The following is a 47,944-nucleotide window of genomic DNA, read 5'->3' as shown; positions in this document are numbered from 1 at the left end:
CAGCAGCCCTACAACGAAGCCACCGCCTGGCCCGCGGCTACAGACAAGACAAACGCCCCCGCGGCTTGACCTCCTACGACCGTGGGATGTCTAGGTGCCGTCCTCCGTGGCCACCAGCCGCCGCGGCGGGTGGTGCCTGTCCCCCGGCGAGGTCGACGTCAGGTCGTCGTCGTGGGCGGGTCCTCGAGCGGCCAGCCGTACTCGGACACGTGGCGCTCCTGCTCGGCGTAGAGCCGGGCCTGGTGAGCCGCCTCCCGGAGACGGCCCGCGGCGTGCGGGCGCAGCCGGGCCGCGTCCTCGAGGACCCTCGCGAGCGTGTCCTCGGAGACCGCGATCTCTCCTGCGAGGCTGCGGATCCGGCGGCGGAGGTGGACGGCGTGCTCGTGCACCGAGTCGCGGATCGCGCGGTTCTCCTCCAGGGCGGCGGGCTCGTCCTCGCTCATGGCCACCTCCGGGTGTGTGCCGTCCAGGATGCCCCACGGCGGCTCGCCGTGACCGAGCAACGGCGGCCGTCCCCCTGACGGGGCTACCATGCGTGCCCTCACGGCGAGAACCCACCGGCCGTGTCCCTCGAACCTCGATCCGGGTGCGCTCGCGGAGCGCGCCGAGAGGCAGGCGCACCGCCCATGGACGCGCGCGACGGGACGACGTTGATCGGCGTGGGCGCGTCGGCGGGTGGCGTGGAGGCGCTGCTCGACCTCGCCGAGGGACTCCCCGCGGACCTGCCGGCGGCCGTGTTCGTCGTCCTCCACCAGTTGCCGACGGCCCCCACCGTGCTGCCGAACCTGCTCGGCAGGCGGTGCGCGCTGCCCGTCGAGCACGGACGGGACGGCGCGGTCGTCGAGCGGGGCCGGGTGTACGTGGCCCCGCCCGACCACCACCTCCTCGTCCACGACGGGCGTCTCGTCGTGTCCCGGGGCCCCAAGGAGAACGGGCACCGCCCGAGCGTCGACCCGCTCTTCCGCTCACTGGCCCTCGAGGCGGGGCCCTCCGCGATCGGTGTCGTGCTCAGCGGCATGCTCGACGACGGGTCGGCCGGCCTGCTCGAGATGGTCCGGCACGGCGGCACGGCGGTGGTGCAGGAGCCGGAGGAGGCCCTGTTCCCCGACATGCCGCGCGCCGCGCTCCACCAGGTGCCCGGCGCGGTGGTGCGGCCGGTCGCCGCGCTGGCCGAGGTGTTCGTCGAGCTCGCGGCCCGGCCGAGCCTCGGCGGCCGGGGTGCGAGCGAGCAGCTCGTCTACGAGGTCGCGGTGGCCCGCAACGACACCACCGAGGTCGCGAGGTCCGACCCGCCCGGCCCGCCGGCCGGCCTGTCCTGCCCGGACTGCTCCGGACCGTTGTTCGACCTCAGCGAGCGGCACCTGCTGCACTACCGCTGCCGGGTCGGCCACTCGTGGACCGAGGAGAGCCTGCACGTCGAGCAGAACGGCCGTGTGGAGGACGCCCTCTACGCCGCGCTGCAGGCGCTGGAGGAGAAGGCCGCCCTCCAGCACCGGATCGCCGCGACGGCGGCCGCCCGGAACTCGTCCCGGGTCGTGACCCGGGCGCGAGAGACGGCACATGACGCCCTCCGCGCCGCCTCACTGGTGCGCGCGCTGCTGGTGGAGCCGGCGGGCCGCACCTCCTCGACGGAGGAGACCACGACGAACGGAGAGGTGCTGTGACCGACGAGGCCGGGGCCGAGCAGATCCCGGAGGAGCCGGCCGACCCCGTCGACGGGGTCGAGACCGAGACCGAGACCGAGACCGAGACCGAGCCCGAGGGCGAGTTCGAGGTCGAGTTCGAGGCGCTGCTCGACTTCCTCAAGGAGAGCCGGGGGTTCGACTTCACCGGGTACAAGCGGTCGAGCATCCGACGCCGGGTCGTGCGCCGGATGCAGCAGATCAACGTCGAGTCTTTCACCGAGTACCACGACATGCTGCAGGTCGACACCGACGAGTTCACCCAGCTCTTCAACATGGTGCTGATCAACGTCACCGGCTTCCTGCGCGACCCCGAGGCCTGGCGCGAGCTCGCCGACCAGGTGGTGCCCCAGATCCTCACCTCGAAGCCGCGGGGCGAGCCGGTCCGCGTGTGGTCGGCGGGCTGCGCCAGCGGCGAGGAGGCCTACGGCCTCGCGATGGTGTTCGCCGAGGCGCTCGGCATCGAGGAGTTCCGCCAGCGGGTGAAGGTCTACGCCACCGACGTCGACGAGGACGCCCTGGCCACCGCGCGCCAGGCCACCTACGGGGAGAAGGAGCTCCAGGCCCTGCCCGACGAGTGGCGCGAGCGCTACTTCGAGCGGGTCGGGTCGCGGTTCGCGTTCCGCAGCGACCTGCGCCGCTGCGTCATCTTCGGCCGCAACGACCTGGTGCAGGACGCCCCGATCGGGCGGCTCGACCTGCTCGTCTGCCGCAACACCCTGATGTACCTCAACGCCGAGACCCAGGCGCAGGTGCTGCGGCGGTTCCACTTCGCCCTCAACACCACGGGCGTGCTCTTCCTCGGCAAGGCCGAGATGCTGCTCAGCCACGGACGGCTCTTCCTGCCCGTCGACCTCAAGCGCCGGTTCTTCCGGAAGGCCGACCAGGTCGACCCGTCCGGTCGGTTCGGCGGCGCGCTCGGCCGGGGCCAGGTCGCGCAGACGCGCGCCGAGGTGCAGCTCGAGGACGAGACGCTGCTGCTCAGCCCGCTGGCCACGCTGGTCGTCACGCCGGACGAGGTGGTGGCCAAGGCCAACCAGCGCGCCGAGGCGCAGCTCGGCATCACCTCGCGCGAGATCGGGCGGCGCTTCACCGAGCTCGAGCTGTGCCACCGGATCGCCGGGCTGCGGTCGTCGTACGAGGACGTCCGCCGCAACCGGACCTCGCTGTGGCAGCACGAGGCCGAGTTCTCGCGCTCGGCCTCCGAGACCCTCTTCTTCGACATCCAGATCGTCCCGCTGCAGGGGCGCAGCGACGACGGGGTCTCGGTCGCGCTGTTCTTCACCGACGTCACCCGGTACCGCCGCATGACCGCGGAGCTGCAGTCGGCCCACCGCCAGGTGGAGACCGCCTACGAGGAGCTCCAGTCGACGGTGGAGGAGCTGGAGACCACCAACGAGGAGCTCCAGTCGACGGTGGAGGAGCTGGAGACCACCAACGAGGAGCTCCAGTCGACGGTGGAGGAGCTCGAGACCACCAACGAGGAGCTCCAGTCCACCAACGACGAGCTCCAGTCGATGAACGACGAGCTGCGGGACCGCACCTCCCAGCTCGACCACGCGAACGACTTCCTCGAGTCGGTGCTCGGCAGCCTCCGGACCGCGGTCGTGGTGGTCGACACCGAGCTGATCGTGCAGGCGTGGAACGGCCGCGCCGACGACCTGTGGGGGCTGCGGTCCGACGAAGCGGTCGGCCAGCACCTGCTCAACCTCGACATCGGCCTGGCGACCGAACGTCTCCGCCCGCTGGTCCGCGACGTGCTGCACGGCGATCCGCCGGGGGAGGAGCCGCTGCGCCTGGAGGCCATCAACCGCCGGGGACGCACCGTGCAGCTCGCCATCACGGTCTCCCCCCTGACCGGGCGGGACAGCCGGCCGACCGGGGTGATCGTGCTGATGGACCAGCTCGATCCCCCGGCCTGACCCTCACGGGGAGAGCTGGGCGAGCGAGAGGTTGTTGCGGTCGGGGTCGAGGAACCACGCGATCCGGCCCCCGCCCGGCGCGGTCCAGATGCCGCGCTCGTCCTGGTCCATGAACTCGTAGCGCGTGAACACGACGCCCCGCGCCGTGAGCTCGTCGACCGCCGCCGCGATGTCGGGCACCGACCAGCCGAGCACCGTGTAGGGCGCGGCCGCGGGCGCCGGCACCTCGGTGATCCGGAGCATCGTCCCGCCGACGTCGGCGACCAGCGCGAACGGCCGTTCGTCCTTCAGGTCGAGGCCGAGGACGTCGCCGTAGAAGCGCTGCGCGGCGTCGAGGTCGGACACCCCGACGAAGCCCATCAGCCCCGCGTCGCCGAGTGCGCTCACCGACCCAGCATGCTCCGCGGGGCAAGACCTCTACAGGCGCGCCGCCAGGTCCGCGACGCCGGGGCCGTCGAGGGCGGCCAGGCCCGCGGGGCGGCCGGTGGAGGCGAGGAGCAGGTCTCCGATCGGGCCGCGGAGCTCGTGGTCGCCGTCACCGCTGGTCCAGTCGATGTCGGTCGCGACGAGGCGCAGGCCCGCCATCCGCTTCGGCGCCCCGTAGAACGACGTCGACAGGACGAAGTCGAGTGCGGGCACCACGCGCTCGGGCGACATCGGCAGCGTCCGGCGCAGCGGCCGGGTGAGGTCCTGGCCGTGGGTGAGGATGTCGACGAGGGGGTCCGTGGGCTTCGCGCCCATCGGCCGCTGCGTCCACCCCGCCGACTCGCGGAACTGGGTGATCAGCTCGGCGGGGGAGTACTGCGCGGCCCGGGCGCGCGCGGCGCGGTCGATGAAGGCGTTGATGTCGAACCGGGCCGCGACGACGCCCCGCAGCGCCTCGAGACGCGTGATCCGCGACGTCAGCGTGAGGTGCGCGACCAGCGTCTTCACCGTCCAGCCCGTGCAGAGCGTCTCGACGTCCCACTCCTCGGGCGCGAGCTGCTCGAGCACGTCGGCCAGCCGGAGCCGTTCGGACTCGATGGCGGTCTGCAGCTCGGCGCTGTCCACGGCGTCCCCCCAGGTCGGCAGGGGCAGAACCTAGCGCGGCCGCCCGTCCAGGTACATCGTCATGCGGACCGTCGTGCCGCCGTCCTCGGAGCTGTGCAGCCGGACGAGGTCACAGAGCCGGTGGGTGAGGAACAGGCCGTACCCGCGCCCGTCGGCGTCCTCGGGCGGGTGCCGGCCGGCGAGCGGGTCGGCGACGTGGCCCGAGTCCTGGATCTCCGCGACCACCCGGTCGTCGGTGTGCCAGAGCGAGAGGATGCCGGGCCCCTCGGTGTGGACGATCGTGTTGACGGCGACCTCGTGCACGGCGAGGCACAGGTCCGCGACGCGGTCGGCCGACAGCCCCGCGCCCGCGGCGTGGTCGGCCACCGCCCGGCGGACGGCGCGGGGACCGTGCGGGGCCGTGTAGACGAGCGTCTCGCCGAGGTCCGGGGGCTCCGGCAGCGGACCGAGCACGGTCTCGGCGAGCTTCGCGGGGTCGGCGTAGGTGACGTTGGTGACCGGCGCCCCGCCCTCGACGAGCAGGGGATGCGCGGCGCGGACGTCGGCGAGGACGTCCGGGTCGAGCGACCGGGTGTCGTACGGGCAGAGCATCGTCACCGGCCGATCGGCGAACGCGACGTTGGTCAGCGCGTCGTGCTGCAGGTAGGCGGCGCGCTCCTCGGCGGGCCGGTCCGGCCACAGCCCGCCGCCGACGGCGCGCACGCGGCGGTCCGGGTGCTCGTCCATGAACCGGTGCAGCGCCGGGACGAGCCGCGCGGGGTTGGGTCCGAGGCGCCGCACGTCCTGGAGGACGACGGCGCCGGCGTCGCCGCCGAGGGCGTCGCGGAGCGGGCCGAGGTGCTCGCCGGGCAGCGCGATGACGACCGCGTCCTCGACCTCGAGGCCCTCGCGCACGTGGTCGACGACGCCCGTGACGAACTGCGCCTCGTCGTCGTAGAAGAGCGCCGCGTGCTCGAAGCCGCGTCCGGAGCCCGGGGTGCCGCTGGTGCCGAGGCCGCGGCGATGACGTCCGGCGTTGTCCGACGTACTCACCCCCGACCATCACTCGTCTGATGGCGCCGTCCCCCGACGTGGGGTCGATCCTCGCCGGATCCGTGGCGATCGCGACAGCGAGTTCCGCTCAGCGGGTGGAGCGATGCGCCAGACGGTCGTCACGACTGGGCGTACCGGGTCATAGAGATTTCACACAACTTCACACGGCGTCCTCGCCGCGCTCCCCGGTCCGGACCCGGAGCACGAGGTCCAGCGGCGTCACCCACAGCCGTCCCTCGGGGTGCACGGCGGCCGCGATCTCGTCGACGACGCGGTCGACGAGCTCGTCGTGCACGATCGCCTCGAGCCGCAGGCACGGCGCGTAGCTGTCCTGCACGACCTGGCCGCGCTGCACGGTGCGCTGGCCGTTCGGGGCGGGCCCGAGGACCTCGGAGATCGTCATCCCGAGCACCGCGTGCCGCTCGAGCGCCCGGCGCGCGGCGTCGAGCGCGTGGGGCGGGATCATCGCGTGCACCGTCTTCACCGCGCGTCCTCCCGTCCGCCTCGCCGAGACGCTACGGGGCCGGACGTGATCGGGCGAGGGGCCGCCTACGCTGCCGCCGTGCCCGCTCAGAGACACCCGGTGGTCCTGGTCCTCGGCGGCCGCAGCGAGATCGGGGTGGCCCTCGCGTGCCGCCTCGCGACGACCGGGCGCGCGGGCACGGTGGTGCTGGCCGCGCGCCGCGCCGGCGAGCTCACCGCGGAGACCGCGGCGGTGCGCAGCGCGGGGGCGCAGGTCGCGACCGTCGAGTTCGACGCCGACGACCTCGCCGGCCAGGCAGCGGTGCTCGACGAGGTCGATGCGGCCCACGGGCTGCCCGACACGGTCGTCGTGGCCTTCGGGGTGCTGGGCGACCAGGGCCGCGCCGAGCGCGACGCCGCCCACGCGGCCGCCGTCGTGCACACCGACTACGTCGCCCAGGTCGCGGTGCTCACCGAGGTCGCGGCCCGGATGCGGGCGCGGGGCCGGGGCGAGATCGTCGTGTTCTCGTCGGTGGCGGGGGTCCGGGTGCGGCGCGCCAACTACGTCTACGGCAGCGCGAAGGCCGGGCTCGACGGGTTCGCCTCCGGGCTCGCCGACGCCCTGCACGGCAGCGGCGCGCACCTCACGCTCGTGCGCCCGGGGTTCGTCATCGGGCGCATGACGGCCGACAGCGGCCTCGACCCGGCGCCGCTCTCCTCGACGCCGGGCCAGGTCGCCGACGCCACCGCCGACGCGCTGGCCGCCGGGCGCGACGTCGTGTGGGTGCCGGGCGCGCTGCGGGTGCTGTTCACCGCGATGCGCCTGCTGCCCCGGTGGGCCTGGCGGCGCCTCCCGCGGTGAGGGGCTGCGCCCACGTGAGTGACATGGGTCGCCCTGGCGACCCGGACCACTCACGTGCGCGGCAGCGCCTCAGCGGTGCGTGATGACCGGCGAGGCGCCCGGGCCGAGCTGCTGGCCGGTGACCGGGACGTCGCCCAGCGCCTCGTCGATCGCTGCCAGGGTGTCCGCCGTGAGCTCGATGCCCGCGGCGGCAGCGTTGGCGTGCACCTGCTCGGGCCGCGACGCGCCGACGATCGCCGACGCGAGCTCCGGGCGGCGCAGCACCCACGCGATCGCCAGCTCGGCCATCGACAGCCCCGCGCCCTCGGCGATCGGGACCAGGCGCTGCACGGCCTCGAGGGTGCGGTCGGTGAGCTTCTGGCGGATGAAGCCGTTCATCTCGTCGCTCGCGGCGCGGGAGTCGACGGGGACCGGCTCGCCCGGCTTGTACTTGCCGGTGAGCACACCCTCGGCGATCGGCGACCAGACGATGTTCGAGATCCCGTGCTCCGCGGTCGTCGGGAAGACCTCGGCCTCGGGCGCGCGCCACAGCATCGAGTACTGCGGCTGTGAGGACACGATCCGCACGTCGTCCGGGCAGGCCTCGACGCCCGCGCGGATCTGGTCGGGCGTCCACTCGCTGACGCCCAGGTAGCGGGCCTTGCCGGCGCGCACGACCTCGGCGAGCGCCTCCATCGTGTCCTCGATCGGCGTCTCGGAGTCGAAGCGGTGGCACTGGTAGAGGTCGACGTGGTCGGTGCGCAGGCGGCGCAGCGAGGCGTCGATCTGCTTGTGGATCTGCTCGGGCGACAGGCCGCGGTCGGTGTCCGACATCGGGAAGTAGACCTTGGTGGCGAGCACGTAGTCCTCGCGCCGGTAGTCGGCGAGGATGCCGCCCCACGCCTCCTCCGCGGCGCCGCGGCCGTAGACGTTGGCGGTGTCGAAGAACGTGATGCCGGCGTCGAAGGCGGCGCGCGTGCACGCCGCCGTGGCGTCGGCCTCGACGCCGCCGGAGTAGGTCAGCCAGGAGCCGAGGGAGATCTCGGACACCTGCAGGTCGCTCGAACCGAGCTGTCGATGGCGCACGTCCGTACCGTAGGAGCCGATGCCGATGACGGCCTGCGCAGAGATCAACACTCCCGGTCACCGGAAGGACAGTGCCGATCGGCTCACACGATCGACCGGTCGACGCAGTTCCCTGTGGCCGACGTGTGAACTTCGGCGACAGCGGGTTCCGCCGTTCGGCACGGCTGGCACGATGGTGTGCACGAGCTAGCGAGCGGGCCCCGACGCCCCGCGGCACCGAGGCCGCGACGTCGTGCGGGTCCTCCCTCTCGTCACTGCCCGGTCCATGACCGCCGAACGTCGTAGGGGTTTCGTGAACGTGTTGCTGGCGCCGTTGCGCCCTCTGGCCGATGTCCTCGACCTGACCGCGGAGGCGATGGCCGCCGTGGGCACGGTGTCGGTGGCCGCCCTCGGGCTGGTGCTCGCCCGGGTGGAGCCGCCGGAGGAGCGTCGGTCGCTGCGGGTGGTCGCGGGGCCTCCCCGGACCTGAGGCGCCGACCCGGGGTCAGGCCCCGCCGCGCTCGCGCAGCAGCTCGTTGAGCGTGCGCAGCTCGTCGCGGATCTCGGTGAGCAGGCCCGGGATCTCGTGGCCGCGCTCCCAGTGCGGGGTCACGTCGATGCCCAGGTCGCCGAGCTCGCGCTCGTAGAGCTCGGCGAGCAGCGTGCGGTACGGCTCGTCGGGCACGGTGCCGTTCTCCCACCGCGACAGCTGGGTCTTCAGGCTGGCGGCGCTGGCGACGTCGACCTCGCCGCGCTCGGCCAGCTCGCGGAGTCTCGCCACGGCCGTGGTCTGCGACCATCCCCGATCGCGGCGGGCGTCACGCAACGAGACCACGTCGTCACAGTAGACGACCGGGCGATGAGCAGGCCGTCAGTTCCGGCGGGGTGAGCGGGACGCCCGCTTGGGCGCCGGCAGCCGCGAGGAGCGCCGGGCGGGGGCCCGCGGGGGCGGGGCCTCGGCCGTCGCGCCGTCCTCGGGGTCGCTCTCGACGGGGGGCCGCGTCGGCCGCAGCGGTTCGACCGCCGCGCGCGGCCGGGCCTGCGCGGGACGCAGGACCCGGCGGCTGGTCGGGGTGCTGCCCTCGACGGTGACCGGGGCGTCGTGGCGGTCGAAGAAGGCGCACATCCGCGCCCACGTCGTGTTCTTCGCGGCGCGCCCGACGAGCACGCCGAGGTGTCCGCCCGGGGCCGTCGTCAGCCGCGTGTCCGCGCCGGTGAGGCGCCGGGTGCCCGTGCGGACGGCGCGGGGCGGGACGACCCGGTCGGTCTCGCCGGCGACGAGCAGGACCGGGCGGCGCAGGTCGGACAGGTCGACCACGCGGCGCCCGACGGGGACACGGCCGGCCTCGAGGTCCTCGGGCGCCACCATCGCGCGGAAGTAGGTGCCGATGAACCGGGCCTGGTCGCCGATGAGGGCCCGCAGGTCGTCCACGGCCTCGAGCTGCGCGAGGAACTCCCGGTCGTCGAGGCGGGCGATCATCGTCAGGGGCGCGGTGAGCAGCTCGTCGAGCGAGCCGAGCCCGAGCGCGCGAAGCAGGCGCGGCAGCGGCATCAGGGCCAGGAGCGTCTGCAGGGTCGCCAGCACGGGGCCGCCCGCGGCGATCGCGAGCGGGCGCGCCCCGACCACCGGCGGCACCTCGTCGAGCGTGAACGGCGCGGCGATCGCGGTGACCGAGGCGAGCGGCAGGTCGGCGTGCCCGGCCGCGGTGAGCACCGCGTGCAGCCCGCCGATCGACCAGCCGACCAGGTGCACCGGGGCGCCCTGGTGCGCGTCGCTGACCGTCCGCACGACGTGGGGGAGGATCTCGTCGACCCAGCGCTCGAGGTCGGCGGGACCGGGCGAGATCGAGGCGCCGTGGCCGACGAGGTCCTCGTCGTCGACCTGGTACACCGGCCGGCCCTCGCCGACGAGGTGCTCGACGAGGCTGTTGCCGCGCCGCAGGTCGAACGCCACCCCGCAGGCCCCCAGCGGCGACACCAGCACCACCGGCGAGCCCCGCAGTCGCGCCGTCGGGTGCACGGCGTAGCGGTAGGTGCTCACCGACCCGGCGCGGGCGAGCCCGTGCGCGCGCCCGACCCCGTGGTCGCCCGCGTCGCCCGGCCCGGTGTCGAACGCGGTGCGGGGCATGCGGCGCAGGTCGGCCAGCGGCCCCTCCAGCACGCGCGAGCGCATGTTGCCCACGGCGCGCCACGCCCCGGCCGGGGTCAGGATCACGGTGCCTCCTCGGGCGGGTTCACACGACCTCGGGGCGGCCGAAGGGCTCGAGCCTAGGTCTGGTGGACGACGCCCGCCTCTTGCAGCTTCGCGATCCGGTCGCGGTCGACGCCCCAGTCGGCGAGCGCCTCCGCGGAGTGCTGGCCCGGCGTGGCCGGCGGCGTCGGCGTGCCGCTGGGGGTGCGGCTGAAGCGCGGGGCCGGCGCCGGCTGGGTCACGCCGAACGCGTCGATGTGCAGGCCGCGGGCCTTGTTGTGCGGGTGCCGGGCGGACTCCTCCATGTCGAGCACCGCGGCCACGCAGGCGTCGGTCGCCTCGAGGTCGGCGGCCCACTCGTCGCGGGTCCGGGTCGCGAAGACCTCGCCGATCCGCGCGCGCCACTCGGGCCAGCGCGCCATGTCCCACTGGTTGGCGGCGATCTCCTCGCCCTCCAGCCCCAGGCCCTTCATGAGCTCGGCGTAGAACTGCGGCTCCAGGGCGCCGACGGCCACGTACCCGCCGTCGCTGCAGCGGTAGTGGTCGTAGAACGGGGCGCCGCCGTCGAGGATGTTGCCGCCGCGCGCGTTCGGCCACAGCCCGCCCGCGCGCATCCCGTAGACCATCGCCATCTGCAGTGCGGCGCCGTCGACGATCGCGGCGTCGACGACCTGCCCACGCCCCGAGATCCCCCGCTCGATCAGCGCGCCCAGCACGCCGACGACGAGCAGCATCCCGCCGCCGCCGAAGTCGCCGACGAGGTTGATCGGGATCGCCGGCGCGCCGTCGCGGCCCTGCATGTGCGCGACGACGCCGGCCGTCGAGAGGTACGTGAGGTCGTGCCCGGCGCGCGAGGCCTGCGGGCCGTCCTGGCCCCAGCCGGTCATGCGGCCGTAGACGAGGCGCTCGTTGCGCGCGTGGCAGTCGTCGGGCCCGAACCCGAGGCGCTCGGCCACCCCGGGCCGGTAGCCCTCGAGCAGCACGTCGGCGGTCGCGACGAGGTCCATGAGCACCTCGAGGCCCTCGGGCGCCTTGAGGTCCAGGGCCACCGAGCGCCGCCCGCGCGCGAGCACGTCCTTGTCGGTGTTGCCGAGCGAGAGCCCGCGGCCCCCGGCCGGCCGGTCGACGCGCAGCACGTCGGCGCCCATGTCCGCGAGCATCATCGCCGCGAACGGGCCCGGCCCGATCCCGGCGACCTCGATGACCTTGACGCCGTCCAGCACACCCATGGGGCCCTCGTCCTCCTCGTCGTCCCGCGGTCCGTGGCGAGCCTACGAGACAGTCAGCGCTGACGGTATGGGTCAGCACACCGGACGACCCCGGAAACACGAACGGCGCTCTCGCTGCATCGGAAGCAGCGAGAGCGCCGTTCGTTCGGGAACACCACGCGCAGCCGGGTGCACCGGCTACGCCGACGGGCTCACTCCCCGCGCAGGGACTGGCCCTTCTCCGCCTTGTCGACCAGCGACGCCGGCGGGGCGAAGCGGTCGCCGTAGGCCTTGGCGAGGATGCGGGCGCGCTCGACGAAGCCGGGCAGGCCGCCGGGGTAGCCGTCGATGTACTGCGCCACGCCGCCGGTCCAGGCCGGGAAGCCGATGCCCATGATCGAGCCGATGTTGGCGTCGGCGATGGTGTGCAGGACACCCTCGTCGAAGCACTTCACGGTCTCGAGGGCCTCGGCGAAGAGCATGCGCTCCTGCATGTCCTCGAACGGCAGGTCGCCCTGGGCGGCGCCGAACTCCTCGGACAGGCCCGGCCAGAGCCGCGTGCGCTTGCCCGACTCGTCGTACTCGTAGAACCCGGCGCCCGAGGACCGGCCCTTGCGGCCGAGCTCGACCATCCGGTCGACGATGGCGTCGGACGGGTGCCCGACCCACGTGCCGCCGGCGGCCTCGACGCCCTTGCGGGTCTCCTCGCGGATGTGCTGCGGCAGCGTCAGGGTCAGCTCGTCCATCAGCTGCAGCGGCGGGGCCGGGTAGCCGGCCTGCGAGCCCGCCTGCTCGATCGACGACGGCGCGGCGCCCTCGCCCAGCATCGCCACGGCCTCGTTGATGAACGTGCCGATGACGCGGCTGGTGAAGAACCCGCGGCTGTCGGAGACGACGATCGGCGTCTTCTTGATCTGCAGGGCGATGTCGATGGCCTTGGCCAGCGTGGCGTCGCTGGTCTTCTCGCCCTTGATGATCTCCAGGAGCGGCATCTTGTCGACCGGCGAGAAGAAGTGCAGGCCCACGAAGTCCTCGGGGCGGTCGACGCCCTCGGCGAGCCCGGTGATCGGGAGCGTCGAGGTGTTCGAGCCCAGCACGGCGTCGGGCGCGAGGTGCGGGAGGATCTCGGCGAAGACCTGCTTCTTGAGGTCCGGGCTCTCGAAGACGGCCTCGATGACGAGGTCGGCGCCCTGCGCCGCCGACGCGTCGGCGGTCGGCGTGATCCGGGCGAGGACCTCGTCGGCCTTCTCCTGCGTCGACTTCCCGCGCGAGACGGCCTTCTCGAGGATCTTCTGCGAGTACGCCTTGCCCTTGTCGGCGTTCTCCTGCGAGACGTCCTTGAGGACGACCTCGAGGCCCGCCATCGCGCACGAGTACGCGATGCCCGCGCCCATCATCCCGGCGCCGAGCACGACCACCTTGCGGGCGGTGTGCTTCTCGTAGCCCTCGGGGCGCGAGGCGCCCTTGTTGATGGCCTGCAGGTCGAAGAAGAACGCGCGGGTCATGTTCGTCGACACCTGGCCGCAGGCGAGCTCCGCGAAGTAGCGGGACTCGATCTTGCCGGCGTTGTCGATGTCGACCTGCGAGCCCTCGACCGCCGCGTCCATGATCAGGTACGGGGCGGGCATCGGGGCGTTCTTCAGCTGCTTGCGCAGGTTGGCCGGGAACGCCGGGAGGTTCGCGGCGAACTTCGGCGTCGACGGCGTGCCGCCGGGGATCTTGTAGCCCTTCTCGTCCCAGGGCTGCACGGCCTCGGGGTTGTCCTTCACCCACTGCTTGGCGCGCGAGATCAGCTCGTCCGGGCTGTCGACGACCTCGTGCACGAGGCCGGCCTCGAGCGCGGCCTTCGGGGCGCGCTGCTGACCCTGCAGCAGCACGTTCATGAGGCCGTCGGCCAGGCCGAGCAGGCGCACGACGCGCACGACGCCGCCGCCACCGGGCAGCAGGCCGAGCGTGACCTCGGGCAGCCCGATCTTCGAGCCCTTGGCGTCGAGGGCGATGCGGTGGTGGGTGGCCAGCGCGATCTCGAGGCCACCGCCCAGCGCCGCGCCGTTGATGGCGGAGACGACGGGCCTGCCGAGGGTCTCCAGACGCCGCAGCAGGGCCTTGATGCCCTGGGTCTGGTCGAAGACCTTCTGCGCGTCGGCCTTGGTGTACTTGACGAGGTCGTCGAGGTTGCCGCCCGCGAAGAAGGTCTTCTTCGCCGACGTCAGCACGACGCCGGTGATCGAGTCCTTCTCGCGCTCGAGGCGGTCCAGCGTCGACGCGAGGTCCTCGCCGAAGCGCTGGTTCATCGTGTTGGCCGAGGCGTCGGGGTCGTCCATCGTCAGCGTGACGATGCCGTCCCCGTCGGCCTCCCACCGGAACATGTTCTCGGACACTGCGCTGGCTGCTCCTTCGCTACAGGGGTGACGTTCCGGGGTGGCTCAGACGCGCTCGATGATGGTGGCGACACCCATGCCGCCGCCGATGCACAGCGTCACGAGGGCGCGGCGCAGGTCGCGGCGCTCGAGCTCGTCGACCATGGTCCCGACGAGCATCGCGCCGGTGGCGCCCAGCGGGTGGCCCAGCGCGATGGCGCCGCCGGCCACGTTGGTGCGCTCGTGCGGGAAGCCGAGGTCCTTCATCAGCTTCATCGGCACGGCGGCGAACGCCTCGTTGATCTCGAGGAGGTCGATGTCGTCGACGGTCATGCCGGCCTTGGCCAGGACCTTCTCGCAGGCCGGCGTCGGGCCCGTCAGCATGATCGTCGGGTCGGCGCCGGAGACGGCCGTGCCGACGATGCGGGCCCGCGGGGTGAGGCCGTTCTGCTTGCCGGCCTCCTCGGTGCCCAGCAGCACCAGCGCGGCGCCGTCGACGATGCCCGAGCTGTTGCCCGGGTGGTGGACGTGGTTGATCGACTCGACCCAGTGGTACTTCTGCAGCGCCACCGCGTCGAAGCCGCCCATCTCGCCGATGCCGGCGAACGACGGCTTGAGGCCCGAGAGGCCCTCCATCGTCGTCTCGCGGACGTGCTCGTCGTGGTCGAGCACGACGAGGCCGTTGCGGTCGACGACGGGCACGATCGAGCGGTCGAAGGCGCGGTCGGCCCACGACTTCGCGGCGCGGGTCTGCGACTCGAGCGCGTAGGCGTCGACGTCCTCGCGGCTGAAGCCCTCGAGCGTGGCGATGAGGTCGGCGCCGATGCCCTGCGGGACGAAGCCGGTCTTGAAGTTGGTCTCCGGGTCCATCGCCCAGGCGCCGCCGTCGGAGGCCATCGGCACGCGGGACATCGACTCGACGCCGCCGGCGACGATGAGGTCCTCGAAGCCGGAGCGGACACGCTGGCCGGCCTGGTTGACGGCCTCGAGGCCGGAGGCGCAGAAGCGGTTGAGCTGGACGCCGCCGACGTGGTCGGGCAGGCCCGCGGCGATGGCCGCGGTCTTGGCGATGTCGCCGCCCTGGTCGCCGATCGGGCTGACGCAGCCGAGGACGACGTCCTCGATCTTGTCCTGGTCGAGCTCCGGGTTGCGCTTGCGCAGCTCGTCGATCAGGCCCACGACCAGCGACACCGGCTTGGTCGCGTGCAGCGAACCGGTGGCCTTGCCCCGGCCGCGCGGGGTGCGGAGGGCGTCGTAGATGAATGCCTCGGTCACGGGGTGTTCCCTTCGCGCGGGTGCGAGCCGACTGCTCTCAACAGTCACTATGGACTGTTTTGCGCTGCTGTCAACACGCGGGTCGCTCACGGTTACCGGTCAGTAGGGTTGTGTGGCTCTCGTTGACACGCTGCCAACGACTCACGAGGGTGAATCGCGTGGCCGACCTGCGCTCCGACGCCGACACGGACCCCGACTACGACGTCATCGTCGTCGGGTCCGGCTTCGGCGGCTCGGTGACCGCGCTGCGTCTGACCGAGAAGGGTTACCGCGTCGGGGTGCTCGAGGCCGGACGGCGATTCGCCGACCACGAGTTCCCCGCGACGTCCTGGCACCTGCGCAGCTACCTGTGGGCGCCCTGGGCCCGCTGCTTCGGCATCTTCCGGGCGAACCCGCTGCGCGACGTCCTCGTCCTCTCCGGCGCCGGTGTCGGCGGGGGCTCGCTGGTCTACGCCAACACGCTCTACCGCCCGCCGCGCGCCTTCTACGAGGACCCGCAGTGGGCCGGCGTCACCGACTGGGCCGACGAGCTCGACCCCGCCTACGACCAGGCCGCCCGCATGCTGGGCGTCAGCACCTACCCCCGCGTCTCGCCCTCGGACGCCGTCATGCGCGACGTCGCCGAGGAGATGGGCGTCGGCCACACCTACCGGGCCGCCGACGTCGGCGTGTTCTTCGGCGCGCCGCCCGGCGAGGAGGTGCCCGACCCGTTCTTCGGTGGCGCCGGCCCCGCCCGACACGGGTGCCTGCACTGCGGCGAGTGCATGACCGGCTGCCGGCACGACGCCAAGAACACGCTGGTCAAGAACTACCTGTTCCTCGCCGAGGCGGCCGGGGCGCGGGTGCACCCGATGACGACGGCGACGGCGATCCGCCCGCGGGGCGGCGACCTGTCCGGGGCGTCGGGCTACGAGGTCGACGTGCGCGCCACCGGGCGCCCGGGCGGCCGGCGCACCCTGCGCGCCGGCCAGGTCGTCGTCGCCGCGTCCGCGCTCGGCACCCAGCGGCTGCTGCACCGGCTCCGCTGCCGCGGTGACCTGCCCCGCATCTCGCCGCGGCTCGGGGAGCTCTCGCGCACCAACTCCGAGGCCATCCTCGCCGCGCGCACCGCGAGCGAGGCCGCCGACTTCACCCGCGGCGTCTCGATCACCTCGTCGATCCACCCCGACGACCACACCCACGTCGAGCCGGTGCGCTACGGCCGCGGCTCCAACCTGCTCGCGCTGCTCTCCGCCGTGCTGGTCGACGGCACGTCCGCGGCGCACGACGCGTCCCTCGGCGAGCGCGGCCCCTCGCTGCGGCGCATTGCCGGCGAGCTCGTGCGGTCGCGCAAGACCCTCCGGGCGCTGCACCGGCCGAGGAGCTGGGCCGAGCAGTCGATCGTGCTGCTGGTGATGCAGACGCTGGACAACTCGCTGACGCTGACGCCGCGGCGGTTCCTGGGCGGGCTGCGGTCGCGGCCGGGCGCCGGGACGCCGAACCCGGCGTGGATCCCCGCCGGTCACGAGGTCGCGCGGCGCGTGGCCCGGCGGATGGGAGGCTTCCCGGTCGGCGCGAGCTCGACGCTGGTGAACCTCCCGGTCACCGGCCACTTCCTCGGCGGCGCGGTGATCTCCGAGACCCCCGAGACCGGCGTCGTCGACCCCTACCACCGGCTGCACGGGCACCCCGGCGTCCACGTCGTCGACGGCTCCACGGTGCCCGCGAACCTCGGCGTGAACCCGTCGCTGACGATCACCGCACTCGCCGAGCGGGCGATGTCGCTCTGGCCCAACCGCGGCGGGCCCGACCCGCGGCCGGCGCCCGGCGAGCCGTACCGCCGTGTCGCGCCCGTCGCCCCCGACCGTCCCGCCGTGCCCGCGGACGCCCCCGGCGCCCTGCGCACGGACCTACCGACCCCGACCTTCGGAGCGCACGCATGACGACCTACCCGCCTGAGCCCTGGACGCTGGTCGGCCGGATGGACCTGTCGACGTTCGTCGTGCCGACCCACACCCTGCCCACCGCGACCTGGCCCGACGGCTGGAGCCCGCTGACGCTCGGCGGCCGCACGCCGGTCGGGGCGGCGTGGGTGGACTACGCGCCCGGCGGGGTCATGAGCTACCGCGAGCTGCTGGTCGCCGTCGCCGGGCGCGTCGGGACCCGCGTCCGCCCGCACATCGTCGCGATCTGGGTCGACAGCCCCGCGTCGCGCGACGGCGGGCGCGAGCTCTGGGGCATCCCCAAGGGCCTCGCGACCTTCGGCGGCGACGCCGGCGCGCCGACGGCGACCCTCGAGGGCGCCGAGCGCCCCGCCGCGTCCGCCCGCCTGCGCCACGGTCCGCGCCTGCCGGTGCGCCCGCACGTCGGCTTCACCCTCGCCCAGGACCTCCACGGCCGGTGCTGGGAGAGCCCGGTGACCACCCGCGCCACGCCCGGGACGCTGCACGCCGACTGGCGCTTCGACCACGAGGGCCCGCTGCAGTTCCTCGCCGGCAAGCGCCCCGTCGCGTCGGCGACCCTCCACGACTTCGCCATGTCCTTCGGGATGACGCCGGCCGACCGTGCGCGGGAGAACCAGCGATGCGGCATCGCTGGCACTGGACGCCAGGATCGCCACACGCTCGGTCCCGCGACACGCCGATGAGCGCCCCGGTCCGGGGCCGGCGGCTCGACCCCGACGCGCGCCGCGAGGAGATCGTCGCCGGCGCCCTGCGCCTGTTCGCCGCGCGCCCGTACGCGGCGGTCTCGACCACCGACCTCGCCCGCGAGGCCGGGGTCGCCCGCGGACTGATCAACCACTACTTCGGCACCAAGCGCGACCTCTACCTCGAGGTCGTGCGCCGCCTGACGACGATCCCCGCGGTCGCCGTCGAGGAGCTGCCGCCGGGCACGGTCGAGGTCCGGGCCGGTGCGGCCGTGGACTGGTTCCTCGACGCCGTCGAGCGCCACCGCGGCCTGTGGCTCTCGGTCGGCACGGGCGCGGCGGGCGACATCGACGTCGACGCGATCCTCGCCGAGGCCGACGAGATCGCCGCCGACCGCGTGCTCGCCGCCCTCGCCCCCGACGCGCCGGACGACCCCTACCGGGCCCGCGTGCGCTCGTTCTTCGGCCTGGTGCGCTCCGCGTCCCGGGAGTGGCTGGTGCGCGGCACGCTCGACCGCGCCGGTACCCGCGCTCTGCTCGTCGACGTCCTGCTCGCCGTCCTGCGCGACACGGCCCACTCGGACAGTCAGGTTTGACCGTTCGCGATCTCGGCGGCACGATCGTCGGCGACACGGTGACCGGCGGGAGACGGGGGAGGTCGAGATGGTGAGCAGCCGCGCCGCGGCCGAGCCGGAGCGACGGTCCCGCGAGCAGCGGACGTCCGACAGCCGCACGCGCATCCTCGACGCGGCGGTGTCCTGCCTCGTGGAGTCGGGCTACGCCGGCACCACCACGCTGACGATCCAGAACCGCGCCGGGGTGTCCCGCGGGCGCCTGCTGCACCACTTCCCGTCGAAGGAGAACCTGCTCGTCGCCGCGGCCCAGCACCTGGCGACCAGCCGGTTCGCCGAGGACGGGCTCGCGCGCGCCGACCTGCCCGCCGCCGACGTCGACGCCGACGCGCGCCTCGACCGGGCCGTCGAGGTCATGTGGTGGACCTACCAGCAGGCCTACTTCTGGGCCTCGGTCGAGCTGTGGACCGCGGCGCGCACGGACGGGGCGCTCGCCGCCGCGCTCCTGCCCGCCGAGCGGCGTCTCGGGGCGGCGATCCGCCAGACCGTCGACGCGTTCTTCGAGGACTACGCCGACCCGGCCCGCGCTGCGCTGCTGCGCGAGACGCTGCTGACCAGCATGCGCGGGGTCGCGCTGACCTACGGCTTCGACCCGCGCGACCCGCAGACCGACCCGCACCTCGAGCAGTGGAAGCAGCTCGCGCGCATGCTCCTGCTGCCCGAGGGCGGGCCCGGCAGGGCCTAGACGAGGGACTTCAGCGTCTCGAGCGACGACTTCACGGTGTCGTGCTCGGGCTCGAGCGGCTGGATGTTGAGCTGGGTGACGCCGGCGGCCGCGAACTCGCGGACCTGCGCGGCGACCTCGTCCTCGGTGCCGATCAGCGACACGGCGTGGACGAGCTCCTCGGGCACCTTCTCCGCCGCCTCGTCCTTGCGGCCGGCGAGGTAGAGGTCCTGGATCTCGGCCGCCTCGTCGGCGAAGCCGTACCGTGCGGCGAGGTCGTTGTAGAAGTTCTTGCCCTTCGCGCCCATCCCGCCGACGTAGAGCGCGAGCGCCGGACGCACGTGCTCGCGCAGCTTGTCCGCGCCCGGCCCGACCGCGAACGGCACGTTGACCGAGGTCTGCAGCTCGCCCAGCGCCGGGTCGCGCTTCGCCTTCCCGGCCTCGAGCGACGCGCCCCAGACCTCCTGCGCCTTGCCCGGGTGGAACCAGATCGGCTCCCACACCTCGGCGAGCTCGGCGGCCATCTCGACGTTCTTCGGGCCGAGCGCCGCCAGCATGATCGGGATCTGCGCCCGCACCGGGTGGTTGATGAGCTTGAGCGGCTTGCCCAGGCCCGTGCCCTGCTCGGGCGGCAGCGGCACCGTGTAGTGCTTGCCGGAGTACTGCACCTTCTCGCGGCGCCACACCTGCCGGCAGATCTCGACGATCTCGCGCGTGCGCCCGACGGGGGCGTCGTACTTGATCCCGTGGAACCCCTCGATGACCTGCGGCCCCGAGGCGCCCATGCCGAGCACGAAGCGGCCGTCGGAGACGTAGTCGAGGCCCGCGGCGGTCATCGCCGTCAGGGACGGGGTTCGCGTGTAGATCTGGACGATCCCGGACTCGATGTGCACCCGCGAGGTGCGCGCCGCGATGTAGCCGAGCTGGCTGACCGCGTCGAAGCTGTACAGCTCCGCCACGCTCACGGCGTCGAGCCCGATCTCCTCGAGCTCGACGAGCTTCTCGACGGTCTCGCGGAAGCCGCCCTGGGCGTACGCGATCCCCATCCCGACCTTCATGGGGCTCATCCGAGCACCACCCGCCCGATGATCTCCTTCATGATCTCCGTCGTCCCGCCGTAGATCGTCTGGACGCGGGTGTCGAGGTACGCCTTGGCGACCGGGTACTCCTTCATGTAGCCGTAGCCGCCGTGCAGCTGGAGGCATCCGTCGATGACCTCCTTGGCCGTCTCGCTGGCCCAGTACTTCGCCATCGAGGCGTCGGCGGGGCCGAGCTTGCCCTCGCCCAGCTCGATGATGCAGCGGTCGACGAACGTGCGGGTCACGGCCAGCTTCGTGGCGAGCTCGGCGGTGGTGAACCGGACCGTCTGGAGCTTCGCGAGCGGCTTGCCGAACGCCGTCCGCTCCTTGACGTAGGTGATCGTGTCCTCGAGCACCCGCTCCGCGCCGGCGGTCGCGCCGACCGCGATCGAGAGGCGCTCCCGGGGCAGGTTCTGCATCAGGTAGATGAAGCCCTTGCCCTCCTCGCCGAGGAGGTTCGTGGCGGGCACGCGCACGTCGGTGAACGACAGCTCGGCGGTGTCCTGGGCGGACATGCCGATCTTCTCGAGGTTGCGGCCGCGCTCGAAGCCGGGGGTGTCCCGCTCGACCACGATGAGGCTGAACCCGTGGGCGCCGGCCTCGGCGTCGGTCTTGCAGACGACGATCACGAGGTCGGACATGATGCCGTTCGTGATGAACGTCTTCTGACCGTTGATCACCCACTCGTCGCCGTCACGGACGGCGCGGGTCTGGATGCCCTGCAGGTCCGAGCCCGTGCCCGGCTCCGTCATGGCGATCGCCGTGATCATCTCGCCGGAGCAGAAGCGCGGCAGCCAGCGCTGCTTCTGCTCGTCGTTCGCCAGGTCGATGAGGTACGGGGCGATGACGTCGTTGTGGAGCGTGAAGCCCAGCCCGCTCGTGCCGGCCCGGGCGACCTCCTCGGTGACGATCCACTGGAAGCGCAGGTCGGGCGTGCCGCCGCCGCCGTACTGCTCGGGGACGTCCATGCCCAGCAGGCCGGTCTTCCCCGCGGTCTCCCAGATCTCGCGGCTGACGTGGCCCTGCTTCTCCCACTCGGGGTGGTAGGGGACGGCCTCCTTCTCCAGGAAGTCCCGGACCATCTGCCGGAAGTCGTTGTGCTCGTCGGAGAAGATCGTGCGCTCCACCGGGTGGCCTCCACTGTGGGGACGTTCGGACGGCGTCGCGGTCCGGGTGAGTCCCCGGGACCGTGCCGGTGCGGCTCAGCGTGGCTGCACCGGCGGGTAACAGTCAAGCCTGACTCTTCCGTCGTTCCGTATGAGCAGTTACGGTCGCGCCTGCGCTGTGGTCGGCGTCACCACTGCCCCGTTTCGTCCGCTTTCCGCGTGGAGGTCCCTCGTGCCGTTCCGGCTGACCGACGTCGTACGCCAGTACGTGAACACCCCCGACCTGGTGGCGATGACGTTCGAGGGTGCGAACACCACCTACGCCGAGATGGACCGCCGCGGCGGCCTCGCCGCCCGCGCCATGGCGGCCGACGGTGTCGGGGCGGGCAGTCGGGTGGTGTGGCTCGGGAAGAACCGCCCCGAGTTCTTCGACCTGCTCTTCGGCGCCCCGCGCGTCCGGGCCGGCACCGCGCCGCTGAACAACCGGCTCACCCACGACGAGCTGATCGCGATCATCGAGGACTCCGCCGCGCCGCTCGTGGTGCTCGGCCCGGACTTCGCCGACCTGCGCGGCCGCGTCGAGGGGCTGGACGCCGTGCGCCGGGTGCTCGTCGTCGGCGACGACTACGAGGGCTGGCTCACTGCGTCCGACGAGGTGCTCGACCCGCCCGACGATGCGCAGGACGACGACTGCGTGCTGCAGCTCTACACCTCGGGCACCACGGGCCTGCCCAAGGGCGTCGTGCTCACCCACACCCAGTTCGCCGCTCTGCTCTCGGTCGGCGACCACTGGGGCTTCGACACCGAGTCCGTCGGGCTCGTGGCGATGCCGCTCTTCCACATCGGGGGCTCGGGCTTCGCGCTGGTCTGCCTGTCGTTCGGGGCGCGGTGCGTGCTGATCGCCGACATCGTGCCCGACCAGCTGCTCGCGACCATGGAGGACGAGGGCGTCACCAACGCCTTCCTCGTGCCCGCGGTGCTGCAGTTCCTCACGGGCGTGCCGGGCGCGGCCGACAAGGACTGGTCGAAGCTGCGCGCGATCGCCTACGGCGCCTCGCCGATCACGAGCACCGTCCTGAACCGGGTGCTCACGACGTTCCGCGCGCCGCTGTTCCAGGTGTACGGCTCGACGGAGACCACCGGCGCGATCAGCCAGCTCGACCCCGACGACCACGACCCCGACGGCCCCCGCGCCCACCTCATGCGCTCGGCGGGCAAGGCCTACCCGTGGGTGGAGCTCAAGGCCGTCGACCCGGCGACCGGCGAGGACGTCGCGCCGAACGTCGTCGGGGAGATCTGGATCCGGTCCTCGCAGGTCACGCCGGGGTACTGGGCGCGCCCGGAGGAGACGGCCAAGGCCCTGTCCGACGGCTGGTTCCACACCGGAGACGCGGGCTACCTCGACGAGGAGGGCTATCTCTTCCTCACCGACCGGATCAAGGACATGATCGTCACCGGGGCCGAGAACGTGTACCCCATCGAGGTCGAGAACGTCCTGTCCGGCCACCCCGACGTCGCCGACGTCGCCGTCATCGGCGTCCCGGACGAGCGGTGGGGCGAGACGGTGAAGGCCGTCGTGGTCGCCAACGAAGGCAGCGAGATCGACACCGACGCGCTGCTCGAGTGGTGCAAGGAGCGGATCGCCGGCTTCAAGCGCCCGCGCTCGGTCGACGTCGTCGACGCCCTCCCGCGCAACCCCTCCGGGAAGATCCTCAAGAAGGACCTCCGCAGGCCCTACTGGGAGGCCGAGGGGCGCCACATCGGCTGACGGCCGCTCCTGGGCGGGAGGACGTCACCATCGGAACATCCACGGTTAACCAGCTCCCCGGATCCTGAACCGCGCTGCCCCCGAATTCGCCCCGCTGAACCGATACAAGGAAGCGAACCCTGTTTCCGCTGCTCAGGGCCAGGGCACGCTGGCTGCATCAGGCCGCGTCGGGCTTCGGGGGTTCGACGCTCGGCCGTTCGGAGGTCGGCCCCGTCTCTGGCGCTGGGGAGCAGCCAGGGGCGGGGCCGACCCATGTCCGGACCTCTCGATCGTGGGCGATGAGGAGCGTCACCCGTCGGGCGGGCGGGTACAGCGTCCTCGTGACGGTTGAGAACACAGGCGTCGCGCTCGTCCGGCAGGCGACCGAGGCGCTGCGGCGACTCGACGCGGAGGGGCGAGCGCTCCGGCCGGACGGCGTCGACCACTTCACCTGGTCCGCGGACGTGCTCGACGAGCTCGCACGCCTGGCCGAGATGCTCGGGCGCGCGGTGGAGCACGTCTCCGGCGAACAGGCGTCCCGCGCCGAGTCGCACGCCCAGGCGCTGGCGACGGCGATCGTGGCGCACCGCAACTCGCTCCTGCGACACGGGCGGGGCGGAGCCCCTTTCCCGGATGGCGGTGACCGGACGCTCCCCGAGGTCATCGTCGACCGACCGCCCGGGGGTATCACACCGGTGGCGGTTGCGGGCTAGACGCGTTATGGGATGAATCGCACGCGGAGCCCACGTACCAGCCCGTAACATGACTGGTGTCGGCCGCGCCCCCCTCGGCCGACCATGGTTCCGGGAGCGCATCCCCCCGCGCTCCCGGAACCCCCATACCTCTCAGGCCGCCGTGCCCAGGTGCTCCAGCACGAGGTCGGCGAGCCGCTCCGGTGTCTCGTCCGGGATCCAGTGGCTCACCCCGCTGAGCACTTCCAGCCGGTACGGACCCGTCACCCAGCGCGGCGTGCCGTCCACCGCCGCGCGCGAGATGGCGACGTCGCCGTCGCTCCACACCAGCAGGGTCGGGGTCGCGACGGTGACCTGCAGGCCCTTGTGCTCCCAGAACGGCATGGCGCGGTACCAGTTGATCGCGCCGGTCAGCGCGGGTCGCAGTCCGCCCTTGGCCGCCAGGGCCGCCTCGTCGCGGCGGGCCTTCTCGGGGCTCTGCCCGGCGCGGCGCGCGGCGGCGGCGAGCCCGCCCGGCCGGCCGAGGAGCCGTTCGGCGACCGCCGGGAGCTGGAAGAAGTACATGTACCAGGACAGCGCGCCCTGCCGGCTCGTCGCCATCGCCTTCACGAACGCCGCCGGGTGCGGCACCGACACCGCGGTCAGCGTGCGCACCCGTTCGGGGTGCAGCGCGGCGAGGGCCCAGGCCACGACCGCGCCCCAGTCGTGGCCGACCACGTGCACGGTCCCGGCGCCCGCGGCGTCGGCCAGGGCGACGACGTCGTCGACGAGCTCCTCGACGCGGTAGGCGCGCCGACCCTCCGGCCGCGCCCCCACCGAGTAGCCCCGCTGGTCGGGGGCCAGCACGCGGTACCCCGCGTCGGCCAGGCGACGGGCGACGGGTTCCCAGCTCGCCGCGGTCTGCGGGAAGCCGTGCAGCAGCAGCACCGGCTCCCCGTCCGACGGACCGTGCTCGGTGACGTCGAAGCGCAGCGCACCACGGGTGTAGGAGTCCACGGCCCCGATCGTGCCGCGCCGACGGCGAATCCGTCGATCTTGTGGTGACCGATCTCGTCCGACAGCGCGACACTCCGTCGAAGTGGCCACCCCGCGGGGGAGGGTCGCGTTACGGTCGGCGCGCACCGCGCCCACCCACGGGCGTGGCGCGGGGGCCGGGACGAGGGAGCGGCGCGAGCGCATGTCCAAAGGGTTGAGACGGTTCCTGATCCTGGTCGTCGTGGCCGTCCTGCTGTTCTTCGTGATCTCGCAGCCGGAGGGTGCGGCCGACGTCGTCCGCTCGATCCTGGCGATCATCGGCGAGGCGCTGTCGTCGATCGCCACGTTCTTCCGCTCGCTCTTCTAGAGCACGGCGAACTCCCCGGCCGCGTAGCGCTCGCGCAGGCGGTGCTTGACGAGCTTGCCGGTGGGCGTGCGGGGCAGGTCGTCGGTGAACACCAGACGCTTGGGCGTCTTGTACCGTGCGATGCGGCCGCGGACGTGCTCGAGCAGCTCCTCGGCCAGCGCGTCCGACGGCTCGTGGCCGGGCGCGGGCTGCACGACCGCGAACACCGACTCGCCCATCTCGTCGTCCGGCACGCCGATCACGGCGACGTCGTACACCGCGTCGTGCAGCGTGAGGACGTCCTCGATCTCCTGCGGGTAGATGTTCACGCCGCCCGAGATGATCATGAAGCTCTTGCGGTCGGTGAGGTAGAGGAAGCCGTCGTCGTCGACGTAGCCGAGGTCGCCGGTGGTCGTCCACGTCTCGTGCTCTGGATGCTGCGCGCCCCGGGTCTTCTCGGGGTCGTTGTGGTACCGGAACGGCACCTGGTCGCGCTCGAAGTAGACGGTGCCGACCTCGCCGGCGGCCAGCTCGCGGCCCTCGTCGTCGCAGACGTGGATCGTGCCCAGCCCGGCGAGCCCGACCGAGCCGGGCCGCTCGAGCCACTGTGCGGAGTTGATGAACGTGATCCCGTTGGCCTCGCTGGAGCTGTAGTACTCGTACAGCACCGGGCCCCACCAGTCGATCATCGCCCGCTTGACGTCGACCGGGCACGGCGCCGCCGCGTGGATCGCGACGCGCAGGCTGGAGACGTCGTAGCGGTTCCGCGTCTCCTCTCCCAGCTTGAGCATGCGGACGAACATCGTCGGCACCCACTGGCTGTGGGTCACCCGGTAGCGCTCGATCGCGGCGAGGGCCTGTTCCGGGTCGAAGCGGTGCATCATCACGACGGTGCCGCCGGTCGACTGGATCGTGGCGCCGAAGCGCAGCGGTGCGGCGTGGTACACGGGCGCCGGCGAGAGGTAGACGGTGTCCTCGCCGAAGCCGTACATCGGCTTGAACACCGCGATGTAGAGGTCGCCCGGCTCGTCGATCTGGCGCTCGGGCAGGTTCGGCTTGATCCCCTTGGGGCGCCCGGTGGTGCCGGAGCTGTAGAGCATGTCGCCGCCGCGCGGCTGGTCGGCCATCGGCTCGGCGCTCTGCGCGCCGACGACCTCGTCGTAGTCGTCGTGGCCCGCGACCGCGCCGCCGAAGGCGAGGCGCAGCGTGACCCCCGGGGTCCCCTCGACGATCGCCCTGGCGAGCTCGTCCTTCGCCGCCGAGACGACCAGGGCGCGGGCGCCGCAGTCGTCGACGATGTAGGCGGCCTCGTCGGGGGAGAGGTGGTGGTTGACCGCGGTGACGAGCAGGCCGGCGCGCTGGGCGGCCCAGTAGACCTCGAAGACGCGCGGGTGGTTGTCCGAGAGCAGGGCGACGACGTCGCCGCGGCGCAGGCCGTGCTCGTGCAGCGTGCGTGCCAGGCGCACCGAGCCGTCCTCGAGCTGGCGGTAGGTCAGGCCCTCACCGGTCTCGGCCATGATCACCGCGGGGCGGTCGGGGTGGGTGGCGGCGAACGTCCCGGGATACATCGTCGGCTCCTCGGCGATCACGTCTGAACGGCCGCCGTAGAGTAGATTATGTTCTGTTCGAGGGGAACCGATCGCCGCGGGGAGGACGACGCCGATGCCGACGGCGACCCGGCAGGCCTACTTCGACCAGGCGCTGCGCGTGCTCGCCCGCGAGGGGCGCAACGGGCTGCGCATCGGGAAGCTCTGTGCGGCCGTGGGCGTCACCAGCGGATCCTTCTACCACCACTTCGGCAGCTGGGAAGGGTTCGTCGCGGCGCTGCTCGAGCACTGGGAGCGCGAGGAGGTCGGGCGCCTCGTCGAGATGGTCAACGCCACCAGCGACGACCCCGTCGAGCGCGTGACGCTGATGAAGCACCTCGCGCTGACGATCCCGCACGAGGCGGAGACGGCGATCCGCGCCTGGGCGACGGTCGACCCGACGGTCGAGGCCGCCCAGCGCGCCGTCGACCGGGGGCGCGTGCAGGCGCTCGCCGACGTGCTCGCGCCCGTCGTCGCCGACGTGCGGGCGCGCGAGCGTCTCGCGGCCCTCGGGATCGCGGTGCTCGCCGGGCACCAGCAGATCGCGGGCGTCGTCGACGCCCCGCTCGCGGCCCTGCTCGACGAGTTCGAGGTCGCCGTGCGCGCGCACGCCGACGTCGACTGGGAGCACGCGGCCGACCCGTGGCGGGCGGAGGCCCCGGCGCGCGACGACCGGTGATCGTGGCGGAAATCCTGACGTTGGACGTCAGCGTGGCCGCCACGCTGACACCTCAGTTGGCGTAGTGCGGGGCGCGGCCCTGGGTGAAGGCGGTGACGGCCTCGGTGAGGTCGTCGGAGATCAGCGCCGAGGCGTTCCACGTCGCGATCTGGTCGAGGCCGTCGGCGATCGAGTGGTCGCGGGCGTAGGTGATCGCGTGCTTCGTGCCGCGCAGGGCCAGCGGGGACTTGGCGGCGAGGCCGCGGGCGATCTCGGTGACGTGGGCGAGGAGCGCCTCGGGGTCGTCGCCCTCGACGCAGTCGTTGACCAGGCCCATGGCCCGGGCCTCCTCGCCGCGCACGTCGCGGCAGGTGTAGGCCATCTCGCGGGCGCGGCCCTCGCCGACGATCCGCGGCAGGCGCTGGAGCACGCCGACGTCGGCGGCGAGGCCCATGTCGACCTCTTTGAGCGAGAACTTCGTGCGCGGGGTCGCGTAGCGCAGGTCGCAGACCACGGCGAGGTCGAGCCCGGCGCCGACGCACGCGCCCTGGATCGCGGCGAGGACGGGGACCCGGCAGCGCTCGACGGTGGTCAGCACGTCCTGGAGGTCGAGGATCAGGCGGCGCAGCGCCTCGCGGGCGCGGCCCGGGTCGGCGCTGGCGGGGGCCATGCCCTGGATCTCGGCGAGCATCGAGAGGTCGATCCCGGCGCAGAAGTGCTTGCCGGCGCCGGTGAGGACCACCGCCCGCACCGCGGGGTCGTCGTCGAGCGCGCGGAACGTCTCGCGCAGCTCGTGCCACAGCGTGCGGTCCAGCGCGTTGGCCGCCTGCGGGCGCTCGAGGCGCACGGTCGCGACACCGCCGTCACGGGTGACCGACAGTGCGGTGGTGGCCGGTGCGTCCAGCGTGCTCACGTCCGGGCTCCTCTCAGGAGTTCACGCAGAGTTCGGGGCACGACGCTCTCATGTCCGGAACGTCCCGGCGCGCCACGCGGTTGACCAGGCATGACCACCGCAGTGCACGCCCGTCCCGGAGCGCCCGCGCGCACCGCCGATCGCATCGGCCGGGGTCTGCTCCTCCTCGCCGCCGTCAGCTCGGTCGCCGCGTTCGTCGGCGGCCTCGCGACGATGGCCGCGGCGCCCCCGGACCGGCCGGTCGTCGAGGGCTGGCGCACGTTCGGCTTCCTCGTCTTCACCGGGCTGTGGGTGCTGCTCGCGCTGCGGCCGCGCACGTCGCCGGGGCTCTGGGAGCTGGTGTTCCTCCACAAGATCGCGATGGTGGTCCTCACCCTCGCGGTCCTCGACGTCCCCGAGGCGGCCACGGCGCTCGTCGTCGACGCGACCCTCGTCGTCGTCACCGCGATCGCCTACGTGCTCACGCGCGGCTGGCTCTCCTGGACGGTGTGGCGGGACACGCCCGCCTGACCGTCGCGCACCCTCACCGTGGGTGGTCGAATGGTGACGCAGGTCTCGCGTCCGTAGCACAACGTACGTTATGGTCGCCCTCGCGGCCCCGGGCGAGAGCTGGCACGAGGACACCACCCGCGAGGAGGTATCGATGAAGATCCAGGTGGACTGGGACAGGTGCACGGGGATGGGCATGTGCGAGTCGCTCGCCCCCGACGTGTTCGAGGTCGACGACGACGGCTCGCTGATCGTGCACGCCGAGGAGGTCCCGGAGGGGATGGAGAGCGACGTCCGCGAGGCCGTCGCCGCGTGCCCGACCGAGGCCCTCTCGCTCGAGGGCGAGTGAGGGCGTGACGCACCTGGTGGTGGTCGGGGCCTCGCTGGCCGGCCTCCGGGCGGTCGAGGCCGTCCGGCGTGACGGCTTCGACGGCGACGTCACGCTGGTCGGGGCGGAGGAGCACCTCCCCTACGACCGGCCCCCGTTGTCGAAGGAGTACCTCTCGGCCGACGAGTGCCCCGACCCCCGCTACCGCGAGGAGGAGACGTTCGCCGGCGACCTCGACGTCGAGCTGGTGCTCGGCACGCCGGCTTCCGCTCTCGACACCACGGCGCGCACCCTGACCGTCGGGGACCGCACGCTGTCCTACGACGGTCTGGTCATCGCCACCGGCGCGCACGCCCGCGTCCTGCCGGGCACCGAGCACCTCGAGGGCGTGCACACCGTGCGCACCCTCGACGACGCCATCGCCCTGCGGGCCGCCCTGCGCGCCGAGCACGCGAAGCGCCTCACGGTCGTCGGCGCCGGGTTCATCGGCTCCGAGGTGGCCGCGGTCGGCCGCAAGCTGGGCCTCGAGGTGACGATCCTGGAGGCGCTCGAGACCCCGCTGGCCCGCGCGGTCGGCGAGCGGATGGGGCGCGCGCTGACCCACCTGCACCGCCGTCACGGCACCGAGGTGCGCACCGGGGTCGCGGTCGAGGAGGTCCTGTCCGAGGACGGCCGGGTCACCGGCGTGCGCCTGGGCGACGGCACCGAGCTGGCCACCGACGTCCTCGTCGTCGGCATCGGCGCGCGGCCCGCCACCGACTGGCTCGAGGGCTCCGGGCTGACCATCGACGACGGGGTCGTCGCCGACGAGACCCTCGCGGCCGCGCCCGGCGTGTACGTCGCGGGCGACGTCGCGCGCTGGCCGAACGCGCTGTTCACCGACGTCGCCGACGGCACCATGCGCCTCGAGCACTGGACCTCGGCGGCCGACCAGGGCGGGCGCGCCGCCCGGCACGCGGTCGACCCGTCGGCGGCGAAGGCCTACGAGACCGTGCCGTACTTCTGGTCCGACTGGTACGACGGCCGCGTCCAGTTCGTCGGGATCGCCGCGGGCGAGGACATCGAGGTCGTCGCCGGCGACGACACCGAGGGCGGGCCGTTCACCGCGATCTACCGCGCCGGCGACCGGATCGTCGGCGCCCTGGCCGTCGACATGCCCGCCGAGGTCATGAAGTACCGGCGGCTCATCGGTGGACGCAAGAGCTGGGACGACGCCCTGGAGCTCGCCGAGCAGCGGCGCCGGCAGCGCGCGGAGAAGGCCAGGAGAGCCGCCGAGGAGCAGGGAGCCAGCACGTGACCACCACGGCCGACAAGCCCGACATCGACCCCCTCGACCTGTCCTCGCTGGACTTCTGGGGCCGGCCGATGGCCGAGCGGGACGCGACGTTCGCCGAGCTCCGGCGCGAGCGCCCGATCTCCTGGCACCGGCCGCCGGAGGGCATGCTCATGCCCAGCGAGGACGACCCGGGGTTCTGGGCCGTCGTGCGCCACTCCGACATCGGCTACATCAGCAAGACCCCGAAGCTCTTCTGCTCCGGGCAGGGCGTGCAGTTCCAGGACGCGCCGCCCGAGCTGCTCGAGGCGTCGCAGTCGTTCCTCGCGATGGACGCGCCCCGGCACACCAAGCTCCGCAAGATCGTCAGCGCGGCGTTCACCCCGAAGCAGGTGGCGCGCGTCGAGGACCGCATCGCGCAGCGCGCGTCCACGATCGTCGACCAGCTCCTCGAGCACGGCTCCGACGGGTCCGACGGCGACTTCGTCCAGCTCGTGGCCAAGCAGCTGCCGATGGGCACGATCTACGACCTCATGGGTGCGCCCGAGGAGATGCAGGACGGGCTCGCCGAGGCCGCCGACCTGCTCGTCGCGACCAACGACCCGGACGTGCTGGAGAACCTGGGCCTCGAGGACCCGCTCGCCGCCGGTGGCCAGGCGCTGATGGGGCTGCTCGGCCCGGCGATGGAGCTGGTCGCGGCCCGGCGCGCGGAGCCCCGCGACGACCTCATGACCAACCTCGTGCAGGCGGAGGTCGACGGCGAGAGCCTCACCGACCCGGAGATCGGCGCGTTCTTCGTGCTCCTGTCGGTGGCGGGCAACGACACCACCCGCAACACCATCGCCCACGCGATGCACCAGCTCACCGAGCACCCGGACCAGCGGGCCTGGCTCGCCGAGGACCTCGACGGGCGGATGCGCTCCGCCGTCGAGGAGTTCGTGCGCCACGCGTCGCCGGTGCTGACGTTCCGCCGCACCGCGGTCGAGGACACCGAGCTGCGCGGGCACCGCATCGCCGCCGGCGACAAGGTCGTCATGTTCTACGAGTCGGGCAACCGGGACGATGAGGTCTTCTCGGACCCGCAGCGCTTCGACCTGTCCCGCGACCCGAACCCGCACGTCGGCTTCGGGGGTGGCGGACCGCACTTCTGCATGGGCAACATGCTCGCGCGCACCCAGTTGCGGCAGATCTTCTCGCAGCTCCTGACGCGGGCCCCGGGCCTGACCGTGGGGCAGCCCGAGATGCTGCGCAGCAACTTCGTGCACGCGGTGAAGACCATGCCCTGCTCGCTCGGGGGCTGAGCCCGTCCCCCAGCGGGACGGTGAGGGGGCGCAGAGTGGCGCAGTCGACGCTGGTCCTGTCCGGGGCCCGGTCCCGGGTCGAGCGGGAGCTGGTCCGGCAGTGGACGGAGTCGACCTACGGGGACGACCCCGTGCGGGTCGTCCCCGACGACGGCCGCGAGCTCGCCGGCGCCCTCGACGGCGCGGGTCCCGACACCACCGTCGTGCCCGTGCGCGTGGTCTGGCCGCCCGCCGAGCGCGGCTCCTCGGACTCGCCGGCGCTGACCGACCTGCTGTCCCTGAGCGCGCGGCGCCGGACCCTGCGCCACGCGCACGCCCGCGTGCGGGGCTGGTCGGACGCGCGGGGCCGGGTCGTCGCGGGCGATGCGGCATCGCTGGCGGAGCTGCGCCGCGAGGGCGACCGCGAGCTCGGGACGCCGGACGGCGCGGGCTTCGTGGCGTTCGTGCGCCGCCGGGCCACGCTGGCCTGCGACCGCGCCGAGCGCCGCCTCACCGGCGACCGCTACAAGGTGCCGCGGCTGATGGCCGAGCAGATCGTCGCGTCGGCCGCGGTCCGCGAGCGGGCGACGGCCCTGGCCGGCGAGCTGGGGCTGTCGGCCGACGAGGTGCTCGCCCGCACGGCGTCCTGCCTGGCGGAGATGGCCGCGGTGCAGAGCCCGCCGGCGATCGAGGCGTTCCGCTCGGTGATGAGCCCGCTGCACCGCCGGGCGTGGGACCTCGACGTGGACACCTCGAGCCTCGGTGACCTGCGCGACCAGGGCCGCCGCCGGCCGCTGGTGTTCCTGCCGTCGCACCGCAGCTACGCCGACCCGCTGGTGCTCGCCGAGGTGCTGCACGCCCACGACTTCCCCCGCAACCACGTCCTCGGTGGCAACAACCTCGCGTTCTGGCCGCTCGGCACGCTCGGGCGCCGCGCGGGGATCGTGTTCATCCGCCGCAGCTTCGGCGACGACGCGGTCTACAAGTTCGCCGTCCGCGAGTACTTCGGCCATCTCCTCGACAAGCGCTTCAACCTCGAGTGGTACATCGAGGGCGGGCGCACCCGCACCGGGAAGCTGCGCCCGCCGAAGTACGGGCTGCTGCGCTACCTCGTCGACGCCGCCGACCAGCTGCCGTCCGACTCCCCGGGCGCCGACCCGCTGCTCGTCCCGGTGTCGCTGCACTACGACCAGCTCCACGAGGTCGGCGCGCTGGCCGCCGAGCAGGGCGGCGCGGGCAAGAAGGCCGAGGGGCTCGGCTGGCTCGCCGGCTACATGCGCGACCAGCAACGCCGGATCGGCTCGGCCCGCATCCGCTTCGGCGAGCCGATCGCCCTGCGCGACGCCCTGCGCGACGCCGGCGAGGGCTCGGCGCAGCTGGAGAAGGTCGCGTTCCGGGTGTGCCTGGGCATCAACCGGGCCACGCCGGTGACGCCCACGTCCGTCGTCACGTTCGCGCTGCTCGGGGCGGGCGGGCGGGCGCTGACTCATCAGCAGGTCCGGGACGTCGTCGCACCGGTGCGGCGGCTGCTCGCCGACGAGCCCGCCATCGGCGACCTGGACACCGGCGACGGAGTCGCCGAGACCCTCGACCGCCTCGTGTCGGTCGGCGTCGTCGAGCGCTTCGACGCCGGCCCGCAGACCGTCTGGTCGATCGGCCCCGACCGCCACCACGTCGCCGCCTTCTACCGCAACGGCGTGCTGCACCACCTGCTCAACCGGGCCGTGCTGGAGATGGCGCTGATCGCGGTCGTCGACGCGGGCGGTGAGCTCGACCGCGAGCAGGTCCTCGAGGCGTGCTGGGCGGAGGCGCTGCACCTGCGCGACCTGCTGAAGTTCGAGTTCTTCTTCCCCCGCAAGCGCGACTTCCGCGACGAGCTGCTCGCCGAGCTCGACCGCCTCGCGCCCGGCTGGACGGACACGCCGGCCTCGCCCGGGGACGCCGCCGCGATCCTCGGGAACGCCGACCTGCTCGTCGCGCCGCGCACGCTGCTGCCGTTCGTCGAGTCGCAGTGGGTCGTCGCGACGGTGCTCGCCGACCACACCGGGGCTCTCGAGGACCGCGACCCGTTCCTCGAGGCGTGCACCGGGCTCGGCCAGCAGTGGTGGCGCCAGCAGCAGCTGCAGGGCGCCGACGTCGTGTCCCGCGAGCTGTTCACCACCGCGCTGCGGGCCGCCGACAACCGCGGGCTGCTCGGCGCCGACGCCACACCGGAGGCCCGCGCGGCCTGGCGCGACGAGGTCGCCGCGGTACGGGACCGGTTGCGGCGGGCGGCCGAGCGCGAGGGCGAGCTGCGAGCGGAGGTGTTCGGTGCCGCGCACCAGTGAGCTCGGTGTCCTCGCCGCCCGGCGCGCCGCCATCCGCGCGGCGCCCGCGGGCAGCGTCGCCGTGGTCGACGAGACCGCCCTGCTCGCGACCTCGGCGGTGGCCGCGCACGCGGGCGAGGCGCTGCGCTCCGGGCGCACCGCGTGGCGCGCGCTGCCCGGCGACGTCGCGCTGCTCGCGGGCGCCGGCGACGACGAGGACGCGGTCCGGCGGCTGGTCGCGGGCTGGGCGGGGGAGGACGAGCCCGCACTGGCCCGGCGCGCACGGGCGGTCCTGCGCGACGAGCTGGGCGCCGCGCTGCGCCCGGAGATGTGGTCGCTGGTGCTCGAGCACCGCCGGGCCGGGCACCACGTCGTCGTCACCGGCCACGCGCCGCGCCCGGTGCTCGCCCCGATCGCCGAGGACCTCGAGGCCGACGAGCTGATCGCCACCGAGGTGGCCGTCGGCGAGGGCACGCTGACCGGCGAGGTCGAGGGGCCCGTGCTGTTCGACGGCCGCGGCGGGCGCAAGGCGGCCGCGCTGGGCGGGCGCGCCGTGGCGTTCGCCTACGCCGGGCCCGGCGCGGAGGCGCTGCTGGCGGCGGCGGAGCACCCGCTTGTCGTGTCGGCCACCCCGCGGGACGGCGAGCATCCCGTCCTGCCCGTCGCGCCCCGCGGCGGCACGCTCGCGACGCCGGGCGACGTCCTGCGCACCGCCGGCTTCTACGGCGCGCTGGCGAGCGCCGCGGGCACGGCGGCCGCGGTCGGGCTCGCCCGCCGCTCGCGCCGGCACATGATCGACCTGACGTGCTCGGTCACCGGCGACCTCGGCCTGGCGCTCGCCGGGATCGACGTCGAGGTCACCGGCGCCGAGCACCTGTGGTCGGCGCGGCCCTGCGTGTTCGTGTTCAACCACCAGTCGAAGATCGACGTCGCGCTGCTCATGAAGCTGCTGCGCGGCGGGTTCACCGGCGTCGCCAAGGCCGAGGCCGCGTCGATCCCGCTGTGGGGCGCGATGTTCAAGCTCGCCGGCGTCGCGTTCGTCGACCGCGGCAACACCCGGCAGGCGAAGGAGGCCCTCGAGCCCGCGGTGCGCAAGCTGCGCGACGAGGGCTGGTCGCTGGCCATCGCCCCCGAGGGCACGCGCTCGCCCACCCCGCGGCTGGGGCGCTTCAAGAAGGGCGCGTTCCACATCGCGATGCAGGCCGGCGTGCCGATGGTCCCGATCGTCATCCACGACGCCGGCGAGGTCATGTGGCGCGGGCACCAGACGCTGCGCGGGGGCACCGTGCACGTCGACGTGCTGCCGCCGATCGACACCGCGGACTGGACGGTCGGGACGCTCACCGAGCACGTCGAGGACGTCCGGAGCCGGTTCGTCGCCGTGCTGGAGGGGGCCACGTGAGCCTCGACCCGACCCCGCCCCGCAGCGACGACGGCCGCCTGCTCTGGTCGCGCTCGGAGGAGCTGACCGGCTTCGAGGCGCTGATGTGGCGCGTCGAGGCCGACCCGCGGATGCGCTCCACGGTCGTCCTCGTCGAGACCCTCGACCGCGAGCCGGACTGGGACCGCTTCGTCGCCGCCACCGACTGGGCGTCGCGGGTGGTGCCGCGGTTCCGCGAGCGGATCGTCACCCCGTTCCTGGGGGCGGGGACGCCGCACTGGGCGCTCGACCCCGACTTCGACCTGCACTACCACCTGCGGCGCCTGCGGCTGCCCGACGGCGCGGGGACGCCGGGGCTGTTCACCCTCGCCGAGCAGATCGCGATGACGCCGCTCGACTCGTCGCGGCCGCTCTGGGAAGCGACGATCGTCGGCGGCCTGCCCGACGGCGGGGCGGCGCTGGTGTTCAAGCTCAGCCACGTCCTGTCCGACGGGATGGGGCTCGCCCAGCTGCTGGCCGGGCTGCACTCGCGGACGCGGGAGTCGATGACCGACAAGCCGCAGCCGCCCCCGCCGTCCGGGCCGCCGGCGACCCTGTCGCACGAGGTGGTGCGGCAGGTCCGCAGCGACCTCGGCCTGGTGGGCGGGGCCGGTAAGAGCCTGCTGGGGGCGGCCGCGTCGCTGGTCCGGCCGGACCGAGCGGTGCGCGACGCGGTCGCCTACGTGGTGTCCGCGCGCCGCGTGCTCTCGCCGCCGCCCGCGCCGCCGCTGCCGGTGCTCGCCCACCGCAGCCCGTCGTGGCGCTTCCGCACGCTCGACGTGCCCTTCGCCGAGCTGCGCGCGGCCGGGAAGTCGGTCGGCGGGTCGGTCAACGACGCCTACGTCGCCGGGCTCCTGGGGGCGTTCCGGCGGTACTCCGAGCGCCGCGGGGAGCCGCTGCCGCCCGACCGGCTCATGCCCGTGACGCTGCCGGTGTCGATCCGCCGCGAGGAGCACGAGCCCGGCGGCAACCACTTCGCGCCCGCGCGGCTCTCGGCGCCGGTCGGGATCGTCGACCCGGCCGCGCGGGTCGTCGACGTCCGGCGGCGCATGAAGATCGCGCTCGGCGAGCCGGCCCTGGAGAGCGTCGAGATCGTCAGCGCCTGGCTCGCCCGCCTGCCGGGCGCGGTCGTCGCCGGCTTCGGGGGCGGCGCGACGAAGAGCAACGACCTGCAGGCCAGCAACATCCCGGGCCTGCGCGACGACGCCTTCCTCGCCGGCGCGAAGATCGTGCGCAGCTACCCGTTCGCGCCGTTGCCCGGCTGCGCGGCGATGATCGCGATGGTCACCCACGGCGACACGTGCTGCGTCGCCGCGAACCTCGACGCCGCCTCGTTCACCGACCTCGAGGGCTTCACCCACGACCTCGCCGACGGGTTCGCCGAGGTGCTGGCGATGGGGCGGGCACATGACTGAGCCCCTGGTGCTCCTGCACGGGGCGAGCATGTCGGCGCGCGCGTGGGAGCCGGTCCGGGCGGCGCTCGAGGCGCACCACGAGGTCCTCGTGCCGACGATGGCCGGGCACCGCGGCGGCGCGGCGTGGCCCGACGGCACGCCGGTCGGCGTGGCCGGGATCGTCGACGACGTCGAGACGCTCATGGACGCCGCGGGCATGCCGACCGCGCACCTCGTCGGCAACTCCCTCGGCGGCTGGGTGGCCCTCGAGCTCGCGCGGCGCGGACGGGCGCGCTCGGTGGTGGCGCTGTCGCCGGCCGGGGGCTGGGGCAACGGGTGGGACCTGCGCCGGCTGGTGTGGTCGTTCCGGCTGGGCTCGGCGCTGGCCGGGTCGACGACCTTGCGCACGGCGGCGCGCCGGCCGTGGATGCGCCGCCTGCTGCTCGCGCGGGTGCTCGAGCGCGGCGACCGGGTGCCGACCGAGGACGTCGGCGAGCTCTTCGACGACCTCGCCGGCTGCGTGATCCTCCGCGAGCTGCTCGACGGCGCCGCCGAGCACGGGGGCGTCGCGCCGTTCGACGACCTGCCCTGCCCCGTGCGCGTCGCCTGGTCCGGGCGCGACCGTCTCATCCCCTGGCGACGCCACGGCGTCGCGCTGCGCGAACGTCTGCCCGGCGCGGAGTTCGTGCGCCTGCCCCGCGTCGGTCACGTGCCGATGTGGGACGACCCCGACCTGGTGGTCGACGCCGTCCTCGGCGTGACCACCGCCCACCGAACCCTGGAGACGCCCGCATGATCGGCACCGAGACCGACCTCGACATCGACGGCACCCGCGGGCGCGTCGTCGTGCGCCGCCGCGACCCGGAGGCCGCGCCGCGCCGGGTCGTGCTCGTCGCCCACGGCTACGGCGAGCACTCCGGGCGCTACGCACACGTCCTCGACCGGCTCGCCGGCGACGGCGCCGTCGTCTACGCGCCCGACCACCAGGGCCACGGGCGCTCGGAGGGCGAGCCGGTGCTCGTGCACGACCTCGAGGAGGTCGTCGAGGACCTCGACCAGGTCCGGCGCGTCGCGCGCAACGAGCACCCCGACCTGCCGATCGTCCTGCTCGGGCACTCGATGGGCGGCCTGATCGCCGCCCGCTACGCCCAGCGCTACCCCGACGTCCTCGCGGGCCTCGTGCTCACCGGGCCCGTCGTCGGCGGCAGCCCGGGCATCTTCGGGCTGCTCGAGTACGACCCGATCCCCGAGGTCCCGATCGACCCCGCGGTGCTCTCCCGCGACCCCGCCGTCGGCGAGGCCTACGCGGCCGACCCGCTGGTGTGGCACGGGGCGTTCAAGCGCCCGACGCTCGAGGCGTTCGTGGCCTCGGTGGAGGCGATCGCCGCGGGGCCGGGGTTCGGCGACCTGCCCGTGCTCTGGGTGCACGGCGAGGACGACCAGCTCGTGCCGATGGACTCCACGCGCCCGGTGATGGAGAAGCTCGCCGGCAGCGACCAGACGACCCGGATCCACGCCGGCGCGCGCCACGAGGTCCTCAACGAGACCAACAACGCCGAGATCCTCGACGACGTCAGCGCGTTCGTCGCGCGCGTCGCCGGTTAGACCGGGGCGGGCTCGCCCTCGCCGCTCAGCGCGCGGCGCATGAGGTGCATGGCGAGCACGACCGAGCGCTCGCGGATGTCGCCGCGCTCGCCGGGCAGCACCGGGTCGCGGGCGAGCGTGCGCCCGTCGGCGGTGCGCACGCAGAAGCAGACGTAGCCGACCGGCTTCGCCTCGGTGCCCCCGCCCGGCCCGGCGACGCCCGTGATCGCCACCGCGATCGTCGCGCCGAAGCGGGCCAGGGCGCCGTCGGCCATGGCCTCGGCGACCTGCGGCGACACCGCCCCGTGGGCATCGATCAGCTCGCGGGGCACGCCGAGCAGGTCGGCCTTGGCGTCGTTCGAGTACGAGACGACGCCGCCGGCCACGTGTGCGGACGCGCCGGCCGGGGCGGTCAGCCTCCCGGCGAGCAGGCCGCCGGTGCACGACTCGGCGGTGGCGACGACCTGGCCGTCGAGCAGCTCGAACAGCAGCTCGTCGATCGTCTGCCCGGTGCGCGAGAAGATCGTGCGCCCGTGCCGGCGGTCGATCTCGGCGACCACCGCGTCGCGCGCGGTCGCCGCGGCCGTCGAGCCGGGGGCGTGGCGCAGGTCGACCTCGAGGGTGAAGTCGCGCAGGCAGGTCGTGATCTCCAGCGGCGTGAGGTCGGTGGTGTCGCCGACGTCGCGCAGGGTCGCGGCGATCTCGGACTCGGGCACCCCGAACAGGCGCAGGTGGGTCTCGGCCCAGGGCGCGGTCCGCGCGAGGACGTCGCGCACCGGCCCGCTCGCCAGCGCCTCGTCCCACATCGCGCGGACCTCGCGCGGCGGGCCGGGCAGCACGAGCACCGTCGGGCCGCCCCGCTCCGGGTGGGGCGGCACCGCCAGCCCCGGCGCCGTGCCGGCCGGGCGGATCGGCGTCGCCCCGCGCGGCACCATCGCCTGCTTGCGGTTGGCGGCGGCGAGGGCGTCGGCGTCCCAGCGCAGGCGGTCGGCGAACTTGGCGATGATGTCGCCGACGACCTTCTCCATGTGCTCGTCGAGCTCGAGCGGCCGGTCGGTCTCGGCGGCGACGACCTCGGCGGTGAGGTCGTCGGCGGTGGGGCCGAGCCCGCCGGTGGTGACGACGAGGTCGATGCCGTCGCCGGCGAGGAAGCGCAGCGCCGCCGCCATGTCCTCGCCGCGGTCGCCGACGAGCACGAGGTGGGACACCTCGACGCCGAGATCGCCGAGGCGCTCGGCCACCCAGGGGCCGTTGCGGTCGGTGATCCGCCCGGTCAGCAGCTCGCTGCCGGTGGCGACGATCCCCGCCCGCACCCCGCCGAGACGTCCGCCGTCGGTTCCGTGCCCCTCGTCGGCCACGCCGCACCCCGCTCTCCGGTCGACTCCCGCTCTCATCCCACCAGAGCGCGCCGCTGTCGGCCGACTGACGGCGGACCGTGCTGGGCCGGTCGGGTGGTTCTCCCTCGAACGGCACCACAAGGGTGCGTCGTCGTGCACATCTGTACCGGTGGGTCATCGTTGAACGGGGTACAGGGTGCATAGTGGTCCGGGCGAGTGAACTACTGGGCAGTCAAGTGATCACGATGTGTTGCCGACCGTGAACGCGGCGAGGATGTGGTCGGCGGTGGGTCCGGCGGACGTCGGGGGACGACCGGGAAGGAGTGTGGTGCCGTGAGCCACGCTCCCGTGGCGTCCGTGGTCACCCGTCTCGTCGCCCCCACGCTCGCCGCGCCGGCGGAGGTCTCGCCCGTCGCCGTGGTCGTCCTCGGTGCCCTCCTCGTGCTGGTCGTCGTGATCGCCGTGCTCGGCCTGCTCGTCCAGCGGCTCCGGCGCCGCCGGCACGACGCGGCCGCCGCGGAGCTCGCCGACCGCCTGCGCCGCGACGCGTACCGCGACCCGCTGACCGGCCTGCTCAACCGCGAGGGCTTCCTGCACGCGGACCCCGCGCCCGGCGGTGCCGTCGCGGTCGTCGACCTGCGTCTGCTCGGCGCCGTGAACGACACGCTCGGTCACGCCCGGGGCGAGGTCTTCGTCCGGCTCGCCACCGAGCGGATGGTGAGCGTGCGCCTGCCCGTCCTCACCGGGACCCCGCCCGTCGCGGCCCGCCTCGAGGGCGACACCTTCGCCGTGCTGCTGCCGGGCGTCGACGGCCACGAGGCCCACACCGCCGCGGAGGACCTGCGCGAGCGCCTCCTCGCTCCCTATCTCGTGGAGGGCGTGCGCTTCGAGCCGCCGGTCGTCGTCGGGGTCGCCGCCGACGGGCCCTGGCTCGCCGACGTCCCCGCCGGCCCCGAGCGCACCGCCGCCCTGCTGCGCCGCGCCGACGTCGCCCTCGCCGCGACGCGCGACGGCGGCGACCCGGTGCGCTGCTACGAGCCGAGCATGGGGGAGCGGGCGGCGCGGCGCCTGCGCCTCATCCGCGGCTTCTCGGCGGCCGTCGCCCGCCGCGACGTCCGCGTCGACTTCCAGCCCGTCGTGTCCCTCGGCGAGCGCACCGTGGTCGGGGTCGAGGCGCTGGCGCGCTGGGACCACCCCGAGCTCGGGCTGCTGCTGCCCGACGAGTTCGTCCCCGTCCTCGAGGCCACCGGGCAGATCGCCGAGCTGACCTCGTTCGTCCTCGACGAGTCGCTCGCGGCCGCGCGCCGCTGGCTCGACCGCGGGATGCGCCTGTCGGTGGCCGTGAACGTCTCGGTCGGCAACCTCGCGGCGTCGGACTTCCCCGACGAGGTGGCGACGCTGCTCGCCGCCCACCGCGTGCCCGCCGAGCTGCTCACCCTCGAGCTGACCGAGTCCGGGGTGTCCTCGGAGCGGGACGTCGCGCTGCCGGTGCTGCGCAGGCTGCACGCGCTGGGCTGCCACCTCGCCGTCGACGACTTCGGCACCGGCCAGTCGTCGCTGGCGCACCTGCGCCGGCTCCCCGTCGACCAGGTCAAGATCGACAAGAGCTTCGTGCTGGGGATGGGCACCGAGTACGGCGACGTCGCCGTCGTGCGCGCCATCGTCGAGATGGGCCACACGCTGGGGCTCACCGTGGTGGCCGAGGGGGTCGAGCAGGCGGCCGTGCGCGTCGCGCTCGCCGAGATGGGCTGCGACGTTGCGCAGGGCTACCTGGTGTCCCGTCCGCTGCCCGCGCGGTGCTTCGACAGCTGGCTCGACTCGCTCGACGTGCACCCCGGCGAACCGGGTGCCACGGCCGGACCCCGGACGCTGATCGCGTGACGCGCCCTGTAGTCTTGTGCACGGCCCGCGAGGGCAAGGCCCCTTTAGCTCAGTCGGCAGAGCGTCTCCATGGTAAGGAGAAGGTCTACGGTTCGATTCCGTAAAGGGGCTCTCGGTGAGCATGCCGGCGAACCTGGGTTCGCCGGCTTCGTCATGAGACGGGTGCTCTCCGCGGCGGTGTAGCTCAGTCGGTAGAGCAAACGGCTCATAATCGTTGTGTCGCCGGTTCAAGTCCGGCCACCGCTACCACCCAGGTCGTGGGTCCGTCCCGCGGGCACTGCTGCAGCACCGTATCGAGAGGAACCTCCGTGGCCACCACCGACATCCGTCCGAAGATCACGCTGGCCTGCGAGGAGTGCAAGAACCGCAACTACATCACGCGCAAGAACCGGCGGAACGACCCCGACCGCCTCACGATCAAGAAGTTCTGCCCGCACTGCGGCACCCACCGCGGTCACCGCGAGACCCGCTGACGCGCTCGCCCCGTGCCGCTCGACGCGTCGTTCGTGGGCCGCTCCTGGCCCGCGGAGACCTACGAGGTCTCGCTGGAGAAGATCCGGGAGTTCGCCACCGCGATCGGTGCCGACGACCCCGTGCACCACGACCGTGACGCCGCCCGGGACGCGGGCCACCGTGACGTCGTCGCCCCGACGACGTTCCCGGTGGTCTTCACCTGGCCCGCGACGCGGCGCGTGGTCGACGACCCGGCGCTCGGCCTCGACTTCACGCGCGTCGTGCACCGCGACCAGTCCGTCGAGCTGACCCGTCCGCTCTACGCCGGCGACGTCGTCACCTCGGTGGTGGCCGTCGACGACATCCGCGACCTCGCGGGCAACGACGTCATCACCTTTCGCGTCGACGTCACGGACGCCGACGGCGACACGGTGCTGACCACACGCGCGACCCTCGTCGGCCGCGCCGAGCCGGAGGGGTCGTCGTGAGCGCGCTGGGCGACGCGAGCGCCGGCGACCAGCTCGAGCCGCGCACGGTGACGATCACCCGTGCCGACCTCGTCGCCTACGCCGGCGCGTCCGGCGACCTCAACCCGATCCACTGGAACGAGCGCGTCGCGCTCGAGGTCGGGCTGCCGGGCGTCATCGCCCACGGCATGTTCACGATGTCGCTGGCGGCACGCTACGTCGCCGACCTCGCGGGCGACCCGGCCGCCGTCGTGGCCTTCTCGACCCGCTTCACGCGCCCCGTCGTGGTCCCGGACGACGACGCGGGCGCCACCGTCGAGCTCGGCGCCAAGGTCACCGACGTCACCGACGACGGCGCGCGCACCGTGACCGTCACGGCGACCCACGACGGCAAGGGCGTGCTCGGCAAGGCCGTCGCCACCGTCCGCCCCCGCTAGACGCCCGGCTGCTCCTCCCGGCGGCTCCCCGCTAACCCGGTTGCCGACCCCCTCGAGAAACGAACGGCGCTCTCGCTGCTTGCGAAGCAGCGAGAGCGCCGTTCGTTCGTTCCTGGCGGAGGCTCAGGCGGGGGTCGGGACGCCGAGGGTGGCGAGGACGGCGCGCGACAGGGCCGCCGAGCCGAGGGCGTTCGGGTGCACGGGCGCCGCGGGGGCCGTGGGCACGAGGCCCTCGATCCACCGCTCGCCGGGCACCGCGCAGACGTCGTGGCCCAGGCTCGGGGTCGCCGTGTCGACGTAGGTCGCGTCGCCGTCGGACGCGGCGTCGGCGATCTCGGCGTTGAGGTGCGTCAGCACGCCGCGCAGGTACTCGACGTCGCCCGGGGTGTAGGGCACGAGCGGGTAGCAGCCCGGGCCCTCGGCCGGCAGCACCGACGGGTAGCCGACGAGCAGGACGCGGGCGTCCGGGGCGCGGCTGTGGACCTCGTCGAGGACGTCGTCGAGACGGTCGCCGAGGGTGTCGATCCGCGCCTCGAGCTCGTCGTGGGCGCCCTGCGTGTACCGGTCGCGGCAGGGCGTCCCGAACGGCGTCGGGCTCACGCAGGCCTGGACGATCTCGGAGAACCCGATGTCGTTGCCGCCGATGCCGACGGTGACGAGCTGGGTGCCGCGGCCGAGCGCGTCGTACTGCGCCGGGTTCTCGCCGCCCTGCACGGGCTGCGGGGCCGCGAAGTCCTTGGTCTGCGCGCCGCTGCAGCTCACGTCGGTGAGCTGGGCGCCGGTGCGCTCGGCGACGAGGTGCGGGTAGTTGTTCGCCGAGCGCAGGCACCCCGGGGGCGGGCCCGTCGGGGCACCGGTCAGCGGCGAGGCCGTGTAGGAGTCGCCGAGCGCGACGTAGGCCTGCCCGGCGGCCGCCGGGGCGCCCATCGCCACGGGCGCGACGGCGACTCCGAGGAGCGCGACGGCGACGGCGACGAGCAGGCGCAGGACGATCGGCCGACGGCCCACCGGTTCTCCCTGGGGTCGGGGGTCCCGGCGGGACCGTCGGGGCGGATGATCGCGGGAATCAGCGGGCCTCCGCCAGGAGGTCCGCCATGCGGGTGACGCCGGTGCGGAGGTCGTCGTCGCCGAGGGCGTAGGAGAGCCGGAAGTAGCCCGGGCTCCCGAACGCCTCGCCGGGCACGACGGCCACCTCGGCGTGCTCGAGCACGAGCGCGGCGAGGTCGACGCTGGTCTGCGGGCGCTCGCCGCGGATCTCCTTGCCGAGCAGTCCCGCCACCGACGGGTAGGCGTAGAACGCGCCGCGCGGCACGGGGCAGGTGACGCCGTCGATCTTCGAGAGCAGCTCGACGATCAGCCGGCGGCGGCGGTCGAACGCCTCGCGCATCTCGGCCACCGCGTCGAGCGGGCCCGTGACGGCCGCGAGCGCCGCGCGCTGGGCGACGTTGCAGACGTTCGAGGTCAGGTGCGACTGCATGTTGATCCCGGCCGCGACGACGTCGGCGGGGCCGATCATCCAGCCGACCCGCCAGCCGGTCATGGCGAAGGTCTTGGCGACGCCGTTGAGGACGACGCAGCGGTCGGCGACCTCGGGGACCGCCACCGGCATCGAGACGTGCTCGGCGCCGTCGTAGACGAGGTGCTCGTAGATCTCGTCGGCGATCACCCAGATGCCGTGCTCGGCGGCCCAGCGCCCGACGGCCTCGACGAGCTCGCGGGGCGCCACCGAGCCGGTGGGGTTCGACGGCGAGCACCACAGCAGCGCCTTCGTGCGCGGCGTGCGCGCGGCCTCGAGGGCCTCGACGGTCGGCAGGAAGTCGGTCGACTCGTCGGTGTCGATCTGGACCGGGTCCCCGCCCGCCATGCGCACGGCCTCGGGGTAGGTCGTCCAGTACGGCGCGGGCAGCAGCACCTCGTCGCCCGGGTCGATCAGCGTCGCGAAGGCCTCGAACACGGCCTGCTTGCCGCCGTTGGTGACGAGCACCTGGCGGGCCTCGACCTGCCACCCCGAGTCGCGGGCGGTCTTGGCCGCGATCGCGTCGCGCAGCTCGGGCAGCCCGGCGGCGGGGGAGTAGCGGTGGTTCTTGGGGTCCGAGCACGCCGCGATCGCGGCCTCGACCACCGGCTGCGGCGTCGGGAAGTCGGGCTCGCCGGCGCCGAAGCCGATCACCGGGCGACCGGCGGCCTTGAGGGCCTTGGCCTTCGCGTCGACCGCCAGCGTCGCCGACTCCGCGATCCCGCCGACGCGGGCCGAGATGCGGCGGTCGGTCGCCGAGGGTTGCAGGGAAGTCGAGGACGACGACGTCATGTGTCGGTATCCTAGGAGAAGGCCCCAGTTGGATTCGCTGCCCGGGCGGGGCTCCTGCCCCGGCGCCGTCGGCGTGCGGGCCTTGACGTAGCATTGTTCCCGGGACGGTTCGTCCGTCGCTCCCGCGCGCTCGGCGTCGTGTGGATCGACCTCGGCCCGGCCCACCGGCGTCCTCCCGGGGACGCCACAGGGGCGTAGCTCAATTGGCAGAGCAGCGGTCTCCAAAACCGCAGGTTGCAGGTTCAAGTCCTGTCGCCCCTGCACCGCGACGGTGAGCCCGCCGACCAGGCGGGGTGGTTGGACGAGGACGGTGAGGACGGCGCAGTGAGCGAGGACAGCAGCCGGCGTCGGCGCGGGAGCGACGACGACGACGCGCGTCCGGTCACCGCTGCCGGCCGTCGACGCCGCGCGGACGCGGCCGGCAACGGCACCGGCGGGGACCCGGCGGACACCGAGGGCGGCCGCACGTCGGGCAAGGGCACGGCCACCCCGACGCGGGACCGCACCCCGGAGTCGCAGGGGTCGGTGTTCGCCCGCCTGCGGCGGTTCCTCCGCGAGGTGGTGGCCGAGCTCCGCAAGGTCCACTGGCCCACCCGCCGGCAGATCGTGGTCTACACGTTCGTCGTCCTCGTGTTCGTGTCGTTCATGGTGGCGCTGGTGGCAGGCCTCGACTGGGTCTTCGCCAAGGCCGTGTTCGCCCTCTTCGGCTGACCGTTCCGCCGAGCGGCCGGCCGGGCACCGCGCATGGTGCCCGCCGTGCAAAGGAAGTGAGTGAGAAGTGACCTCCGCAGGATCCGGCGCAGAGCCCGAGAACGGCACCCCCGACGGCGGCGAGCCCGAGCTCGTCGGCGAGTCGCGCACGCGCGGTGTCATGGTCCGTGAGGGCAGTGGCACCTACGGGGACCTCAGCACCGAGGAGAACCCCGCCACGCTCGACGACGCCGAGGTGGCCCGCGTGGCCAAGGAGGCGCGCGAGGCGGAGGACGACGACGAGACCGGCGGTGACGCCGAGGACGCCGTCGACCCCGAGGCCGACCTGCAGGCGGCGCGCGCCGCGCTCGGTGCCCCGGCGGACGAGGACGACTCCGACCTGCCCGAGGAGTCGGCGGGCACGGGCGACATCGCCGCCCGCGACGACACCGAGGACGACCTCCAGGTCGACGAGGCGCCGGTCTCCGCCGAGGCCGCCGAGGTCGAGGAGGAGGAGGTCGACCCGGCGCAGGCCCTCAAGGACTCGCTGCGCCTGGCCCCCGGCGACTGGTACGTCGTGCACTCCTACGCGGGCTACGAGAACAAGGTGAAGGCCAACCTCGAGACCCGTGTCCAGACGCTGGACGTCGAGGAGTTCATCTTCCAGGTCGAAGTGCCCACCGAAGAGGTCACCGAGATCAAGAACGGCCAGCGCAAGCAGGTCCAGCGCAAGGTGCTGCCCGGCTACATCCTCGTGCGGATGGAACTCAACGACGCCTCGTGGAGCGCGGTGCGCAACACCCCGGGCGTCACCGGCTTCGTCGGCGCCACGTCGCGCCCGTCGCCGCTGACCCTCGACGAGGTCGTCAAGTTCCTCCTGCCCCGCCAGGAGACGCCGAAGAAGGCCAAGGGCGCGGAGAAGACCGGTTCCGAGGACTTCGCCGGCAAGCCCGCCGTCGAGGTCGACTTCGAGGTCGGCGAGTCGGTCACCGTCATGGACGGCCCGTTCGCCACGCTCCCGGCGAGCATCTCCGAGGTCAACGTCGACGCCCAGAAGCTCAAGGTGCTCGTCTCGATCTTCGGCCGGGAGACCCCGGTCGAGCTCGGGTTCAACCAGGTCTCCAAGATCTAGTCACCCGAACACACCCGCAACAACGAGGAAGTCATGCCCCCGAAGAAGCGACGGCTCTCCGCGGTCGTCAAGCTGCAGATCAGCGCAGGCGCGGCGACGCCGGCCCCGCCGGTCGGCCCGGCGCTGGGTCAGCACGGCGTCAACATCATGGAGTTCTGCAAGGCCTACAACGCCGCGACCGAGTCGCAGCGCGGTCAGGTCGTGCCGGTGGAGATCTCGGTCTACGAGGACCGGTCCTTCTCCTTCGAGCTCAAGACGCCGCCGGCCGCCAAGCTGCTGCTCGCCGCCGCCGGAGTGAAGTCCGGCAGCCCGACGCCGCACACCAAGAAGGTCGGTTCGGTGACGCAGGACCAGGTCCGCGAGATCGCGCAGACCAAGATGCAGGACCTCAACGCCAACGACCTCGACCAGGCGTCGAAGATCATCGCCGGCACCGCCCGGTCGATGGGTCTGACCGTCTCCGAGTGACCGCGTCGGCCGGTGACCACCGGTCGGCACCGTGGGAGGGCCGCGCAGCCCTGACCACACCTGATCCGTTCGAGAAGGACAGAGAGAAATGAAGCGCAGCAAGGCGTACCAGAAGGCCGCCGAGAAGGTGGACTTCGACAAGCTCTACACGCCCCTCGAGGGCATCGGCCTGGCCAAGGACACGACGACCACGTCGATGGACGCGACCGTCGAGGTCGCCATGCGGCTGGGCGTCGACCCCCGCAAGGCCGACCAGATGGTCCGCGGCACCGTGAACCTGCCGCACGGCACCGGCAAGACCGCCCGCGTCATCGTGTTCGCCACCGGCGACAAGGCGCGCGAGGCCGAGTCGGCCGGAGCCGACGTCGTGGGGTCCGACGACCTCATCGAGCGCATCCAGGGCGGCTGGCTCGAGTTCGACGCCGCCGTCGCGGCGCCCGACCAGATGGCCAAGGTCGGCCGCGTCGCCCGCATCCTGGGCCCGCGCGGTCTCATGCCGAACCCCAAGACCGGCACCGTGACCCCGGACGTCGCCCGCGCCGTCGGCGACATCAAGGGCGGCAAGGTGAACTTCCGCGTCGACAA

48 protein-coding genes and 3 tRNA genes (1 of these 51 running past the window's edge) are annotated in these 47,944 nt (G+C 73.6%); 32 read left to right on the top strand and 19 right to left on the bottom strand.

Annotated features, from left to right (window positions below; translation table 11 throughout):
- Window positions 1-158: 158 nt before the first annotated feature.
- Window positions 159-443, bottom strand: a complete 285-nt coding sequence (locus EV188_RS28365) for a hypothetical protein (RefSeq protein WP_133829673.1) — start codon at window positions 441-443, stop codon at window positions 159-161.
- A gap of 183 nt (window positions 444-626) precedes the next feature.
- On the opposite strand from EV188_RS28365, the gene EV188_RS28360 reads away from it, so the two are divergent.
- Window positions 627-1,664 carry a chemotaxis protein CheB gene (locus EV188_RS28360; protein WP_133829672.1) on the top strand — a complete coding sequence of 346 codons (1,038 nt, stop codon included), beginning with the start codon at window positions 627-629 and terminating at the stop codon, window positions 1,662-1,664.
- A 125-nt stretch (window positions 1,665-1,789) separates the two neighbouring features.
- Window positions 1,790-3,604 carry a CheR family methyltransferase gene (locus tag EV188_RS28355; RefSeq protein ID WP_243742061.1) on the top strand — a complete coding sequence of 605 codons (1,815 nt, stop codon included), beginning with the start codon at window positions 1,790-1,792 and terminating at the stop codon, window positions 3,602-3,604.
- 3 nt (window positions 3,605-3,607) lie between these two features.
- Here EV188_RS28355 and EV188_RS28350 read toward each other — a convergent pair whose 3' ends face one another.
- The 4 genes from EV188_RS28350 to EV188_RS28335 all read right to left on the bottom strand — a co-directional run bounded on the left by EV188_RS28350 (window position 3,608) and on the right by EV188_RS28335 (window position 6,170).
- The gene (locus tag EV188_RS28350; RefSeq protein WP_243742055.1) at window positions 3,608-3,991 is read right to left on the bottom strand and encodes a VOC family protein; all 384 of its coding nucleotides are present in this window, start codon (window positions 3,989-3,991) and stop codon (window positions 3,608-3,610) included.
- A gap of 30 nt (window positions 3,992-4,021) precedes the next feature.
- Window positions 4,022-4,654 (bottom strand): maleylpyruvate isomerase family mycothiol-dependent enzyme, encoded by a 633-nt coding sequence (locus EV188_RS28345; RefSeq protein WP_133829671.1) that lies wholly within the window; start codon window positions 4,652-4,654, stop codon window positions 4,022-4,024.
- Between the two features lie 30 nt (window positions 4,655-4,684).
- Window positions 4,685-5,686, bottom strand: a complete 1,002-nt coding sequence (locus EV188_RS28340; protein WP_133829670.1) for a sensor histidine kinase — start codon at window positions 5,684-5,686, stop codon at window positions 4,685-4,687.
- A 160-nt stretch (window positions 5,687-5,846) separates the two neighbouring features.
- Window positions 5,847-6,170: a P-II family nitrogen regulator gene (locus tag EV188_RS28335; RefSeq protein ID WP_133829669.1), complete on the bottom strand. Its 324-nt coding sequence runs from the start codon at window positions 6,168-6,170 to the stop codon at window positions 5,847-5,849.
- Between the two features lie 78 nt (window positions 6,171-6,248).
- On the opposite strand from EV188_RS28335, the gene dprE2 reads away from it, so the two are divergent.
- Window positions 6,249-7,010 (top strand): decaprenylphospho-beta-D-erythro-pentofuranosid-2-ulose 2-reductase, encoded by a 762-nt coding sequence (gene dprE2, locus EV188_RS28330; protein WP_243742054.1) that lies wholly within the window; start codon window positions 6,249-6,251, stop codon window positions 7,008-7,010.
- 69 nt (window positions 7,011-7,079) lie between these two features.
- Here dprE2 and EV188_RS28325 read toward each other — a convergent pair whose 3' ends face one another.
- Window positions 7,080-8,075: an aldo/keto reductase family protein gene (locus EV188_RS28325; RefSeq protein WP_133829668.1), complete on the bottom strand. Its 996-nt coding sequence runs from the start codon at window positions 8,073-8,075 to the stop codon at window positions 7,080-7,082.
- A gap of 292 nt (window positions 8,076-8,367) precedes the next feature.
- On the opposite strand from EV188_RS28325, the gene EV188_RS32030 reads away from it, so the two are divergent.
- On the top strand, window positions 8,368-8,544 hold the full coding sequence (locus EV188_RS32030; protein WP_166660134.1) for a hypothetical protein: 177 nt from the start codon (window positions 8,368-8,370) through the stop codon (window positions 8,542-8,544).
- A 15-nt stretch (window positions 8,545-8,559) separates the two neighbouring features.
- Here EV188_RS32030 and EV188_RS28320 read toward each other — a convergent pair whose 3' ends face one another.
- The 5 genes from EV188_RS28320 to EV188_RS28300 all read right to left on the bottom strand — a co-directional run bounded on the left by EV188_RS28320 (window position 8,560) and on the right by EV188_RS28300 (window position 15,088).
- A complete protein-coding gene (locus tag EV188_RS28320; RefSeq protein WP_133829667.1) occupies window positions 8,560-8,835 on the bottom strand; it encodes a hypothetical protein in 276 nt (91 codons plus the stop codon).
- A 90-nt stretch (window positions 8,836-8,925) separates the two neighbouring features.
- On the bottom strand, window positions 8,926-10,269 hold the full coding sequence (locus EV188_RS28315) for a serine aminopeptidase domain-containing protein (protein ID WP_133829666.1): 1,344 nt from the start codon (window positions 10,267-10,269) through the stop codon (window positions 8,926-8,928).
- A gap of 53 nt (window positions 10,270-10,322) precedes the next feature.
- Window positions 10,323-11,474 carry a CaiB/BaiF CoA transferase family protein gene (locus EV188_RS28310; protein ID WP_133829665.1) on the bottom strand — a complete coding sequence of 384 codons (1,152 nt, stop codon included), beginning with the start codon at window positions 11,472-11,474 and terminating at the stop codon, window positions 10,323-10,325.
- A gap of 191 nt (window positions 11,475-11,665) precedes the next feature.
- Window positions 11,666-13,822 carry a 3-hydroxyacyl-CoA dehydrogenase NAD-binding domain-containing protein gene (locus EV188_RS28305; RefSeq protein WP_133829699.1) on the bottom strand — a complete coding sequence of 719 codons (2,157 nt, stop codon included), beginning with the start codon at window positions 13,820-13,822 and terminating at the stop codon, window positions 11,666-11,668.
- A 57-nt stretch (window positions 13,823-13,879) separates the two neighbouring features.
- Window positions 13,880-15,088 carry an acetyl-CoA C-acetyltransferase gene (locus tag EV188_RS28300; protein WP_133829664.1) on the bottom strand — a complete coding sequence of 403 codons (1,209 nt, stop codon included), beginning with the start codon at window positions 15,086-15,088 and terminating at the stop codon, window positions 13,880-13,882.
- Window positions 15,089-15,246: 158 nt separating this feature from the next.
- On the opposite strand from EV188_RS28300, the gene EV188_RS28295 reads away from it, so the two are divergent.
- From EV188_RS28295 to EV188_RS28280, 4 genes are all read left to right on the top strand, one after another.
- Window positions 15,247-17,010, top strand: coding sequence for an FAD-dependent oxidoreductase (locus EV188_RS28295; RefSeq protein WP_243742053.1), 1,764 nt, complete (start codon window positions 15,247-15,249; stop codon window positions 17,008-17,010).
- Complete coding sequence (locus EV188_RS28290) at window positions 17,007-17,714, top strand: acetoacetate decarboxylase family protein (protein ID WP_133829662.1); 708 nt, start codon at window positions 17,007-17,009, stop codon at window positions 17,712-17,714. The genes EV188_RS28295 and EV188_RS28290 overlap by 4 nt, the downstream gene beginning before the upstream one ends.
- Window positions 17,711-18,310: a TetR/AcrR family transcriptional regulator gene (locus tag EV188_RS28285; protein WP_133829661.1), complete on the top strand. Its 600-nt coding sequence runs from the start codon at window positions 17,711-17,713 to the stop codon at window positions 18,308-18,310. Before EV188_RS28290 ends, EV188_RS28285 begins: the two co-directional genes overlap by 4 nt.
- Before the next feature lie 67 nt (window positions 18,311-18,377).
- Window positions 18,378-19,031: a TetR/AcrR family transcriptional regulator gene (locus tag EV188_RS28280; protein WP_133829660.1), complete on the top strand. Its 654-nt coding sequence runs from the start codon at window positions 18,378-18,380 to the stop codon at window positions 19,029-19,031.
- Here EV188_RS28280 and EV188_RS28275 read toward each other — a convergent pair.
- Both EV188_RS28275 and EV188_RS28270 read right to left on the bottom strand, forming a co-directional pair.
- On the bottom strand, window positions 19,028-20,068 hold the full coding sequence (locus EV188_RS28275) for an LLM class F420-dependent oxidoreductase (protein WP_133829698.1): 1,041 nt from the start codon (window positions 20,066-20,068) through the stop codon (window positions 19,028-19,030). The genes EV188_RS28280 and EV188_RS28275 overlap by 4 nt on opposite strands.
- A gap of 5 nt (window positions 20,069-20,073) precedes the next feature.
- Complete coding sequence (locus EV188_RS28270) at window positions 20,074-21,216, bottom strand: acyl-CoA dehydrogenase family protein (RefSeq protein WP_133829659.1); 1,143 nt, start codon at window positions 21,214-21,216, stop codon at window positions 20,074-20,076.
- A 211-nt stretch (window positions 21,217-21,427) separates the two neighbouring features.
- Here EV188_RS28270 and EV188_RS28265 point away from each other — a divergent pair, with 211 nt between their 5' ends.
- Both EV188_RS28265 and EV188_RS28260 read left to right on the top strand, forming a co-directional pair.
- The gene (locus EV188_RS28265) at window positions 21,428-22,963 is read left to right on the top strand and encodes a long-chain-fatty-acid--CoA ligase (protein ID WP_133829658.1); all 1,536 of its coding nucleotides are present in this window, start codon (window positions 21,428-21,430) and stop codon (window positions 22,961-22,963) included.
- Between the two features lie 320 nt (window positions 22,964-23,283).
- Entirely contained in the window at window positions 23,284-23,655 is a 372-nt protein-coding gene (locus EV188_RS28260; protein WP_133829657.1) for a hypothetical protein, read from the top strand.
- A gap of 132 nt (window positions 23,656-23,787) precedes the next feature.
- On the opposite strand, the gene EV188_RS28255 is transcribed toward EV188_RS28260, so the two are convergent.
- Entirely contained in the window at window positions 23,788-24,630 is an 843-nt protein-coding gene (locus EV188_RS28255) for an alpha/beta fold hydrolase (RefSeq protein WP_243742052.1), read from the bottom strand.
- A gap of 220 nt (window positions 24,631-24,850) precedes the next feature.
- Here EV188_RS28255 and EV188_RS33060 point away from each other — a divergent pair, with 220 nt between their 5' ends.
- The gene (locus EV188_RS33060; RefSeq protein ID WP_279536777.1) at window positions 24,851-24,976 is read left to right on the top strand and encodes a hypothetical protein; all 126 of its coding nucleotides are present in this window, start codon (window positions 24,851-24,853) and stop codon (window positions 24,974-24,976) included.
- Here the strand turns inward: EV188_RS33060 and EV188_RS28250 are convergent.
- Window positions 24,973-26,523, bottom strand: a complete 1,551-nt coding sequence (locus EV188_RS28250) for an acyl-CoA synthetase (protein ID WP_133829655.1) — start codon at window positions 26,521-26,523, stop codon at window positions 24,973-24,975. The two genes, EV188_RS33060 and EV188_RS28250, sit on opposite strands and share 4 nt — an antisense overlap.
- A gap of 94 nt (window positions 26,524-26,617) precedes the next feature.
- Between EV188_RS28250 and EV188_RS28245 the strand changes: the two genes are divergently transcribed.
- Window positions 26,618-27,220 (top strand): TetR/AcrR family transcriptional regulator, encoded by a 603-nt coding sequence (locus EV188_RS28245; RefSeq protein ID WP_133829654.1) that lies wholly within the window; start codon window positions 26,618-26,620, stop codon window positions 27,218-27,220.
- A gap of 52 nt (window positions 27,221-27,272) precedes the next feature.
- Here EV188_RS28245 and EV188_RS28240 read toward each other — a convergent pair whose 3' ends face one another.
- Window positions 27,273-28,112: a crotonase/enoyl-CoA hydratase family protein gene (locus EV188_RS28240; RefSeq protein WP_243742051.1), complete on the bottom strand. Its 840-nt coding sequence runs from the start codon at window positions 28,110-28,112 to the stop codon at window positions 27,273-27,275.
- Between the two features lie 90 nt (window positions 28,113-28,202).
- Between EV188_RS28240 and EV188_RS28235 the strand changes: the two genes are divergently transcribed.
- The 9 genes from EV188_RS28235 (at window position 28,203) to EV188_RS28195 (ending at window position 38,207) form a co-directional block, all read left to right on the top strand.
- Window positions 28,203-28,622, top strand: a complete 420-nt coding sequence (locus EV188_RS28235; protein WP_133829653.1) for a hypothetical protein — start codon at window positions 28,203-28,205, stop codon at window positions 28,620-28,622.
- A gap of 133 nt (window positions 28,623-28,755) precedes the next feature.
- Window positions 28,756-28,950 (top strand): ferredoxin, encoded by a 195-nt coding sequence (locus tag EV188_RS28230; protein WP_133829652.1) that lies wholly within the window; start codon window positions 28,756-28,758, stop codon window positions 28,948-28,950.
- Between the two features lie 4 nt (window positions 28,951-28,954).
- The gene (locus tag EV188_RS28225; RefSeq protein ID WP_133829651.1) at window positions 28,955-30,226 is read left to right on the top strand and encodes an NAD(P)/FAD-dependent oxidoreductase; all 1,272 of its coding nucleotides are present in this window, start codon (window positions 28,955-28,957) and stop codon (window positions 30,224-30,226) included.
- Entirely contained in the window at window positions 30,223-31,503 is a 1,281-nt protein-coding gene (locus tag EV188_RS28220; protein WP_243742050.1) for a cytochrome P450, read from the top strand. Before EV188_RS28225 ends, EV188_RS28220 begins: the two co-directional genes overlap by 4 nt.
- Before the next feature lie 35 nt (window positions 31,504-31,538).
- A complete protein-coding gene (locus tag EV188_RS28215; protein WP_166660133.1) occupies window positions 31,539-33,809 on the top strand; it encodes a glycerol-3-phosphate 1-O-acyltransferase in 2,271 nt (756 codons plus the stop codon).
- Entirely contained in the window at window positions 33,793-35,190 is a 1,398-nt protein-coding gene (locus tag EV188_RS28210; RefSeq protein ID WP_133829649.1) for a 1-acylglycerol-3-phosphate O-acyltransferase, read from the top strand. The genes EV188_RS28215 and EV188_RS28210 overlap by 17 nt, the downstream gene beginning before the upstream one ends.
- A complete protein-coding gene (locus tag EV188_RS28205; protein WP_133829648.1) occupies window positions 35,187-36,623 on the top strand; it encodes a wax ester/triacylglycerol synthase domain-containing protein in 1,437 nt (478 codons plus the stop codon). Before EV188_RS28210 ends, EV188_RS28205 begins: the two co-directional genes overlap by 4 nt.
- Entirely contained in the window at window positions 36,616-37,398 is a 783-nt protein-coding gene (locus tag EV188_RS28200; protein ID WP_133829647.1) for an alpha/beta fold hydrolase, read from the top strand. The genes EV188_RS28205 and EV188_RS28200 overlap by 8 nt, the downstream gene beginning before the upstream one ends.
- Window positions 37,395-38,207 (top strand): alpha/beta hydrolase, encoded by an 813-nt coding sequence (locus tag EV188_RS28195; protein ID WP_133829646.1) that lies wholly within the window; start codon window positions 37,395-37,397, stop codon window positions 38,205-38,207. Before EV188_RS28200 ends, EV188_RS28195 begins: the two co-directional genes overlap by 4 nt.
- On the opposite strand, the gene EV188_RS28190 is transcribed toward EV188_RS28195, so the two are convergent.
- Complete coding sequence (locus EV188_RS28190) at window positions 38,204-39,544, bottom strand: competence/damage-inducible protein A (RefSeq protein WP_243742049.1); 1,341 nt, start codon at window positions 39,542-39,544, stop codon at window positions 38,204-38,206. The two genes, EV188_RS28195 and EV188_RS28190, sit on opposite strands and share 4 nt — an antisense overlap.
- A 312-nt stretch (window positions 39,545-39,856) precedes the next feature.
- On the opposite strand from EV188_RS28190, the gene EV188_RS28185 reads away from it, so the two are divergent.
- The 6 genes from EV188_RS28185 (at window position 39,857) to EV188_RS28160 (ending at window position 42,761) form a co-directional block, all read left to right on the top strand.
- A complete protein-coding gene (locus tag EV188_RS28185; RefSeq protein ID WP_133829644.1) occupies window positions 39,857-41,404 on the top strand; it encodes a putative bifunctional diguanylate cyclase/phosphodiesterase in 1,548 nt (515 codons plus the stop codon).
- Between the two features lie 38 nt (window positions 41,405-41,442).
- Window positions 41,443-41,515, top strand: a tRNA-Thr gene (locus EV188_RS28180).
- Window positions 41,516-41,577: 62 nt separating this feature from the next.
- Window positions 41,578-41,653: transfer RNA gene (locus tag EV188_RS28175), tRNA-Met, on the top strand.
- A gap of 59 nt (window positions 41,654-41,712) precedes the next feature.
- A complete protein-coding gene (gene rpmG / locus EV188_RS28170; RefSeq protein ID WP_116708438.1) occupies window positions 41,713-41,877 on the top strand; it encodes a 50S ribosomal protein L33 in 165 nt (54 codons plus the stop codon).
- 12 nt (window positions 41,878-41,889) lie between these two features.
- Window positions 41,890-42,345, top strand: coding sequence for an FAS1-like dehydratase domain-containing protein (locus EV188_RS28165; RefSeq protein WP_133829642.1), 456 nt, complete (start codon window positions 41,890-41,892; stop codon window positions 42,343-42,345).
- Window positions 42,342-42,761, top strand: a complete 420-nt coding sequence (locus EV188_RS28160) for a MaoC/PaaZ C-terminal domain-containing protein (protein ID WP_133829641.1) — start codon at window positions 42,342-42,344, stop codon at window positions 42,759-42,761. Before EV188_RS28165 ends, EV188_RS28160 begins: the two co-directional genes overlap by 4 nt.
- Window positions 42,762-42,884: 123 nt before the next feature.
- Here the strand turns inward: EV188_RS28160 and EV188_RS28155 are convergent, their stop codons facing one another.
- Together EV188_RS28155 and EV188_RS28150 are read right to left on the bottom strand one after the other, a co-directional pair.
- A complete protein-coding gene (locus EV188_RS28155) occupies window positions 42,885-43,769 on the bottom strand; it encodes an SGNH/GDSL hydrolase family protein (RefSeq protein ID WP_243742048.1) in 885 nt (294 codons plus the stop codon).
- A gap of 58 nt (window positions 43,770-43,827) precedes the next feature.
- On the bottom strand, window positions 43,828-45,069 hold the full coding sequence (locus EV188_RS28150; RefSeq protein ID WP_133829640.1) for a pyridoxal phosphate-dependent aminotransferase: 1,242 nt from the start codon (window positions 45,067-45,069) through the stop codon (window positions 43,828-43,830).
- 188 nt (window positions 45,070-45,257) lie between these two features.
- Here EV188_RS28150 and EV188_RS28145 point away from each other — a divergent pair.
- From EV188_RS28145 to rplA, 5 genes are all read left to right on the top strand, one after another.
- Window positions 45,258-45,330, top strand: a tRNA-Trp gene (locus EV188_RS28145).
- A 63-nt stretch (window positions 45,331-45,393) separates the two neighbouring features.
- Window positions 45,394-45,780 (top strand): preprotein translocase subunit SecE, encoded by a 387-nt coding sequence (secE, locus tag EV188_RS28140; RefSeq protein ID WP_133829639.1) that lies wholly within the window; start codon window positions 45,394-45,396, stop codon window positions 45,778-45,780.
- Between the two features lie 67 nt (window positions 45,781-45,847).
- A complete protein-coding gene (gene nusG, locus EV188_RS28135) occupies window positions 45,848-46,891 on the top strand; it encodes a transcription termination/antitermination protein NusG (protein WP_243742047.1) in 1,044 nt (347 codons plus the stop codon).
- A 33-nt stretch (window positions 46,892-46,924) separates the two neighbouring features.
- On the top strand, window positions 46,925-47,359 hold the full coding sequence (gene rplK, locus EV188_RS28130; protein WP_133829638.1) for a 50S ribosomal protein L11: 435 nt from the start codon (window positions 46,925-46,927) through the stop codon (window positions 47,357-47,359).
- An 88-nt stretch (window positions 47,360-47,447) separates the two neighbouring features.
- Window positions 47,448-47,944, top strand: partial view of a 50S ribosomal protein L1 gene (rplA, locus tag EV188_RS28125; RefSeq protein ID WP_133829637.1) — the 5' portion only. The gene runs 214 nt beyond the window's last position; only the first 497 of its 711 coding nucleotides appear in the window; its start codon is at window positions 47,448-47,450; its stop codon lies off the right edge, out of view.

The organism is Actinomycetospora succinea (genome assembly GCF_004363095.1).
Lineage (GTDB): Bacteria > Actinomycetota > Actinomycetes > Mycobacteriales > Pseudonocardiaceae > Actinomycetospora > Actinomycetospora succinea.
Note: the sequence above shows the minus strand (reverse complement) of the source record. Positions and strands in the feature narration are given on the sequence as shown.

Coding starts and splice junctions, on each gene's coding strand:
- EV188_RS28250 (WP_133829655.1), bottom strand. CDS start 26,523: ATGTATCCCGGGACGTTCGCCGCCACCCACCCCGACCGCCCCGCGGTG.
- EV188_RS28275 (WP_133829698.1), bottom strand. CDS start 20,068: ATGAAGGTCGGGATGGGGATCGCGTACGCCCAGGGCGGCTTCCGCGAG.
- EV188_RS28285 (WP_133829661.1), top strand. CDS start 17,711: ATGAGCGCCCCGGTCCGGGGCCGGCGGCTCGACCCCGACGCGCGCCGC.
- EV188_RS28290 (WP_133829662.1), top strand. CDS start 17,007: ATGACGACCTACCCGCCTGAGCCCTGGACGCTGGTCGGCCGGATGGAC.
- EV188_RS28200 (WP_133829647.1), top strand. CDS start 36,616: ATGACTGAGCCCCTGGTGCTCCTGCACGGGGCGAGCATGTCGGCGCGC.
- EV188_RS28365 (WP_133829673.1), bottom strand. CDS start 443: ATGAGCGAGGACGAGCCCGCCGCCCTGGAGGAGAACCGCGCGATCCGC.
- EV188_RS28280 (WP_133829660.1), top strand. CDS start 18,378: ATGGTGAGCAGCCGCGCCGCGGCCGAGCCGGAGCGACGGTCCCGCGAG.
- EV188_RS28195 (WP_133829646.1), top strand. CDS start 37,395: ATGATCGGCACCGAGACCGACCTCGACATCGACGGCACCCGCGGGCGC.
- EV188_RS28230 (WP_133829652.1), top strand. CDS start 28,756: ATGAAGATCCAGGTGGACTGGGACAGGTGCACGGGGATGGGCATGTGC.
- EV188_RS28310 (WP_133829665.1), bottom strand. CDS start 11,474: ATGGGTGTGCTGGACGGCGTCAAGGTCATCGAGGTCGCCGGGATCGGG.
- EV188_RS28150 (WP_133829640.1), bottom strand. CDS start 45,069: ATGACGTCGTCGTCCTCGACTTCCCTGCAACCCTCGGCGACCGACCGC.
- EV188_RS28305 (WP_133829699.1), bottom strand. CDS start 13,822: ATGTTCCGGTGGGAGGCCGACGGGGACGGCATCGTCACGCTGACGATG.
- rplK (WP_133829638.1), top strand. CDS start 46,925: ATGCCCCCGAAGAAGCGACGGCTCTCCGCGGTCGTCAAGCTGCAGATC.
- EV188_RS28245 (WP_133829654.1), top strand. CDS start 26,618: ATGCCGACGGCGACCCGGCAGGCCTACTTCGACCAGGCGCTGCGCGTG.
- EV188_RS28360 (WP_133829672.1), top strand. CDS start 627: ATGGACGCGCGCGACGGGACGACGTTGATCGGCGTGGGCGCGTCGGCG.
- EV188_RS28235 (WP_133829653.1), top strand. CDS start 28,203: ATGACCACCGCAGTGCACGCCCGTCCCGGAGCGCCCGCGCGCACCGCC.